We start from the raw sequence: 56656 nt of genomic DNA, 5'->3' as shown, positions 1-56656 counted from the left end.
GCTGTGGACGAACATTATTGCCCGGTCTGGTGTCACCGAAACTACGAAACACGCGTTGATTGCCGTCGATCACCACCAGCGCCATGCCTGTGGCGCCGCTACCATAAAAGATATGCTCGGCATAACGATCAACGATATCAGAGGCAAAAACCGGATCGGCAATCGGCTGAGCCGCCTGGACAGAAGTAAGTGATGCCGCAAACAGCATGGTAGTAAAAAGCAGACTACGTTTCAACGGTGATGTCCATAAGTGAAATAACGGTGGTTATGCGTATTTATACTACCCGGCGGCACATTGCAAAACGTTAAAGAGAAAAAAGTGGGTGAAAAAACGTAACGGCGGGTTTTCGTGATGGAGAATGTTTACTTTTGTGATAGAGCGCTTGTGATAACCTGATAGCGTCAGCGTGCCTGCTGTGTATGAAACTCGTCGAAACAATTCTGTTGAGCAGAAATGCGAACTAAGCGTCACAACGTAGGTCACAATGCCTGGTTTAGCCCTTTCATTTGCGTGGGCATGGCGTGCTATTGCCGCCGTCACAGCAGCCGTAATAAAGATAAGAAGTTAGCAGGAGAGCATGATGTTTAAATCTTTTTTCCCAAAGCCAGGGCCGTTTTTCATGTCGGCGTTTGTTTGGGCGCTGATCGCCGTCATTTTCTGGCAGGCGGGAGGAGGAGATTGGGTGGCGCGACTTGTAGGGGCATCCGATGAAGTGCCTATCAGCGCAGCGCGCTTTTGGTCGCTGGACTATCTGATTTTTTATGCTTATTACCTGATTTGCGTGGGATTATTTGCAACGTTCTGGTTCATCTATAGCCCGCACCGCTGGCAGTACTGGTCGATACTTGGCACCTCGCTCATTATTTTTGTCACCTGGTTTTTGGTGGAGGTTGGCGTCGCGGTTAACGCCTGGTACGCGCCGTTCTATGATTTGATTCAAACGGCGCTCAGCTCGCCGCACAAGGTCACTCTTGGTCAATTTTATCATGAAGTGGGGGTGTTTCTCGGTATTGCGCTTATCGCCGTGGTGATCGGCGTGCTGAACAACTTCTTTGTCAGCCACTATGTATTTCGCTGGCGTACCGCAATGAATGAGCACTATATGGCGCACTGGCAGTACCTGCGCCATATCGAAGGGGCCGCCCAGCGTGTGCAGGAAGACACCATGCGTTTTGCCTCTACACTGGAGAATATGGGCGTGAGTTTTATCAATGCCATCATGACGCTTATCGCCTTTCTGCCGGTGTTAGTCACCCTGTCAGCGCATGTGCCGAATTTACCCATCGTAGGACATATCCCTTACGGCCTGGTCATTGCCGCCATAGTCTGGTCATTAATGGGGACGGGCCTGCTGGCGGTCGTCGGGATCAAATTGCCGGGGCTGGAATTTAAAAATCAGCGAGTGGAAGCAGCTTATCGTAAGGAGCTGGTCTACGGTGAAGATGACGCCAGCCGCGCCACGCCGCCCACCGTCCGTGAACTGTTTAGCGCGGTGCGCCATAACTACTTCCGTCTCTACTTTCACTATATGTATTTCAACATCGCGCGCATTCTCTATTTGCAGGTCGATAACGTTTTCGGTTTGTTCCTGCTGTTTCCTTCCATTGTTGCCGGTACGATTACGCTGGGGCTGATGACGCAAATCACCAACGTGTTTGGCCAGGTGCGCGGTTCGTTCCAGTATTTGATTAACTCCTGGACGACGCTGGTGGAGCTGATGTCTATTTATAAACGTTTACGTAGCTTTGAACGTCAGTTGGATGGTCAGCCAGTTCAGGAAGTGACCCACTCTTTTAGCTAACAGAAGGAAACGTTATGTCGGCGGCGTCCCGTCTTTATCCTCTGCCTTTTCTGGCGGTCGCCATGTTGGCTGGCTGTAGTAGTCAATCCGGGCAGCCGGTGAGCAAGGGCGAGAAGCCTGTCGACGTGGCAAGCGTAGTACGTCAGAAAATGCCAGCCAGTGTCAAAGACAGAGAGGCCTGGGCGAAAGATATCGCGACAACGTTTAAGAGCCAGGGGCTGGCGCCGACGGTAGAAAATATCTGTTCGGTGCTGGCTGTCGCCCAGCAGGAGTCCGGTTATCAGGCGGATCCTGTCGTGCCGGGGCTAAGTAAAATCGCCTGGCAGGAGATTGATCGCCGCGCTGAACGACTACACATCCCGCTGTTTCTGGTGCACACCGCGCTGAAAATTAACTCCCCCAACGGCAAGAGCTATAGCGAACGCCTGGACACGGTAAAAACCGAAAAACAGCTTAGCGCTATTTTTGATGATTTTATCAATATGGTTCCTATGGGGCAGACGCTATTTGGCTCATATAACCCGGTGCATACGGGCGGCCCGATGCAGGTCAGCATTGCCTTTGCCGAACAGCACGCGAAAGGTTATCCGTGGAAGATGGCGGGTACGGTACGTCAGGAGGTCTTTACGCGCCGTGGCGGGTTGTGGTTTGGAACTTACCATTTGCTGAATTACCCGGCGAACTACAGCGCGCCTGTTTTCCGCTTCGCCGACTTCAACGCGGGATGGTACGCCAGCCGTAACGCTGCGTTCCAGAATGCCGTCAGTAAAGCCAGTGGGGTAAAACTGGCGCTGGATGGCGATCTGATTCGTTATAACAGCAAGGAACCGGGCAAAACAGAGTTAGCGGTACGCAAACTGGCAGGGCAGTTGGGAATGAGTGAGCGTGAAATTCGCAGCCAACTGGAGAAAGGCGATAGCCTGGCGTTTGAAAAAACGGCGCTCTACAAGAAAGTCTATAAACTGGCCGAGGCCAAAACGGGCAAGACGCTTGCGCGGGAAATGTTGCCCGGTATTCAACTGGAAAGTCCGAAGATCACGCGTAAGCTGACGACCGCCTGGTTTGCTAAACGAGTTGATGAGCGGCGGGCGCGGTGTATGGGGCGATAAATTTCGCGCTGGGATACTTTCTCCAGCGCGCTAAGGTTTATTGGTGACGGTGACGCCAGCGTAAAAACGCGGCGATAACGGCGAAAATGAGGCAGCCCGTGAGGAAGGGCACCAGGCCAAAAATCGTCCCGACGCCCAGCCCAATCTCTACCCGCGGTCGACCTGTATCCTGTACCTGCATCAGATGCTCATAGATGCCCGGCGCATGAACCAGCAGGTTTAAGAGTTGCGCTCCGGCCCAGAAGCAAAACAGTACAAATATGGCGTAAGCAATATTTCCGGGCGTAGAGGAGGTTTCTCGATGCTTCCCGCTGAACAGCGATTTTGAGAGAGTGAAATCAGCCATAAAGACCTCCAGGATGATCGGCTACGATCTGGCGTTATGCCATCGGCTTACTGTGAAGTCTGACAGGTCATTGTGTTTGTCAATATCAGAATCATGGTAATTTCACATACGGAATGTATCCATCGCGTAAATTTTTGTTAGTTGTCACAAAACGATCACTTTTATCAAAATCAATTAACATTTAAGAAATTCCGTATCCCCCACAGACTCGCTCGCCAGAAGTATGCAAAAATACGTTTTTGTTACTGTTAATACGTCGGAGTCGTTATGCGTTTGCCTGTAAAAATTCGTCGTGACTGGCACTACTATGCCTTCTCTATTGGCCTTATCTTTATTTTGAATGGCGTCGTAGGATTGCTGGGTTTTGAGGCGAAAGGATGGCAAACCTATGGTGTTGGGCTGGTAACGTGGATTATTAGCTTCTGGCTGGCGGGGTTCATTATTCGCCGGCGCGAAGATGATGAGGTAAAAGACGCCCGATAAACGTTGCGCTATCGGGCGTGCGGTATTACATCGTGGTTTTTAAGGCGTTATTCGCCGTATGGCGTTCCAGCGCCAGCTCAATCAGGCGGCTGATCAAATCGGTATAGCCCAATCCGCTCGCCTGCCAGAGTTTTGGATACATACTGATATTGGTAAAACCTGGCAGCGTATTAATCTCGTTAATCACGACCTCATTGTCTGCCGTTAAGAAGACATCGACACGCGCCATACCCGCGCATCCCAGTGTCTGATAAGCCTGGATCGCGATTGCGCGGATCTTGTCATTCACCCCGGAAGGGATCTGCGCAGGCACGACAACTTGTGCGCCATTATCATCAATATACTTAGTATCGTAGGCGTAAAATTCGCTGTTCAGTACGATTTCGCCGCAGGTACTGGCCTGTGGGTTATCGTTACCTAATACGGCGCATTCGATCTCGCGCCCTTTGATCCCTTGCTCCACCACCACTTTATGATCGAATTCGAAAGCCAGCGCGACCGCCTGCTGATATTGCGCTTCGTTAGCGACTTTACTGACGCCGACCGAAGAGCCCTGATTGGCGGGCTTAACGAACAGCGGCAGTCCCAGACGGGATTCAACCTCGGCAAAACTAAACGCGTGACGATTCGTTCGGGTGAGTGTAATAAACGGGGCGATATTCAGTCCTGCATCGCGTAGCAGTCGTTTGGCGACGTCTTTATCCATGCAGGCTGCGGAGCTCAGCACGTCTGAACCGACAAACGGTAAGTTTGCGACGCGCAGCATCCCCTGCAATGAGCCGTCTTCGCCCAGCGTACCGTGGACGATAGGAAAAATAACATCTACCGTCGGTAGCGGCTGCCCGTTCTGGGCGTTAATCAATTGGTGTTGATGTTTGCCAGGCACCTGGGCCAGACTGATTGCCGAAGGACGTAGCGCGATATGTGCCGGATCGTCTGCATTCTGCAAATAATTTTCCGCATCGTTAACATGCCATTGTCCCGCCTTATCTATCCCTAACAGCACCACGTCGAAGCGGGTTTTATCGATCGCATCAACGATATTTTTCGCTGATTGCAAAGACACTTCATGTTCCGCCGACTTACCGCCAAATACTATTCCTACCCGCAATTTCGCCATCTTAAAAACCCATTCCATCGAATGCAAAGCGTATACATTACCACGACAAAACGCGGGTTTCGCGGGGTTCTGCCATAATGTTTATGGGATGTGAGAACGGAGGCCGCGTGAGAGGTAAGGGTTTTCTGATTATTGTGCTGTTGGGCGGCATTGGCGGGCTGGGATATCGTTATCTTCCCTCTTATTATAATCCTTTTGCTCCGCTACAACTTGCCGATCCGCCAGGCTGGATCACGACCTTCAAACTACAGCGCCTTACGCCGTCGCAGTGCCGGGAGCTGTTGACGGCGGCCAATCAACAGGGATTAATTTCATCACAACCTGTTGCGGATAGCGCTGGTGAATGTCCCTTGTCCCATGTTGTGCGCGTCAGAGATTTTGGCCAGGTCAAACTGAGCAGCAGTTTTTTAGCCTCCTGCCCGTTGGCGCTGCGCTCCGCGCTGTTTGTCGAACAGCAGGCAAAACCTTTAACAGAAACGTGGATGAAGCGCCGCCTGACCCGCATCGAACATCTGGGCAGCTATGCCTGCCGTAATATTTATCACCGCCCGGATGCGCGTCGCAGTGAACATGCCAGCGCAGAAGCGCTGGATGTCAGCGGGTTTCAGCTATCAGATGGCCGAAAAATCACTGTTCTGCGCGGCTGGGGGCGTCAGGAGACGGGGCCCTGGTTACGCGCTATGTTAAACGCCAGTTGCCATTATTATGGCAATGGGCTCGGGCCTGACTATAACGCTGCTCATGCTAACCATTTTCATCTTGGAATGCGGGGCTACGGCGTGTGTCGTTAAAGCATAAACGTCTGCCTTGCGCGGCTATATAATGTGATATGTTTCACAAAAATGATGAACGGGGAGACAAAATAGCAAAGTGTGACGTATCGCACCTCTGGAACCACCAGGAAAAAGAGAACTTGCTAAGCTAACGCGTATTTTCAGCTACTTACCGTTACGAGTCTTATGGAATCCTGGAAAGTTAATCTAATTTCCGTTTGGTTTGGATGTTTTTTTACCGGGCTGGCAATCAGCCAAATCCTGCCATTTTTACCCCTGTATATTTCCCAGCTTGGCGTCTCTTCCCATGAAGCGTTATCAATGTGGTCCGGGTTAACGTTTAGCATCACGTTTCTTATTTCCGCCATTGTGTCGCCGATGTGGGGCAGTCTCGCCGATCGCAAAGGGCGTAAACTGATGCTATTGCGCGCGTCGCTCGGGATGGCGATAGCTATTCTACTGCAGGCATTCGCGACCCATGTCTGGCAACTTTTCCTGCTGCGCGGAATCATGGGGTTAACGTCAGGTTATATCCCCAATGCTATGGCGCTGGTAGCCTCTCAGGTACCGCGCGAACGTAGCGGCTGGGCGCTCAGTACGCTTTCTACCGCGCAGATCAGCGGCGTTATCGGCGGGCCGTTAATGGGCGGCTTTGTCGCGGATCATATCGGGCTGCGGGCGGTATTTCTGATTACTGCCATGCTGTTGGTGGTGAGCTTTCTGGTCACGCTATTTTTAATTAAAGAAGGCGTGCGTCCGGTCATCAAGAAAAGCGAACGCCTGAGCGGTAAAGCCGTTTTTGCGTCGTTACCTTATCCTGCGCTGGTGATCAGTTTGTTTTTTACCACGATGGTCATTCAACTCTGTAATGGTTCCATCAGTCCAATCCTGGCGCTGTTTATCAAATCAATGATGCCGGACAGTAATAACATCGCCTTTCTTAGCGGGTTAATTGCCTCGGTGCCCGGTATCTCTGCGCTTATCTCCGCGCCTCGCCTGGGAAAACTTGGCGACAGAATCGGCACGGAAAGAATTCTGATGGCCACGCTTATCTGCGCAGTGCTGCTTTTCTTCGCGATGTCCTGGGTCACCACGCCGTTCCAGTTGGGGCTGTTGCGTTTCTTGTTGGGCTTTGCCGATGGCGCGATGTTACCCGCCGTACAAACGTTATTGGTGAAATACTCCAGCGATCAAATTACCGGACGTATTTTTGGCTACAACCAGTCATTTATGTACCTGGGCAACGTGGTTGGGCCGTTGATGGGCGCGACGGTATCGGCGATGGCCGGTTTCCGCTGGGTTTTTATCGCTACGGCGGCGATCGTGTTGATCAATATCGGGCAACTGACCCTGGCGTTACGTCGTCGGCGTAACGCGCAAAAAGCGAAAGGCCAATAGCGGTGCATCGTAACGGCGCTTCTGCCGTTACGATATGGTTTAAATTAAAAGATATATTCTTTATCCGTGAAGTTTTTCTATAGATGGCATAACCTTAAATTATGATATAGCGTGATTATTGTTTTTTGATGGTTTATTATCGTCTCGTTTTCGGTCTGAGAAACGTTTCGCTGCGGCGACAGTGATAATTATTTGTGTAAAGTTCTTCCTGTATCATAAAAATAGTACTTTCAGCCTCTAGGCAGTGGTTCTTCATAGTGATAACGTCACCCTGGAACTAATAAGGAAATATGGTCATGAAAAATCTCATAGCAGAGTTGTTGCTTAAGCTAGCCCAAAAAGAAGAAGAGTCGAAAGAACTGGTTGCTCAGGTAGAAGCGTTAGAGATTATCGTCACAGCAATGTTACGTAACATGGCGCAAAACGAGCAGGAGATGTTGATACGTCAGGTAGAGGGGGCACTTGAAGGCGTAAAGCCGGATGCCAGCGTTCCTGATCACGATACGGAATTGCTGCGCCAATATGTAAAAAAGTTGCTGAGACACCCCCGGCACTAATCGTATTTAAAACAACACAGTTGTTATAACGTTACTTTTATGAAATAACATAGCCGCTTCGTTTTTATTTTCTTCTGGGTAATACAGAGCAAAATAAAAACGAAGCGGCTATGGTAATAACAGTGTAACGTTATGCGCTGTTCTTCTGCATCCTGCCAGTGTAACTGTGGATAATCGAATTGCACATTAGCCTACGGTTTGTCAATCAATAAAACATCTATTGCTAACGGTAAGTAATACTTTTACAGCCGGGTGGTATTTTTGCCAGTAACAGCCAGACTTATATAAAGTCCCTGGGATATTTCCCAAAGGGACAACGTGTAATGTGTACACTGACAAAAGGATGGTGCTATGAAAATAACATTACTGGTGACTTTACTTTTTGGCCTGGTCTTTTTAACCGCCGTCGGCGCAACCGAAAAACCGTTAACACCGCAACAGCAGCGCATGACGACCTGTAATCAGCAGGCGACAGCGCAAGCGTTGAAAGGCGATGCACGTAAAACTTACCTTAGCGACTGTCTAAAAAACAGCCAGTCAGGCCCTGGAGAGAAAAGCCTGACGCCGCAACAGCAGAAAATGCGTGAATGCAATGTTCAGGCGACGGAACAATCCCTGAAAGGCGATGACCGTAGTAAGTTTATGAGCGCCTGCCTGAAAAAAGCGGCGTAGTGCTATCGGGTGAGCCCTGAAAAACACTCACCCGAAATTTCATACTCCCTCCATGCGCTCTGTTTCTATAATTTGGGAAAATTGTTTCTAAATGTTCCCAAAAATAATGAATGATGAAAATTTTTACCGAAAAGCGGTTGAGCAGGCGGTAGCGCCGCCTGACCCTTCTGATGATCGTCAGCGCTCCGGGTTGCGCTTCGCCCGGCGCATCAGGCTACCGCGTGCGGTGGGGTTAGGGGGGATGTTTTTACCGGTGGCCGCCGTGTTAGTGACGCAACCTGTCTTTGGCGGCTGGTGGTTATTACTGGTCGGCTGGTCTTTTGTCTGGCCACATCTGGCGTGGCAGTGGGCGGCGAAAGCCCTTGATCCGCTACGCCAGGAAATTTACAACCTGAAAGTGGATGCGATCCTCTCCGGCATGTGGATCGCGCTGATGGGCGTCAATATGTTGCCTGCCGCCGCGCTGTTTATGATGATGAGCATGAATCTGATGGGGGCTGGCGGGCGGCGGCTATTCACTGTCGGAATGGGCCTTTTGCTGGCGTCATGTCTGGTGACGTTGCAGCTTACCGGGCTACCTGTCGCGATGCGAAGCTCGTCGCTGGAAGTCACGCTCTCTTTGCCCGTCATTATGTTGTATCCGCTTCTGTTCGCCTGGGTAAGTTATCAAACGGCCATTAAATTAGCGGAACATAAGCGACGCTTGCAGGCGATGAGTTCGCGGGATGGCATGACCGGCGTCTATAACCGACGCCACTGGGAAATTTTATTACGTAATGAATTCGATCACAGCCGACGCCACCATCGGGAGGCGACATTGTTGATTATCGATATCGATCATTTTAAGAGCATTAACGACACCTGGGGACATGATGTTGGGGATGAGGCTATTATCGCCCTGACGCGTCAATTACAGATAACGCTACGCGGGAGTGATATTATCGGGCGCTTTGGCGGCGACGAATTTGCGGTGATTATGTGCGGAACGCCGGCAGACAGCGCGATTACCGCCATGTCGCGAGTGCATGAACGGCTAAATACCTTACGCTTGCCGGGCGCGCCGCAGGTCATGTTACGTATCAGCGTGGGCGTGGCGCCGTTAACGCCACAAATCGGTCATTATCGGGAATGGTTAAAGTCTGCGGATATGGCGCTTTACAAAGCAAAGAATGCCGGACGTAACCGCACCGAAGTGGCGGCATGACGTCCAGCCGGGCTTCAGGATTTACTGAGCGCCTCTGATTTTTCCATACACTTCGTCATCGCTTCTATTACCGCAGCGCGGAAGCCACGTTCTTCCAGAACGCGTACGGCTTCAATCGTCGTTCCGCCAGGCGAGCACACCATATCTTTCAGTTCGCCGGGATGCTTTCCGGTTTCGAGTACCATTTTCGCCGATCCCATGACGGCCTGCGCGGCGAATTTATAAGCCTGAGCGCGAGGCATACCGCCAAGAACTGCTGCGTCCGCCATCGCCTCGATAAACATAAAGACATAGGCCGGCGAAGATCCGCTCACGCCAACCACCGGATGGATCATCGGCTCAGCAATCACTTCCGCCTCGCCAAAGCAGCGGAAAATATTCAGCACATCAGCCGTATCTTCCGGTGTGACCAGCGCGTTGGGCGTGACGGAGGTCATTCCTGCGTTGACCAGCGACGGCGTATTCGGCATAGCGCGAATGATTTTACGGTCGTGTCCCAGCGCGCGCGCAAGCTGATCAAGCGTTACGCCTGCGGCGATAGAGACCACCAGCGAGTCTTTGTTCAGGCTGGAGGAGATTTCACTGAGCACTTTCACCATAATGCCCGGTTTTACCGCGCCGAAAACGATATCCGCGACCTGAGCGACCTCCTGCGCGCTTTGCGCCGCATTAATGCCGTACTGATCATGCAGGGCGGCGACTTTATCGGGGGAGGGGGTATAGACCCAGATCTGGCCGGGAAGTACCTGACCGCTGGCAATCAGTCCGCCAAGAATAGCCTTGCCCATATTACCGCAGCCAATAAAACCGATTTTCTTCTCCATCTCGTCACTCCCTATGTTTGTGTGTTATGGGGAATGGTTAGCTTAACGCGGATTGAAAACGGGCAGAAGGAGAAACAGCACTTTGATGAAAGGCAAAAGCGCGAGACAATAAAAGATTGTATACCGTACGGGAGACATTATGACCATCTGGGTGGATGCGGATGCGTGTCCGAATGTCATTAAAGAAATTTTGTACCGCGCCGCCGAGCGGATGCAGTTGCCGCTTATTCTGGTTGCCAATCAGGCCTTGCGCGTGCCGCCTTCGCGTTTTATCCGCACGCTCCGCGTGGCCGCCGGGTTTGACGTGGCGGACAATGAAATTGTGCGTCAATGCGAAGCGGGCGATCTGGTGATTACCGCGGATATTCCGCTGGCGGCTGAAGTGCTGGAAAAAGGCGCTGCGGCTCTTAATCCCCGGGGAGAACGCTATAGCGACGCCACGATTCGCGAACGTCTGACGATGCGTGACTTTATGGACACGCTACGCGCCAGCGGCGTACAAACGGGGGGGCCAAACACTCTCTCGCCGCGCGATCGTCAGCATTTTGCCGCCGAGCTGGATAAGTGGTGGCTGGAAAGCCAGCGTAAAAAATAAATCCTGTAATGAAAAATTTACAGTTTATTCATTTCTGATTCTTGCTATAGTACTAATATTGTGACTTTAGTACCTTTGTGTAAATTATTATTTACATTTATGCGTTGTACTAGTTAGATGATATGATTATAACATTGCTGATATCAAATCCTGCGTATGCGCAGTTCCTGGGGGAACGCCTGCTATGATGCAACCTCTTTATCTTGTTGGCCCGCGGGGCTGTGGGAAAACCACCATCGGTATGGCGCTGGCGCAGGCAACCGGTTTCCGGTTTGCGGATACCGACCGCTGGCTGCAATCGCACGTGCAGATGAGCGTCGCTGATATCGTTGAAAAAGAAGGCTGGGGAGGGTTCCGCGCCCGGGAAACCGCGGCCCTGGAGGCGGTAAGCGCGCCTTCGACTGTCGTGGCGACGGGAGGCGGTATTATTCTCACGGAGTATAACCGACGTTATATGCACCGTGTTGGCGTAGTGATTTATCTGTGCGCGCCGGTATCCACGCTGGTTAACCGGCTTGAGGCTGAACCTGAAGCGGATCTGCGCCCGACCCTCACCGGCAAGCCGTTGAGCGAAGAGGTTCGGGAAGTGCTTGAGCAGCGTGACGCGTTGTATCGCGAAACGGCGCATTACATTATTGACGCGACGAAAGCGCCGGCCCAGGTCGTTTCTGAAATTATTGCGGCGCTGCCGCCGTCGACGCAACGGTTACAGGGAGATGTCTATACTTAACGCTCACCCAGAATAAAGGAAACGCTATGCCAACCAGACCACCTTATCCGCGGGAAGCTTATATCGTCACCATTGAAAAATGCACGCCGGGCCAGACGGTGACGTGGTATCAGCTACGGGCTGACCATCCGAAACCTGATTCGCTCATCAGCGAGCATCCGACCGCAGAAGAAGCGATGGATGCGAAAAAACGTTACGAAGATCCGGATAAATCATAGACGCATGAACCACTCGGAAGGGATTCTGAGTACCCCTAAATTGTATCTCCATCACATTCTTGAAACATTTATACTGGCAACTAAAACCGTAAATTAAGCGATAACAATACAATATTGGAGTTATTTGGAATCTTTACACAATACGTTGCTCATCTGCTGCTACGCTTTCTGAGATTTGTAGGGCAGGTAGCGCGGTGAGCGTGTGAATATTTGCCCGGGAATTACGACGAAGTAATAAGGTGGAATAAAAATGAGTGCGTCGTTGGCAATCCTCACAATCGGCGTTGTGCCAATGAGCGAAGTGTTACCGCTTCTGACGGAATACATCGACGAACAACACATCACCCATCATAGCCTGCTGGGAAAAATGAGCCGGGAAGACGTTATGGCGGATTACGCTGTAGAGCCTGGCGACGATCCGCTTTTGACGTTGCTGAATGATAACCAGATAGCCCATGTTTCCCGCCAGAAAGTGGAGCGAGATTTACAGAGCGTTGTCGAGGTGCTGGATAACCAGGGTTATGATGTCATTATACTGATGAGCACCGCGGCGATTAAAAGTATGGCAGCCCGTAATTCTATTTTGCTTGAACCGCTGCGTATTATTCCACCGCTTGTCGCCTCTATTGTGGATGGACATCAGGTTGGCGTGATTGTGCCTGTTGCAGAACTTCTGGCGGCCCAGGAGAAAAAATGGCAGGTATTGCAAATGCCGCCGGTGTATTCGCTGGCGAATCCGGTTCACGGTTCTGAGCAACAGTTAATTGATGCCGGACAGGCGCTACTGGATCAAGGCGCGGACGTCATTATGCTGGATTGTCTGGGTTTTCATCAGCGTCATCGGGATATTTTACAGCAGGCGCTGGATGTGCCGGTTTTACTCTCTAATGTTTTGATTGCGCGGTTAGCTTCAGAACTGCTTGTCTAATTTTACGTGACAGGTCGAACGTCAGGACTCTATATTGGGTGTTAATTTAATAATGAGACGGGGCCTGATTATGCTACAAAGCAATGAATACTTTTCCGGAAAAGTGAAGTCTATTGGATTTACCAGCAGTAGCACCGGCCGGGCCAGCGTTGGTGTGATGGCGGAAGGGGAGTATACATTTGGCACCGCCGAACCCGAAGAGATGACGGTTGTGAGCGGCGCGTTGAAGGTACTGTTGCCGGGAACTGTCGAATGGAAAGTGTATACAGCCGGTGAGGTGTTTAACGTGCCTGGCCACAGTGAGTTTCATCTACAGGTTGCTGAGCCCACCTCGTATCTGTGCCGCTATTTGTAACGGTGAGTCCCCTCTCCGGCGGAGAGGGACCCTCTGGTTAGCGCTGCGCTTCGCCGCCTAATCCTTCCACCAGGCTTTGAATCAGCGCCGCCAGCTCGCCGGTCATCAGGATAAAGTCCGCGTCAAAACGTTGGGCAAAATCTTCCCGGTCGATATCTTCGTTCTGATCGCGCAGCTCATCGCAGAATTTCAGACGCTTAATGGAGCCGTCATCGCACATGACGAATTGAATGCGCTGCTGCCAGTCGAGCGCCAGCTTCGTGACCACTTTACCCGCTTCAATATGAACGGCGATCTCGTCGCTGACCAGATCCTGTTTTTTCGCGCGGATCACGCCGCCATCTTCCAGCATCGCTTTCAATTCGGCTTCGTCCAGCAACTGGAAACCCTGAGCGACCGTACCGGAGCGCACCCACTCTGTGAGCGTCAGCTCAATCGGATTTTCCAGCGCCAGCGGGACGACCGGCAGCGAGCCAAGACTTTTACGCAGTAGCGCCAAAGTATCTTCCGCTTTTTTCGCGCTGGCGCAGTCAACCATAATCAGGCCGTTAACGGTATCAATCCACATCATTGTCTGACTGAAGCGGCTAAACGCGCGCGGCAGCAACGAATGCAACACTTCATCCTTCAGGGAATCTTTTTCCGTCTTCTTCAGCTTGCGTCCCTGATCGGCTTCCAGTTTCTGGATTTTCGCCTCCAGTGCCTGTTTGATCACTGGCGATGGCAGGATTTTCTCTTCTTTGCGCGCGCAAATAATAATTTGGCCATTGGCGGTGTGCGTTAACGCATCGCTGTGAGAGCCCATCGGCGGAACCCAGCCCATTTTGGCCATATCCTGGCTACCGCATGGGGTAAACGTCATTGAGGCGAGCTGTTTCTCCATCTCTTCGGCGCGTAATGTGATATCGCGGCTAAGACGGTAAACCATTAAATTTTTGAACCACAGCATGATAATTTCCACGGCCTTGTCGTTAAATCCAGGCGGTATAGTAACGAATTGTCGGCAGGCTTGCATTGCCAATCAGAACGGTGAATTCTACCCTGTTGATATTCCCAAAAAATGAGGAGCGGTATGTGCGTATTGGTATCGATTTAGGCGGCACAAAAACGGAAGTCATTGCGCTTGATGATGCAGGAGAGCAGCGGTTTCGCCATCGTCTGCCTACGCCGCGGGAGGATTATCAGCAAACGATAGAAACCATCGCTACGCTGGTCGACATGGCGGAACAGGCGACCGGCCAGACCGGTAGCGTTGGCATTGGCATTCCCGGTTCTCTCTCGCCTTACACCGGCGTGGTAAAAAACGCTAACTCTACGTGGCTTAACGGCCAGCCGTTCGATAGCGATGTGAGCCGTCGTCTGAAGCGTGAAGTGCGGTTAGCCAACGATGCCAATTGCCTGGCGGTATCAGAGGCGGTAGATGGCGCGGCGGCGGGGGCGCAAACGGTATTTGCGGTGATTATCGGTACCGGGTGCGGCGCGGGCGTAGCGCTAAATGGCCGGGCGCACATCGGCGGCAACGGTACGGCAGGCGAATGGGGCCACAATCCGTTGCCGTGGATGGATGACGATGAGTTGCGTTACCGCGAAGAAATTCCCTGTTATTGCGGTAAACAAGGCTGTATCGAAACCTTTATTTCCGGTACGGGATTCGCCACGGATTACCAGCGTTTGAGCGGTAAAACGCTAAAAGGCGATGAGATTATTCGTCTGGTCGACGCGCAGGACGCCGTGGCGGAACTGGCGATAAGCCGTTATGAGCTGCGGCTGGCGAAAGCATTATCTCATGTCGTGAATATTCTGGATCCGGATGTCATTGTGCTGGGTGGCGGTATGAGCAATGTTGAGCGCCTGTACAAGACGGTTCCGTCGCTGATGAAATCGTTTGTTTTTGGCGGCGAGTGCGAGACGCCGGTACGTAAGGCGCGGCATGGCGATTCAAGCGGCGTGCGCGGCGCGGCCTGGCTGTGGCCGCTGGCGTAACGTTTCTAGCCGGATGACGTCATCCGGCAACCGGCGTGACCGATGGCTGCTTGTGTTTTAGACGTCCGTATACCAGCAACGACGACATGGCGGAAAACGAGAGCAGGGCGGCGGGAAGCGCTACGTAGTGGTACGCAAAACCTAGCGTCAGCATCAGCCCGCCGCACCAGGCGCCAATCGCGCTACCGAGATTAAACGCGATTTGTCCTCCCGCCGCGCCCAGCAGTTCGCCGCCTTTGGCGTTTTGCAGCAGCAGGATTTGCAGCGGCGCAGAGAGCGCAAACAGACCAGCACAGCAGATAAACGCGAAAGTCAGCGATGCCGTTTTGTATCCGCTGAAGAAAAAGAGCGCCATGAGAGAGAGCACGATAACGAGGTCAGTCACTACCGCGATGCGCAGCGGAGTATATCTGCCGGAGAGTTTGCCGCTTAACAGATTGCCTAACACCATCCCCAGCCCGACCAGCATCATAATAAACGTCATGCTCGTCTCCGAAAAACCGGAGATGTACATCATAAATGGCTTGATATAGCTGAACCAGGCAAAAACGCCCGCATTGCCGAACATCGTGGCGGCGAAAATGAGCCACGGCGCGGGGCTACGCAAGAAGTGAAACTGTTCGCGCAGGCTGCCTTGGGCTTTGTCACGGATATCCGGCACCCAGAAGAAAATTGCGGTGAGCACGGCGATGTTGAAAACCGCGATCAATAAAAAGGTGTAGCGCCAGCTAAATTCCTGGCTCAGGTAAGTGCCGAACGGAATGCCCACCAGATTCGCCACCGTCATCCCTGAAACCATACCCGCGACGGCGGCGGTGACTTTCCCGGGGCGGATAATCTTTGACAGGACAATGGCGCCGACGCCAAAAAAGGCGCCGTGCGGAAAGCCGGAAACCAGTCTGCCGACGGCGAGCATCAGATATGACGAGGAAAAGGTAAATATGGCATTGCCCATCACGCACAGTATGACCAGAAACAGCAGTATATGTTTAAGCGAAAAGCGGCTGGAAAAGAGCGCCATTACAGGAGCGCCCAGCACGACGCCGAAGGCGTAAAACGAGATCATATGCCCGGCGGCGGGAATCGTTATCCCGACATCGAGTGCCAGCTCCGTCAGCACGCCCATAATGCCAAACTCGGCCATCCCCAGTCCGAACGTACCCAGCGCCAAAGAAAAAATAACTTTTTTCATACCACCTGCCGAAAATGAAGACGCATGTCGCGCGCTGCGGCTATGAATTGTCACAGCCAATCAACGTATAGCTTGCGGATAAGCGCGAGGTAATACCATTCCTTATTCGTCTTTGTGTATTCATTATTATGCTATGTCATGACGGTATGCTGTGTGCAGGATGACATTCGCGTTACTCCACGGCAAACGCTTTGTCCAGTTTGCTATAACCAAGCCCATTGATTTTTTTCACTTTTATCTGCACAGGGATACGTTCTTTCATGGCTTCCACGTGGCTAATCACACCGATGGTCTTCCCGCTGGCATTCAGCGCGTCGAGCGCATCCAGCGCGGCGTCCAGCGTTTCGCTATCAAGCGTGCCGAAGCCTTCGTCGAGGAACAAAGAATCAATGCGCGTTTTATGGCTGACCAAATCTGATAACGCCAGCGCCAGCGCCAGGCTGACCAGGAAACTTTCGCCGCCTGATAACGTTCGCGTATCGCGCACGGCGTCGGCCTGCCAGGTATCGACAACCTCCAGTTCCAGCGCGTCGCTGGCTTTGCGCTGCAATAAATAGCGGCCATGCAGGCGGGTGAGCTGATGATTCGCCAGCCAGACCAGATTATCCAGCGTCAGTCCCTGGGCGAATTTGCGGAACTTATCACCTTCTTTAGAGCCGATCAGCGCATTGAGATAGCCCCAGTCTTCCACTTGCTGAGAGGTTTGCTTCATTTCCGCCATCAGCGCGCGTTGGCGCTGCCGATTATCTGCATCCTGTTTAATTTGCTGGCGGATTTCCCCCTGGCGTGTCGTGTTTTCGCGCAGTTGTTGCGCCAATTGCGTCAGCCGCTGCGCGAGCTGCTCCGCCGTACACGTTGGGTCCAGACCGGCGGGCGGCTGTTGCTGATGGTCAGCCAGCGCCTGCGCGGACTGCGCGCTTAACGCCTTCGCTTGTTGTAGCTGACTTTCCAGCGTTTGTTGTTGTTTTTCCAGACGGGTCACGGTCTCTTCATCCAGCAACGCCGCCAGGAACGTTGCCTGGCTGTCAAACGGGCTATTTTTTAACGCCGCATCAAAGTGCGCTATCGCCTCGGCGGCGCGCTGCTGTTCCTGCGTCGTCTGTTCCTGCAGGGTTTGCAACTGGCTTTGTAATGACACGCACTCATCATGCGCCTGCCGCCAGTTATCCAGCGGCACGTCGTCGTCGGAATCCGCGGTATCCGTTTGCGGTAGCGTTTCCAGCAACGGGGCAAGCCTGTCGATCTGCGTTTGCAAATCCGCGAACTCAGTCTGACGCTGTTGCCATATTTTCGCTTCGTCGGCGCGCTCATTCAGCCACGAAGCCTCGTCTTCTGGCGCAGGAAGGGAAAGCGTATACTGCGCCAAATCAGCCGTCAGCGACGCCTGACGCTGCGCAATCTGCGCGGTAAAGCGCGCTACCTGTTCAGTATGCGCCGCGATTTGCGTTTGTAGAGCATGACGCTGGCTGAGCTGATCCAACTGTTGCTCATGCTCTTCCGCGGCGGTCAGCCAGCCCGCGAGGTCTTCTTGCGGCTGGAGCTGAACGCCCAGCGTAGCGCACAGCGTTTGCCATTCCTCAGTAAGCGCTTGCTCCTCCTGCAACAACGACTGCGCCTCGCTTTCATCCCGCTGTAATTGTTGCGTTAAGGCATCTAACTGTCCTCGCAGCGCCGCGCCTTCTTCCGCCAGCGTTTTGACCTCTTTTTCCAGCGCGTCGCGGCGGGTTTGATTCGCGCTCAGTTCCAGCGCCTGATAGGCGGCGATGGCGGGGTGCGTCGTCGAGCCGCAAAGCGGACACGGCTGGCCGGACTGTAAGTGCGCCCGCTGGCTTTCCAGATCTTTGATGCGCGCCTCCTGCTCGCAAATAGTGCGAACGTCCGCAAGCTCCTGCGCTTTAGTCTTATAACTCAAACGCTTATCCGCCAGACGTTGGGTGTATTGCGCCTGCTCCTGATGATGACGCGCGATAGCTGCCTGTAGCTGCGCCTGACGCTTTTGTTTCGGGAGAATTTGCCCCTGAAGCGCGGCGAGACGATGGCGTAGCGGACGCTGCCGGGTATGCAATGCTCTGGCTTCCGCCAGCGCCTGTGGCGTGAGGTCGAGCGTGAGCGGCGGTAACGCATCACGCTGACGCGTATCGCTCAGCAACTGCTGTTGCCATTGGCTCAGTTGCGCCCGATCGTGGGATTGTTGTGTTAATAATGCTCGCCACCCCGCCAGTTCGCTGCGCCAGACGCGGATGCCGTCGTGTTCCGCCAGCCATGTCTTCAACCGCTGCCCTGTGGCGTTCAGTTGCGTGAATTGTCGATGCGCGCAGGCGCGGATACGCTGGCGCAGGCGATACGCGCTTTGTAAGCGAGCATTCACTTCATCACTGTGCTGGCGAACACGCTCAACGGCGCGGGTTTGTTCCTGAATGCGCTCCCAGTGCGGGCGCAACTGGCGAGCAGGTTGCGCCAGTGTCAACGCCGCGAGCTGCGGCTGCGCTTTTTCTCGCGCCTCTTGCGCCGCGTACAGCGCCTGCTGCCGGGCGTGTAATTCAGTGTGGAGCTCGTTTTTTCGGGTCAGCCAGTGAAGGTGCTGCTGCTGTACCTGCTGGTCGGCCAGCAGGCGTTTCTCTTCGTCAGTAAGCGCCTGCAAACTGGCTTCCAGTTGCTGTAACTGTTCGTCTGCCAATAGGGCGACGCCGCTGGCCTGCGCTTGTAACTTTTCCAGTTCGAGACGGGCTGATTTATGTTTTTCAAATACCTGTGCGGAGATCTGCCCGTAAATCTCAGTGCCGGTGAGCTCCTCCAGAAGCTCTGCGCGCTCTTTCGCTTTGGCGTTAAGAAAGGCGGCGAACTGCCCCTGTGATAACAACATCGAACGGGTGAAGCGCCCGTAGTCCAGCCCGGTCAACGTGGCGATCATCTCCAGTTTATCCTTTACCTTATCGGCAAAGATCTTTCCGTCTGAACACCGCGCCAGCTCCACGCGTGGGGCCTGGAGATTGCCGTCAGGCTGATTTCGGGCTCGGTTCTGGCTCCAGAACGCGCGCCAGGCTTCGCCTTTTACCTCGAACTCCACTTCGGCCAGACATTCCGCCGTATCGCGCGTCATCAAATCGTTTTGCGATTGCGATACCGTATTCAGGCGCGGCGTTTCGTGGTACAGCGCCAGGCAGATGGCGTCAAGCAAGGTGGTTTTTCCCGCGCCGGTCGGGCCGGTAATGGCGAATAACCCGTTACTGGCAAACGGTTCGGCGGTAAAGTCGACCTTCCATTCTCCTTTCAGCGAGTTCAGGTTTTTCAGACGCAAACTGAGAATTTTCATGCCTCGTGCTCCTCATTCAACGCGTAGAGCGTGCTGGAAAAGAGCTGATTCAGGCGCTCGCGCTGCGGGGTATCTAACGCTTCCAGCGCCAGACGCCGCGCAAAAACCTCTTCCACGCTAAGCTCGCTTAATGTTTCCCGCCGCTCGTTCGCCAGCGAGCGCTCACGCTGTTCGCGGCTACGGCGCACCAGTAATACCTCTACGGGGAGTGACTCCGTTAATGTCTGTATTCTGCGTTGGATATCGTGCAGATAATCATCGGTGGTGATTTCAATATCCAGCCAGACGGGGGGCGATTGCTCAACGCCGCGCCACTGCTCAAGCTGTTCGGTAATTGATGCCAGGTCGCCTTTTAAAACCGCCAACGGTTGAGTCACGGGGACAGCCAGACTTTCGGTACTTTGCCATTTTCCCTGGTCGAAGGTCACCAGATGCACGCATTTGCTTTTGCCGCACTCATCAAAGCTGAGGGCGATGGGCGAGCCGCAATAGCGGATATGCTCCGTGCCGCCGACACATTGCGCGCGGTGAATGTGTCCTAATGCGATATAATCCGCGGGGGGGAAATGCTGCGCCGGAAAGGCATCCAGCGTACCGATATAAATGTCGCGAACCGCATCGCTTTTGCTGGCGCCGACGGTGGTTAAATGTCCCGTCGCGATAACCGGCAGCTTTCGTTCGCCGCGTAGCTGGCACGCTTCCTGATGCTGCTGTTGATAATAATCGGCAATCGCATGAAGAAGTTGCTGCTGTTTCTCGCTGCCGGATAACCCCGCCTGACTGGTAATAATGTCGCGCGGGCGCAAAAAGGGAATGGGGCACAGTACGGCGCCCGGAGAACCGTCGCGACGATGAAGTAGCCGCGGCGCATAGCCCGCGCTGGCGATCACGGTTGTATTGAGAAACGCCAGAATGTCGCGCGACTCGTTTAGCGTGGCGACGGAATCATGATTACCGGCCAGCACCACCAGATGACAGCCCGTTTGCTGTAAATTAACGACGAAACGGTTATAAAGTTCTCGGGCATAGCTTGGCGGCGAACCGGTATCAAAAATATCGCCAGCGACAATAATGGCATCCACCTGATGGGCCTGCGCGGTCTCCAGCAGCCAGTCCAGAAAAGCCTGATGCTCCGCGGCGCGGCTTTTACTGTAGAAGTTTTGTCCCAGATGCCAGTCAGAGGTGTGGAGGATGCGCATAATTGTTCCATGCAAAAAAAGCGTGAACGGGATTATACACGTCATCCCCTCCATTTTTGGGCGCAATTTACCGCCGGTACACGGTAATGCACGGTTTCACTGGTGTCATAAATCATCAACATGCTGTCAATGCCGCCTTTTTTTTTCATAAATCTGTCATAAATCTGACGCATAATGGCGCGGCATTGATAACTAACGACTAACAGGGCAAATTATGGCGAGACGTATTCTGGTCGTAGAAGATGAGGCGCCGATCCGTGAAATGGTGTGCTTCGTGCTCGAACAAAATGGCTTTCAGCCCGTAGAAGCCGAAGATTATGACAGTGCGGTGAATAAACTTAATGAACCCTGGCCGGATCTCATCCTTCTTGACTGGATGTTGCCCGGCGGGTCAGGGTTACAGTTTATTAAACATCTCAAACGTGAAGCCATGACCCGGGATATTCCTGTGGTTATGCTGACCGCGAGAGGTGAGGAAGAAGATCGTGTGCGCGGGCTGGAAACCGGCGCTGACGATTACATTACCAAGCCGTTTTCCCCCAAGGAGTTGGTGGCGCGCATTAAAGCCGTTATGCGGCGCATCTCGCCGATGGCGGTCGAAGAGGTGATCGAGATGCAGGGACTGAGCCTTGATCCTGGCTCTCACCGCGTGATGACCGGCGACAGCCCGCTGGATATGGGGCCGACCGAATTTAAATTACTCCATTTCTTTATGACGCACCCGGAACGGGTTTACAGCCGCGAACAGCTACTCAATCATGTCTGGGGCACCAATGTGTACGTTGAAGACCGGACGGTCGACGTGCATATTCGCCGTTTGCGTAAGGCGCTGGAGCACAGCGGCCACGACCGGATGGTGCAAACGGTACGCGGGACAGGGTATCGTTTTTCGACCCGCTTTTAATGCCTTTTCCGCCAGTTGATCACAGGTTTCTGGCGGAGAAGGCTTTCCATTCTTGAGGGAGTATGACGCGTGCTGGAACGGCTGTCATGGAAAAGGCTGGTGCTGGAGCTGGTGCTCTGTTGCATCCCCGCGCTTATCCTTAGCGCTTTTTTTGGTTATCTGCCGTGGTTTTTACTGGCGGCGGTGACGGGACTGCTTGTCTGGCATTTCTGGAATTTGTTACGCCTCTCCTGGTGGCTTTGGGTCGACAGAAGTATGACGCCGCCGCCGGGGCGGGGAAGTTGGGAACCGCTGTTATACGGTTTACACCAGATGCAGTTGCGAAATAAGAAGCGTCGCCGCGAGCTGGGGAACCTGATTAAACGTTTTCGCAGTGGCGCGGAGTCGCTGCCTGATGCCGTGGTACTGACCACAGAAGAGGGCGGCATTTTTTGGTGTAACGGTTTGGCGCAACAGATACTGGGGCTACGCTGGCCGGATGACAACGGGCAGAATATTCTCAATCTACTGCGTTATCCGGAGTTTACCCAGTATTTAAAAACGCGTGATTTCACCCGTCCGCTTCATTTGGTGCTCAATACCGGGCGGCACCTGGAGATCCGCGTCATGCCTTATACCGATAAACAACTCCTGATGGTGGCGCGCGATGTGACGCAAATGCATCAGCTTGAAGGCGCCAGACGTAACTTTTTCGCCAACGTTAGCCATGAGTTGCGTACGCCCTTGACGGTATTGCAAGGCTATCTGGAAATGATGCAGGAACAGGCGCTGGAAGGGGCGACGCGAGAGAAAGCGCTGCATACGATGCGCGAGCAAACGTATCGTATGGAAGGGCTGGTAAAACAACTGCTTACGCTGTCTAAAATTGAGGCGGCTCCGGCGCTGTTATTAAATGAAAAAGTGGATGTACCGATGATGCTGCGGGTCGTGGAGCGTGAAGCGCAGACGCTCAGCCAGCAGAAACATACCTTTACGTTTGAGGTCGACGATAGTCTTAGCGTTCTGGGTAATGAAGAGCAGCTACGTAGCGCGATCTCAAACCTGGTGTATAACGCGGTAAACCATACGCCGGCGGGAACGCATATTACGGTGAGCTGGCGACGTGCCGCGCATGGCGCTGAGTTTTGCATTCAAGATAACGGTCCGGGGATTGCTGCCGAGCATATTCCTCGTCTGACCGAACGCTTCTACCGCGTCGATAAAGCGCGTTCGCGGCAAACGGGCGGCAGCGGCCTGGGATTGGCGATTGTGAAACATGCGTTGAATCACCATGAAAGCCGCCTTGAAATCGACAGTTCGCCTGGCAAAGGAACGCGATTTAGCTTTGTGCTGCCGGAACGTTTAATTGCCAAAAATAGCGATTAATTGCCTTTCGTAAGTATAACTTTCCATAAGCCAGCGGATGCTGGCTTATTTTCTTTGCAGTTAAGACGGGCTCGTTGAAACATTCAACGTTTGGTGATTTTTTGTTCGCATGATTAGCCATAACTTTTTCATGAGAATGGTGTTTTATTCTGGTTGTAAATTTCATATCGCTATATTCATCTGGTTTTTAGATCCCACCTTGCTTTAAAACGTTATAAGCGTTTAAATTGCGCTTCAGGTGCTGTCATTACGACTGCATTTGCGCGGTAAATCGAAAAACAATTCTTCGCCGCATCGGTCCGGGAGCTTTTCCCGCTGAAATTGATAAAAAACGCCGCTTTATAATCCTCCGGGAAAGGCAAAAATTTTAATGTTTACAACATCACCATCCACAGGCAGTAAGACTTTATGACCCATCAGTTAAAATCGCGCGATATCATCGCCCTGGGCTTTATGACATTTGCGCTGTTCGTTGGCGCAGGCAATATTATCTTTCCTCCTATGGTCGGTTTGCAGGCGGGTGAACACGTCTGGACAGCCGCTATTGGCTTTCTGATTACCGCCGTAGGGCTACCGGTTCTTACTGTTGTGGCGCTGGCGAAAGTCGGCGGCGGCGTAGACAGCCTCAGTACGCCGATTGGTAAAGTGGCGGGACTCCTGCTGGCGACCGTTTGCTATCTGGCCGTCGGGCCGTTATTTGCGACGCCGCGTACCGCGACGGTGTCGTTTGAGGTCGGTATCGCTCCGTTGACCGGCGATTCTGCAATGCCGTTGCTGATTTACAGCGTGGTCTATTTCGCTATTGTTATTCTGGTTTCCCTCTATCCGGGTAAGCTGCTGGATACGGTAGGGAATTTCCTGGCGCCGTTGAAAATTATTGCGCTGGTCATCCTTTCCGTCGCGGCTATCGTTTGGCCTGCCGGTCCAATCAGCAACGCCCTGGACGCTTATCAGAATGCGGCCTTTTCTAACGGATTTGTGAACGGCTATCTGACGATGGATACGCTGGGCGCGATGGTGTTTGGTATCGTTATTGTGAACGCGGCGCGTTCTCGCGGCGTGACCGAAGCGCGCCTGTTGACGCGTTACACGGTCTGGGCCGGCCTGATGGCGGGCGTGGGGCTGACGCTGCTTTACCTTGCCTTGTTCCGCTTAGGTTCTGATAGCGCGACGCTGGTCGATCAGTCAGCGAACGGCGCGGCGATTCTTCATGCCTACGTTCAGCATACCTTTGGCGGCGCGGGAAGCTTCCTGCTGGCGGCGCTGATCTTTATCGCGTGTCTGGTGACGGCGGTGGGGCTGACCTGCGCCTGCGCTGAGTTTTTCGCGCAGTATATTCCGCTGTCTTACCGCACGCTGGTCTTTATTCTCGGCGGCTTCTCTATGGTGGTGTCAAACCTCGGACTGAGCCATCTGATTCAAATTTCCATTCCGGTGCTGACGGCTATCTATCCGCCGTGTATCGCACTGGTTGTATTAAGTTTTACCCGCTCATGGTGGCATAATTCCACCCGCATCATCGCGCCGGCCATGTTTATCAGTCTGCTTTTTGGTATCCTTGACGGCATCAAAGCATCTGCCTTTGGCGATATGCTGCCAGCCTGGAGTCAGCGTTTGCCGCTGGCGGAACAGGGACTGGCGTGGTTGATGCCAACGGTGGTGATGGTGATCCTGGCGATTATCTGGGATCGCGCGGCGGGTCGGCAGGTGACCTCCAGCGCTCACTAAAATCGCTGACATATGTGTACACCACGGGGCTTAACGCCCCGTGGTTTTTTATTGTGTTGATAGGTCAGAAATTGATGGAAAGCAATAATAAGCTAAAGCGTGGGCTGAGCACCCGGCACATTCGCTTTATGGCATTAGGTTCGGCAATCGGCACCGGCCTGTTTTACGGCTCGGCGGACGCCATCAAAATGGCGGGGCCGAGCGTGCTGTTGGCCTATATTATTGGCGGGGTCGCGGCATATATCATTATGCGCGCATTGGGGGAAATGTCCGTTCACAACCCTGCCGCCAGCTCATTTTCGCGCTATGCGCAGGAAAACCTCGGCCCGCTTGCGGGCTACATTACCGGCTGGACCTACTGTTTTGAGATCCTGATCGTCGCCATTGCTGACGTGACCGCGTTCGGCATTTATATGGGGGTCTGGTTCCCCGCCGTGCCGCACTGGATTTGGGTGCTTAGCGTGGTGCTGATCATTTGCGCCATCAACCTGATGAGCGTCAAGGTGTTCGGCGAGCTGGAGTTTTGGTTCTCCTTCTTCAAAGTCGCCACCATTATTATCATGATTGTCGCGGGTATCGGCATCATTGTGTGGGGAATTGGCAACGGCGGGCAGCCGACCGGCATTCATAACCTGTGGAGCAACGGCGGTTTCTTCAGCAATGGCTGGCTGGGAATGATCATGTCGCTGCAAATGGTGATGTTCGCTTACGGCGGGATTGAGATTATCGGTATCACCGCCGGAGAAGCGAAAGACCCGGAGAAATCCATTCCGCGCGCCATTAACTCAGTACCGATGCGTATCCTGGTATTTTATGTCGGCACGCTGTTCGTCATTATGTCTATCTATCCGTGGAATCAGGTCGGCACAAACGGCAGCCCATTTGTGCTGACGTTCCAGCATATGGGGATTACCTTTGCCGCCAGCATTCTGAACTTTGTGGTATTGACCGCCTCGCTTTCCGCTATCAACTCCGATGTGTTTGGCGTAGGCCGTATGCTGCATGGTATGGCGGAGCAGGGGAGCGCGCCGAAAGTCTTTGCCAAAACGTCACGCCGTGGTATTCCGTGGGTCACTGTGCTGGTGATGACGATTGCGCTGCTGTTTGCGGTTTACCTGAACTACATCATGCCGGAAAACGTCTTCCTGGTGATTGCTTCGCTGGCGACGTTTGCGACGGTATGGGTATGGATTATGATCCTGCTGTCGCAAATCGCCTTCCGTCGTCGTTTACCGCCGGAAGAGGTAAAAGCGCTGAAATTTAAGGTGCCGGGCGGTGTCGTAACGACGATAACGGGTCTGATTTTCCTGGTCTTCATTATTGCGCTTATCGGCTACCATCCGGATACCCGCATCTCACTGTATGTGGGCTTCGCCTGGATAGTTCTGCTGTTGATTGGCTGGATATTTAAACGCCGTCGCGACCGTCAATTGGCGCAGGCGTAGTCGTTTTTCTCTGCCTTATCCGGTCTGTAGGCAACAGTAGGCCGGATAAGCGGAGCCGTTTCTCCTCCTGGAGTCTCCTCCCCTAATAAACCCCTGGATGATGAGTTATCCTTTAAATCTCTGTGGCAAGGTGGCCCCATTTTCAGTAGAGGGGATACGAGATGTTGAATGCCTGGCACTTACCGGTTGCCCCATTTGTGAAGCAACATAAAGATAAATTAACCATTACGCTGTGGCTGAGCGGAGAAAATCCGCCGTCTCGCGTGACGTTGCGCTCAGAATTCGATAATGAAGAAATCTCACTGGCGATGCGCAAACAGCGCCGCCAGCCGCAGCCGGGCGTGACGGCGTGGCGAGCGACGCTCAATATCGCGTTAGGGCAACCCCGTCGCCGTTACAGCTTTAAATTGCTTTGGCACGACCGCCAGCTTTGGTTTACGCCGCAGGGACTTAACCGCTTCCCACCGGCGCGTCTGGAACAATTTGCCGTTGATGTTCCGGATAGCGGCCCGCAGTGGGTCGCCGATCAAATTTTTTATCAGATCTTCCCGGATCGTTTTGCCCGCAGCCAGTCTCGTGAAGCCGGGCAGGATAAGGTGTATTACCACCATGCTGCCGGTCACGACATCGTGCGTAAAGAGTGGGATGAACCGCTCACTCCCCAGGCGGGCGGTTCCACCTTTTACGGCGGCTGTCTGAATGGCATTTGTGAGAAGCTGCCGTATCTGAAAAAACTGGGTGTCACAGCGCTATATCTGAATCCGGTATTTACCGCGCCGAGCGTCCATAAGTACGACACGGAAGATTATCGCCATGTCGATCCGCAATTTGGCGGCGATCGGGCGCTGCTACGCCTGCGGCGTGAAACGCAAGCACAGGGCATGAGGCTGGTGCTGGATGGCGTGTTTAACCATAGCGGCGACTCGCATGCGTGGTTTGACAGGCATAACCGCAGCACTGGCGGCGCGTGCCATCACCCGGACTCGCCGTGGCGTGACTGGTACTCCTTTTCACCACAAGGCGTGGCGCTGGACTGGCTGGGTTATCCGAGCCTGCCGAAACTCGATTATCAATCAGAAACGCTGGTGGATGAGATCTATCGCGGTGAGGACAGTATCGTTCGTCACTGGCTAAAGGCTCCGTGGAATATGGACGGCTGGCGGCTGGATGTCGTACATATGCTGGGCGAGGCGGGCGGGGCGCGTCATAATTTGCAGCACGTCGCCGGTATTACCCGGGCGGCAAAAGAGGCGCAGCCCGAAGCCTATATTGTGGGGGAACATTTCGGCGATGCGCGGCAGTGGCTACAGGCCGATGCGGAAGATGCCGCCATGAATTATCGCGGCTTCACCTTCCCGCTATGGGGATTTCTCGCCAATACTGATATCGCTTACGAACCACAGCATATTGATGCCCGGACCTGTATCGCGTGGATGGATAACTACCGCGCCGGGCTGTCACATCAGCAACAACTGCGCATGTTTAATCAACTCGACAGCCATGATACTGCGCGCTTTAAAACTCTGCTGGGTAAAGACGCGGCGCGCCTGCCGCTGGCGGTGGTCTGGCTGTTTACCTGGCCCGGCGTGCCATGTATTTATTACGGCGATGAAGTCGGCGTGGACGGCGCAAATGACCCCATGTGCCGCAAACCGTTCCCATGGGATGAACGCAAGCAGGACGGCAACTTGCTGGCGCTGTACCAGCGTATGGCGAAACTGCGCCAGAGCAGTCTGGCGCTGCGTCGTGGCGGATGCCAGGCGCTGTATGCCGAAGGTGACGTAGTGGTATTCGTGCGAGTTTATCAGCAGCAGCGGGCGCTGGTGGCTATTAACCGGGGCGAGGCCTGTGAAGTGGCGCTGGAAGCGTTGCCGTTGCTGAACGTGGCCGGATGGCAATGTAAAACGGGAAGCGGTGACATCCGTGAGGGAAGACTTAGTTTACCCGCGATTTCCGCGACGGTATGGATGAATCGTTGAGGCGAGGTGGTTCGTAACACCTTACGCATAAAAAAGGCTCGCATTCGCGAGCCTTTTATCAATGCACTGACTTACAGGCTGGAAATGTTCTCAGCCAGGTATTTAGCCACGCCGTCCGGAGAGGCGTTCATGCCTTCTTTGCCTTTTTCCCACTGCGCCGGGCAGACATCGCCGTGCTCTTCGTGGAACTGCAGAGCGTCGACCATACGCAGCATTTCGTCGATATTACGACCCAGCGGCAGATCGTTTACGACCTGGTGGCGAACAATACCGTTAGCGTCAATCAGGAAAGAGCCGCGCAGCGCAACGCCTTCGTCCGGGTGTTCGATACCGTAAGCTTTCTGAATTTCACGCTTCACGTCGGCGACCATTGCGTATTTCACCGGGCCAATGCCGCCTTTATCGACAGGGGTGTTACGCCATGCGTTGTGAACGAACTCAGAGTCGAAAGAAACGCCGACCACTTCAACGCCGCGCTTCTGGAATTCTTCATAACGTTTATCAAAGGCGATCAGCTCAGACGGGCAAACAAAAGTGAAGTCCATCGGCCAGAAGAACAGAACGGTCGTTTTACCATTGGTGTGCTGTTTGAAGTTGAATTTATCAACAATCTCACCGCTACCCAGTACCGCCGCAGCGGTGAAATCCGGGGCCTGACGAGTAACCAGTACCATAATAATTCTCCTGCAATATTAAGGGTTTTAGAACGCAACGCGGGCAGTATAGGGAGGGCGAAGCGACAAAACAATGCGGTCTTGACAATCAATGAGACAGCTTTTGCCTATCGATCGGGTCATTATAAATCGTAATGATGACCCCTTTATGACAGCGAACGATCTTTCTGCCAATGGCGGTTCTGACGCACGCCCTCGCTATCAGGCCGTCACAGCGCTTTGCGGGCGGCCTGTGCCATCATACGCGGATAAAAATGCCAGAAGCGCTCTTCTAACGCGTCGTAGTGCGCGTCCAGATCGTACCAGGAATCACGCAAGGCATCCAGCCGGGGACGGCGATTCGCCATGCCATTCAGCACGTTTTGAATGAAATCCATATCGCGATACCGCTCTAACCATTTTTCTGACCAAAGATAATCATTCAGGTTGACAAAGCGCGGCGGGGAGTTGGGCAGAATCGTCGCGACCTGCGCATGGGCGTAGCCGACAAACGCCTGAAGTGGAAAATCAGGGGAGATTTGCGTCCAGTGGCGCGATAAAAAATGATCCCACATGACGTCCAGCGTAATGGGCGCCACGCGCCGCGTTTCATGGCGGAACCACTCTCGCGCCTCACGAACTTCCGGCAGGTTGTCGGTCATGACGTCAATACGCCGATGCATATAAATACCCTCTACCACGTCAGGAGGATAATGCGTTGCCGGGTTACCGCGGACAAAATCGGCCAGAAGATTACCGGAAAGCGAGCTGTCGGCAAGGTGCGCCAGATGCAGGTGAGCAAGAAAATTCATTATTGATTCTCTGTCCAAAAAGCGGGTAACGGTTGCAGCGGGAACGCCCCGGCACTAGACTACCCGCCTCTTATTTTAGTCTGAGTCAGAGTCATGCGCGTTACCGATTTTTCCTTTGAACTACCCGAATCCCTGATTGCCCACTACCCACAGCCGGAACGCAGTCGCTGCCGTTTGCTGTCATTAGAGGGGCCGACGGGCGCGCTGACGCACGGTACTTTCACCGATCTGCTCGATAAGCTCAACCCTGGCGATTTGCTGGTCTTCAATAATACCCGCGTGATCCCGGCGCGGCTCTTTGGCCGTAAAGCCAGCGGCGGCAAGATAGAAGTGCTGGTCGAACGTATGCTCGATGATAAACGCATCCTGGCGCATATTCGCGCTTCTAAAGCGCCAAAACCGGGCACGGAACTGCTACTGGGCGACGACGAAAGTATCCACGCGACCATGACCGCGCGTCACGGCGCTCTGTTTGAAGTTGAGTTTAATGACCCGCGTCCGGTGCTGGATATTCTCAACGCCATCGGCCATATGCCGTTGCCGCCGTACATCGACCGTCCGGACGAGGACGCCGATCGCGAACTGTACCAGACGGTCTACAGTGAAAAACCGGGCGCCGTCGCCGCGCCGACCGCCGGGCTGCACTTTGACGAGCCGCTGCTGGCGGCGCTTCGTGAGAAAGGTGTCGAAATGGCGTTTGTTACGCTACACGTCGGCGCGGGCACTTTCCAGCCGGTGCGTGTCGATACCATTGAAGATCACATCATGCACTCCGAATATGCTGAGGTGCCGCAAGAGGTGGTCGACGCGGTGCTGGCGGCGAAAGCGCGCGGCAACCGGGTGATTGCGGTCGGCACCACCTCGGTACGCTCACTGGAAAGCGCGGCGCAGGCGGCAAAAAGCGATTTGATAGAGCCGTTCTTCGGCGATACGCAAATATTTATTTATCCAGGTTATCAATACAAAGTGATTGATGCGCTGATCACCAACTTTCATCTGCCGGAATCGACGTTGATTATGCTGGTTTCCGCATTTGCCGGTTATCAACACACCATGAATGCCTATAAGACTGCGGTAGAACAAAAATATCGCTTTTTTAGCTACGGGGACGCGATGTTTATCACGTACAATCCGCAGGCTATTTCTGAGCGTCCGTAAGAAGGCTATCTCACTTGCCATTTTGACGCCGGGCAGTGCTCGCCATCCTCACGTACTGCGTGTACGCTCCGGTGGCTGTGCGCTGGCCGACCCCAAACTGGCTGCGCCGATGACGCCTTCGGGAATTTATTAGCTATGGAATCATTCCGTAGCGAGTCGTTAAACGTCGGACTGTTTTTCTGACGCAGGAGTGATAATGAAATTTGAGTTAGATACCACCGATGGTCGTGCGCGTCGCGGTCGTCTGGTGTTTGATCGTGGCGTAGTGGAAACGCCAGCCTTTATGCCTGTGGGTACTTACGGTACCGTGAAAGGCATGACGCCGGAAGAAGTGGAAGCGACCGGCGCGCAGATTATTCTCGGCAACACTTTCCACCTGTGGCTGCGCCCGGGTCAGGAAATCATGAAGCTGCATGGCGATCTGCACGATTTTATGCAGTGGAAAGGGCCGATTCTCACCGATTCCGGCGGCTTCCAGGTCTTCAGCCTCGGCGATATTCGTAAGATTACCGAGCAAGGCGTGCACTTCCGTAACCCGATCAACGGCGATCCGATTTTCCTCGATCCGGAAAAGTCGATGGAGATCCAGTACGATCTCGGTTCCGATATCGTGATGATCTTTGATGAATGTACGCCGTACCCGGCAGACTGGGACTATGCTAAACGCTCAATGGAGATGTCGTTGCGTTGGGCGAAGCGTAGCCGCGACCGTTTTGATAGCCTTGGCAATAAGAATGCGCTTTTTGGCATCATTCAGGGCAGCGTTTACGAAGATTTACGCGATATCTCGGTGAAAGGTCTGGTAGAGATTGGCTTTGATGGCTACGCTGTCGGCGGTTTGGCTGTCGGTGAGCCGAAAGCAGATATGCACCGTATTCTGGAGCACGTTTGCCCGCAGATCCCGGCTGACAAACCGCGTTACCTGATGGGCGTGGGTAAACCGGAAGATCTGGTGGAAGGGGTGCGTCGCGGTATTGATATGTTTGACTGTGTCATGCCAACGCGAAATGCCCGTAATGGTCATCTGTTTGTGACCGACGGCGTGGTGAAGATTCGTAATGCAAAGCATAAAAGCGACACCAGCCCGCTTGACGCCGAGTGCGATTGCTACACCTGTCGCAATTATTCACGCGCTTACTTGCATCATCTCGACCGTTGCAACGAAATATTAGGTGCGCGTCTCAATACCATTCATAACTTGCGTTACTACCAGCGTTTGATGGCGGGTTTACGCAAGGCTATTGAAGAGGGTAAATTAGAGAGCTTCGTAACCGAGTTTTACCAACGTCAGGGGCGACCCGTTCCACCTTTGAACGTTGATTAATTTTAATAATGAGGGAATTTGAATGAGCTTTTTTATTTCTGATGCGGTAGCGGCAACAGGTGCTCCAGCGCAGGGCAGCCCGATGTCTCTGATTTTAATGCTGGTGGTGTTTGGTCTGATTTTCTATTTCATGATCCTGCGCCCGCAGCAGAAGCGCACCAAAGAGCACAAAAAGCTGATGGACTCCATTGCGAAAGGTGATGAAGTTCTGACGAATGGCGGTCTGGTCGGTCGAGTGACCAAAGTAGCGGAAGCCGGCTACATTGCCATCGCGCTGAATGACACCACGGAAGTGGTTATCAAACGTGACTTCGTAGCTGCCGTTCTGCCGAAAGGCACCATGAAGGCGCTGTAATATTTCGTTTTCCCAAAGGGAACTGCCGTGTTAAACCGTTATCCTTTGTGGAAGTACATCATGCTGGTCGTCGTAATTATCGTCGGCCTGCTTTACGCACTTCCCAACCTGTATGGTGAGGATCCGGCTGTTCAAATCACTGGCGTGCGCGGCGTCGCCGCCAGTGAGCAAACGCTGATCCAGGTCCAGAAAACGTTACAAGAAGAAAAAATTCCCGCTAAGTCTGTGGCACTGGAAGAGGGCGCTATTCTTGCGCGCTTCGACACCACCGATACCCAGCTACGCGCCCGTGAAGCGCTGATGAGCGTGCTGGGGGATAAATATGTCGTGGCGCTTAACCTTGCGCCGGCTACGCCGCGCTGGTTGGCGGCTATTCACGCCGATCCGATGAAGCTCGGTCTTGATCTGCGTGGCGGCGTTCACTTCCTGATGGAAGTGGATATGGATACCGCGTTAGGTAAACTCCAGGAACAAAATATCGATAGCCTGCGCAGCGATCTGCGTGAAAAAGGCATTCCTTATACCACCGTTCGTAAAGAAAATAATTATGGGTTGAGCATCACGTTCCGTGACAGCAAAGCGCGTGATGAGGCGATCGCCTATCTGACGCCGCGTCATCGTGACCTGGTGATTTCCAGCCAGGGCGGTAATCAACTTCGCGCGGTAATGACCGATGCGCGCCTGAGCGAAGCGCGCGAATACGCCGTTCAGCAGAACATTAATATTCTGCGTAACCGTGTTAACCAACTGGGCGTCGCGGAGCCTGTCGTACAACGCCAGGGCGCAGACCGTATTGTGGTTGAGCTGCCGGGTATCCAGGATACCGCTCGCGCGAAAGAAATTCTCGGCGCGACCGCGACGCTGGAATTCCGTCTGGTGAATACCAACGTTGACCAGGCCGCCGCTGCTGCCGGGCGCGTACCGGGCGATTCCGAAGTGAAACAGACCCGCGAAGGTCAGCCGGTGGTATTGTACAAACGCGTGATTCTCACCGGCGACCATATCACCGACTCGACGTCCAGCCAGGATGAATATAACCAACCGCAGGTTAACATCTCGCTGGATAGCGCAGGCGGCAATATCATGTCTAACTTCACTAAGGACAATATCGGCAAACCGATGGCGACCCTGTTTGTGGAGTATAAAGACAGCGGTAAGAAAGACGCTAACGGTCGCGCCGTACTGGTGAAACAGGAAGAGGTGATTAACATTGCCAACATCCAGTCCCGGCTGGGTAACAGCTTCCGTATTACCGGTATCAGCAACCCGAACGAAGCGCGTCAGCTCTCGTTGCTGCTGCGTGCGGGCGCCCTGATTGCGCCGATTCAGATCGTTGAAGAGCGCACCATTGGCCCGACTTTGGGTATGCAAAATATTAAGCAGGGCCTGGAAGCCTGTCTGGCCGGTCTGGTGGTCTCCATCCTGTTCATGATCTTCTTCTATAAGAAGTTTGGTCTGATTGCGACCAGCGCGTTAGTGGCTAACCTGGTGTTGATTGTCGGTATCATGTCGCTGTTGCCGGGGGCAACGCTCAGTATGCCGGGGATTGCGGGTATCGTGTTAACCCTTGCGGTGGCGGTCGACGCCAACGTTCTGATTAACGAACGTATCAAAGAAGAGTTGAGTAATGGCCGCACGGTACAGCAGGCGATAAACGAAGGCTATGCCGGCGCGTTCAGTTCCATCTTCGATGCGAACATCACGACGCTGATTAAAGTCATCATTCTGTATGCCGTTGGTACCGGGGCAATTAAAGGGTTCGCGATTACGACCGGTATCGGTGTGGCGACGTCGATGTTTACCGCGATTATCGGTACGCGTGCTATCGTAAACCTGCTATATGGCGGCAAGCGCGTCACTAAGCTGTCAATCTGAGGAGTGCGATGTGGCACAGGAATACACTGTTGAACAACTAAACCACGGCCGTAAAGTCTATGACTTTATGCGCTGGGACTTCTGGGCATTCGGCATCTCCGGGCTGTTGCTGATCGCGGCCATTGTCATTATGGGCGTACGCGGGTTTAACTGGGGGCTGGATTTCACCGGTGGTACGGTAATTGAAATCACGCTGGAAAAACCGGCTGAAATGGACGTGATGCGCGAAGCGCTGCAAAAAGCGGGCTATGAAGAGCCGCAGTTGCAGAACTTTGGCAGCAGTCACGACATTATGGTGCGTATGCCGCCAACCGAAGGTGAAACCGGCGGTCAGGTACTGGGTAGCAAAGTGGTGACGATCATTAATGAAGCCACCAACCAGAACGCGGCCGTGAAGCGTATTGAATTCGTGGGGCCAAGCGTGGGCGCCGATCTGGCGCAAACCGGCGCTATGGCGCTGCTGGTGGCGTTGATCTCTATCCTCGTTTATGTCGGTTTCCGCTTTGAGTGGCGACTGGCGGCAGGGGTGGTCATCGCGCTGGCGCACGACGTGATCATTACGCTGGGGATACTGTCGCTTTTCCATATCGAGATTGACCTGACCATTGTGGCATCGTTGATGTCGGTGATCGGTTACTCGCTGAACGACAGTATCGTGGTCTCCGACCGTATTCGTGAAAACTTCCGCAAAATCCGTCGCGGGACGCCTTACGAAATCTTTAACGTGTCGCTGACCCAGACGCTACACCGTACGTTGATTACCTCCGGTACGACGTTAGTGGTAATTTTGATGCTGTACCTCTTCGGCGGTCCGGTACTGGAAGGCTTCTCGCTGACGATGCTGATCGGTGTCTCTATTGGTACGGCATCTTCTATCTATGTCGCATCGGCGCTGGCGCTGAAACTCGGTATGAAGCGCGAGCATATGCTGCAGCAGAAAGTCGAAAAAGAAGGGGCGGATCAGCCGTCCATTCTGCCGTAAACACGTATTTAAGTGTTATCTGAATCCCGGTCATGCGATCGGGATTTTTTTTATTTATGTACCATGACGATAAACATTACTGACAGTATGCTGTCAGGAGCCCTGTCATACACTCCTCATGAATTAACCCACACACGCAGGAGGATGTATGAAAAACTTGATTAACTGGTTTGAAATTCCAGTTACTGATATGGCGCGTGCAATCGCCTTTTATGAGCAAGTGATGCAGATATCGTTACGTCGGGAAACCATGGATGGGGCGGACCTGGCCGTATTTCCGTATGCTGAACCCGGACCCGGCGGAGCGCTGATAAAGCAGGATGATGTCGCTCCAGTTGCGCAGGGAGTCGTTATTTATCTGCATACCGCCGATTTGTTAGCCTCGATTGAACGTGTCGTCCTTGCCGGTGGCAAGTGTGTTCTGGAACCCATGGTTCCCGGAGATGACATTGGAACCATCGCGTTGTTTATTGACAGCGAAGGTAACCGAATAGGTTTACATCAACCTGCGTGATATTTGCTAAATGTAGAGAGTCAATATGACCAGACGCGCTGACCGTTTGTTTCAGATCGTGCAAATTTTGCGGGGTAGACGACTGACGACGGCAGCGCTGTTGGCACAGCGGCTTGCGGTTTCTGAACGGACGATTTATCGCGATATTCGCGATCTGTCGTTATCCGGTGTGCCTGTCGAAGGTGAAGCAGGGAGCGGATACCGTTTAATGGCGGGTTTTGATCTGCCGCCCTTGATGCTTACCCATCGTGAATCGGAAGCACTGATGGTGGCTATACGGTTATTGAAAACCTGGGGCGGCGATTCGCTATCGCGCGAGCTTGAATCCGCCCAGGAAAAAGTGTTGGCTATTTTACCGGAAGAGAGCCGTCGTAAAGCGGAGCAGACACGGATTTACGCTCCGGATTTGGGTACATCTCCACATTCGCGCAGCGCGTTTGATCTTATCCATCAGGCCGTTTCGGCGCAGCAGGTGTTGGCGCTACATTATCGTGATGAAGCGGGGCATCTCTCTTCGCGGGATATACAACCGCTGGGATTGTTTTTCTGGGGAGAGCACTGGCTACTGGTTGCCTGGTGTGAGAGACGGGAAGACTATCGGTGTTTTCGCCTCGATCGCTGTTTACAAATTACTCCGCTTAAGCGGCGATTTCGTGAAACAATCGACCGTTCTTTGCGTGATTTTTTGCGTAAAGTCGAGCACGAAAAAATGCCGTAAGATGTGATAGCGATAACTCCAACGCTTGTAAAACGGGTTGATTGGTCATCAGTTTGCCTGAAATAGCCTTCCTTACCTGGATATATAAGTTGCACAGAATCATTGCTAAAAGCCCGGCTTCGCGGGAAACTGCGCATAACCCTTTGTATTATTCAGGTACCTGTTAATTATGGCTATCATCCCCAAAAACTACGCGCGCCTGGAAAGCGGCTATCGTGAAAAAGCGCTGAAGCTGTTTCCGTGGGTGTGCGGACGTTGTTCCCGTGAGTTTGTGTATTCAAATCTGCGTGAGCTGACGGTGCATCATATCGATCATGACCACACCAATAACCCGGAAGACGGCAGCAACTGGGAGCTATTGTGCCTCTACTGCCACGATCACGAGCATTCCAAATATACCGAAGCCGATCAGTACGGTTCGACGGTCATTGCCGGGGAAGATGCGCAAAAAGATGTCGGCGAGGCGACTTATAACCCGTTTGCCGATCTGAAAGCGATGATGAACAAAAAGAAATAAGCAGACTGCTGACAAAGCTGTTGGTGCTGTTGAATGTTAGGTTACGCTTCGCTCCACACAACGGAATCCGCAATATAAATGAATTATTGGTTTTCGTAGGTCGGATGCAATCTGACATTTTTTCAGCCCCGGAGTTTGTCGCCAGCCCCAAACGTCCTGTAACGCATACATTGTCACTGGAATCCCGATCGCAAGGTTGGGATTTTTTTGTTTTTAAGTCCTGCCGATACTGGCGAGCAGAGTAGAATCAGCGGTAAGCCGGGGCAACCCGGTGAGGCGCAATGTTGCGGGGGCTTGATCCCCGGTGGCCTTGTCGCTGGAAAGAGAAAACCCCCGCACATTGTTCGGTATTCACCGGCAACATTACGGGGGCTAACTTGACCCTAGACAAGTTGAGGATAGCCGCGAACCGTTGCCATTGCAACAAAGGCGGCAATATGACGCTCACAGAGTTGAGCATTACTATCTGGCACGATCTGGCGGCACCAACGCTGGTCGGGATTGCGACAGGTCTGTTTTTAGGCTGGTGGCATCGCCGGAAGTAATGTGAAGTGGGCGCGACTCGCCGCCGCATGGCAGCATGCGCCCGAAACGGGCCAGAGGGCGACCTCTGGCCTTTTTTGCAGGTTTAGAAGTTGTAACCCACGACCAGGTAGCCGCCCCAGCCGGTAGATTTCGCGCTGAAATCGCCGTCGCCCCAGTTCAGTTTTGCGCCATTCTGCCACTGTCCGCCGTTATGGAAGTAACGCGCAACGACCGAGTAGTGCCAGTGATCGTAGTTCAGCGCCAGGATATGGCTGGAAGCGATGGAATTGCTGGTACGGTTCGGATCGTCGCCTAAATCAGATCCCCAGTCAAAGTTGGTAAAGCCGATATAGCTCAGTTTACCGCCCCACAGATCGGTGATGGGGACGAAGTATTTCACTTTGAAACGGTAGCCGTCCCATTCGTTTTCATTGGAAGCACCGTAGTTTTGCCACTGATATTTCGCATACACGTTCAGCGACAGGCCCATCGGCAGGCCGGTGTCGATATCGGTCCCCAGACCCATATACCACGTGCTCTGGCGGCTGGCTTTGTTATCGCCCATATCGTAGATGTAGTTGTTGGCGAAATACCACTCTTTAAACGGGCCGAAGCTCAGGTCTGCGCCGGTCAGCTTATCAATCGAGAAACGCGGTTCGATTTCCATGAACAGCGGAGAACCGTCGGACCAGATACCTTTATCGTTGCCGTTACCCCAATCAAAGGTTTTGGGAATATCGATATAGCCGTAGAAATCAAACCAGTCTTTTTTGGCAAATGCTTCATATTCCAGATAGACGTCGTTGTTCAATTTCGGCGAGAAACGGGTATGGTAGCTGCCTACCACGTTTACGCTCTGGTGCCACCAGTCGGACAAATACTGCGGCTGATCATTTTCTGCTGCGTTAGCAGTAAAAGATGAGGTGAGCGCCAGCGCTGCGCTGACTGCGAGTAAAGTTTTTTTCATATGTATGCCACTGTTTGAAATCCCTTGCGGGAGTGAAAAGAACGCAATTTGCGTTTCTAAATATTTCGTGTTTCTGCGGAGCCTATTATAAAAATCATTGCTCACAAAAATATGTCTTGTTTCACATATCTATCATTTACGTAATCGATTGCGTTCACGTTTGCGCACTTTAGGCGCGGCGACAGTACTATCCTTCATGAATATTACCAATCCATGTCATAAATGACGGAAATGTCAGTAGGGCAACAAAAGTCGCGCGGGGGATGTTGCGGAACGCACAAAACGCTCCGCCAGAACGTTTATTGATTAACAGGCTGAATATCATGGATGCGAATGAAGCCTAACTGCGCCGGTGTGATCCCCTTCAACGGTAACGAAATATTGACATCACTGGGCGCCAGCAAGCTGGCAGGGGCATTTACCAGAAGGCTCTGTGCATTCACCTCCTGATAGTTCTCCGTAGTGCCCTGAAGTTGCCCGTACTCTACGGTAGCGCTGAATGCCGGCAGCGGATCGCGGGACTCGCCCTGAATGCGTAACGTTGCGTGAGCGCCGTCTGCGACAGGCGTAATCTCCAGCAATGTCATACGTAGCGTACCGATCTGACTCTCCAGCCGGGCAGGCGTATTGGCGCCAGGCAACAAATAGACGCCGCGGGTTGAATCCGCATTCAGCTTATTTTGTTGGGTAATTTTTACCGTTTCCTGATTCAGTTGGGTCATCTCTTTATTCAGGGTGCTAATGCTTTGATGCATCTGGCGAACTTCGCTCTGCGGCGCGCAGGCGGTCAGGCTCAAGAGACTTCCCACCAGGAGAATTCTTAGGTAACGTCTTGTCATGTCGATCATTTCCTTCATGGTTCGATAGCGTAATGGTAGTGCGCTATACGCACAAAGGCACCGATCCTTTATCTCAAAAGCGCTCCGCCTTTGTTGTCGCGCCAGTTCAGGGTAAAATAACATTTCCTAAATCATCTGGTCAGGACGCCGTATGCATTGCCCATTTTGTTTCGCCGTAGATACCAAAGTCATTGACTCTCGTCTTGTAGGCGAGGGCTCGTCCGTGCGCCGCCGTCGGCAGTGCCTGGTGTGTAATGAACGCTTTACGACCTTTGAAGTGGCTGAACTGGTCATGCCGCGCGTGATAAAAAGCAACGATGTGCGCGAACCCTTTAATGAGGATAAGCTGCGTAGCGGCATGTTGAGAGCGCTGGAAAAAAGACCCGTCAGCGCAGATGATGTTGAAATGGCATTGAACCATATTAAGTCACAATTACGTGCCACTGGGGAGCGTGAAGTTCCCAGCAAGATGATTGGCAACCTGGTCATGGAGCAGCTGAAAAAACTCGATAAAGTCGCGTATATTCGCTTTGCCTCCGTCTATCGCAGTTTCGAAGATATCAAAGACTTTGGCGAAGAAATCGCTCGCCTACAGGACTAAGCCATGCAGGATGAGTTTTACATGGCGCGAGCGCTAAAACTGGCGCAGCGTGGACGTTTCACCACTCACCCGAACCCTAATGTCGGCTGTGTCATTGTTAACAATGGCGACATCGTCGGCGAAGGTTATCACCATCGTGCCGGAGAGCCGCACGCCGAGGTCCATGCGCTGCGGATGGCGGGCGCAAAAGCCAAAGGCGCAACCGCCTATGTCACGCTTGAACCCTGTAGCCATCATGGGCGAACGCCGCCATGTTGCGATGCGCTGATTGCGGCTGGCGTCGCGCGCGTGGTCGCCGCGATGCAGGACCCGAACCCACAGGTCGCCGGGCGCGGACTGTATCGCCTGCAACAGGCGGGTATTGCGGTCAGCCACGGGTTAATGATGAGTGAAGCGGAGGCGCTCAATAAAGGCTTCCTCAAGCGGATGCGTACCGGATTCCCTTATCTTCAGCTTAAACTGGGTGCCTCCGTGGATGGACGGACGGCGATGGCCAGCGGCGAAAGCCAGTGGATCACCTCGCCGCAGGCCCGGCGTGACGTTCAGCGCTTGCGTGCGCAAAGTCACGCTATCTTAACCAGTAGCGCGACGGTATTGGCTGACGATCCGGCCTTGACGGTGCGTTGGACGGAGTTAGACGCCTCTACGCAGGCGTCTTACCCGCAGGAAAATCTGCGCCAGCCGGTGCGAATTGTTATCGACAGCCAAAACCGGGTAACGCCTGCGCATCGTATTGTGCAGCAGCCTGGCGAAACGTGGATCGCGCGTACCCAGGGAGATAGCCGCGCGTGGCCCGATGCGGTTCGTACTATCAGCGTACCGGCGCACAACGGACATTTGGATCTGGTTGTACTGATGATGCAGTTAGGCAGGCAGCAGATTAATAGCATATGGGTTGAAGCCGGACCGGGACTGGCGGGCGCGTTGCTGCAAGCCGGGCTGGTGGATGAACTGATTGTCTATGTCGCGCCTAAATTGTTGGGAACCCAGGCGCGGGGATTATGCGAATTGCCGGGGCTTGAGAAGCTCGCCGACGCGCCGCAATTTACCTTCAGCGAAATACGTCATGTCGGCCCGGATGTTTGCCTGCATATGGTGAGCGCATGAGTTCTCCCGTCGAAAGGGGAGCAGCGCTCAAATTATTATGATAAAATCCGCCCCCCTGCGGGGCCAAATGAACCCTGGAAGAGAGAATATGAACATTATTAAAGCTAACGTTGCAGCCCCTGACGCTCGTGTCGCCATCACTATTGCGCGTTTCAATCAGTTTATCAACGACAGCCTGCTGGATGGCGCGGTTGATGCCCTGACGCGTATTGGTCAGGTAAAAGATGATAATATTACCGTAGTGTGGGTGCCTGGCGCTTATGAACTGCCGCTGGCGACCGAAGCGCTGGCGAAAAGCGGTAAATATGACGCCGTGGTTGCGCTGGGAACCGTGATTCGCGGGGGGACTGCGCACTTTGAATATGTGGCAGGCGGCGCCAGCAATGGCCTGGCAAGCGTTGCCCAGGACAGCGGCGTGCCGGTAGCCTTTGGTGTTCTGACCACCGAGAGTATTGAACAAGCCATCGAACGTGCTGGTACAAAAGCCGGTAATAAAGGCGCAGAAGCTGCGCTGACCGCGCTTGAAATGATTAATGTATTGAAAGCCATTAAGGCCTGATTTTTTGTAAGGGGAATTCCGTGAAACCTGCTGCTCGTCGCCGCGCCCGTGAGTGTGCCGTCCAGGCGCTTTACTCCTGGCAGTTGTCCCAGAACGACATCGCTGATGTTGAATACCAGTTCCTGGCGGAACAGGACGTAAAAGACGTCGACGTTCTCTATTTCCGTGAACTGCTATCCGGGGTGGCGACTAACAGCGCGTACCTGGATGGTTTAATGAAACCGTATCTGTCCCGCCTGCTTGAAGAGCTGGGACAGGTTGAAAAAGCCGTGCTGCGTATTGCGTTGTTTGAGCTGTCAAAACGCAGCGATGTGCCTTATAAAGTGGCCATCAACGAAGCGATTGAACTGGCGAAAACCTTTGGCGCTGAAGACAGCCACAAATTCGTCAACGGCGTACTGGATAAAGCAGCTCCGGTGATTCGTCCCAACAAAAAGTGATTCACAGGCCGGAAAGATAGCGGGCGATCGATACCCGCCGTCTCCGGCCTTTTCTTTTTTTCTGCTGAGGCATAACGTATGGCATGTGGCGAGTTTTCCCTGATTGCCCGTTATTTTGACCGTGTAAGAAGCTCTCGTCTTGATGTTGAAACCGGTATTGGCGACGATTGCGCGCTCCTGAATATTCCTGAAAAACAGACCCTGGCGATCAGTACCGATACGCTGGTGGCGGGCATCCATTTCTTACCCGATATCGATCCTGCCGATCTGGCGTATAAAGCGCTGGCGGTGAATTTAAGCGATCTGGCGGCGATGGGCGCCGATCCGGCATGGTTAACGCTGGCGCTCACGCTTCCTGACGTCGATGAGGCGTGGCTTGCCGCGTTCAGCGACAGCCTGTTTGAACAACTGGATTACTACGACATGCAGCTCATTGGCGGCGATACCACGCGCGGCCCGCTGTCGATGACGCTCGGTATTCATGGCCTTGTGCCAGCCGGCCGGGCGCTGAAACGTTCTGGCGCAAAACCGGGCGACTGGATTTATGTTACTGGCACGTTGGGCGATAGCGCTGCCGGGCTGGCGATTCTACGGGGTGATTTTCGCGTGGGAAGCTGGGGGGATGCCGACTATCTGGTCAAACGCCATCTGCGCCCGACGCCGCGTATTTTACAAGGGCAGGCGCTACGCGATCTCGCCAGTTCAGCGATCGATCTTTCCGACGGTTTGATCTCCGATCTTGGTCACATTCTGCAAGCCAGCAACTGCGGCGCGCGAATCGATTTGGAGGCGCTGCCTGACTCCGAAGAACTGTGGGGACATGCCAATGATCCCGAACAAAAGCTTCGCTGGATGTTATCCGGCGGCGAAGATTATGAACTGTGCTTTACCGTCCCGGAGCTGAACCGTGGCGCGCTGGATGTCGCGCTTGGTCATCTGGGCGTGCCGTTTACCTGTATCGGGCAAATGACGGCGGATATCGAAGGGATCGCCTTTGTGCGTGACGGAGAACCTGTCACTTTTGACTGGAAAGGATATGACCATTTTGCCACGCCATAAAGATGTTGCGAAAAGTCGCCTGAATTTGCGCAATCCGTGGCACCTGCTCGCTATCGGCTTTGGCAGCGGGCTGAGCCCCGTGGTGCCGGGCACGATGGGCTCGCTGGCGGCGATCCCCTTCTGGTATTTGATGACGTTTCTGCCGTGGCAGCTTTATTCGCTGGTCGTGATGTTTGGGATCTGCATTGGCGTTTATCTTTGCCATCAGACGGCGAAAGATATGGGCGTACACGACCACGGCAGTATTGTCTGGGATGAATTTATCGGTATGTGGATAACGCTAATGGCGTTGCCGACGACGGACTGGCAGTGGGTGGCTGCCGGGTTCGTTATTTTCCGCATTCTGGATATGTGGAAACCCTGGCCGATCCGTTGGTTTGATCGCAACGTGCACGGCGGCATGGGAATTATGATCGATGATATCGTCGCCGGCGTGATATCCGCTGGCATACTGTATTTTATCGGTCATCACTGGCCGCTCGGTATTATTTAAAGGGTTTGCCGGATGGCGGCGTAAACGCCTTATCCGGCCTATTCCCGAACAATATGTCGATTTCGCAGGCCCGATAAGCGCCGCGCCATCGGGCAATGGCAGATTATTTAAATCCCACCACCGGATGCTGTTTGTACGGCGTTTCGAGTTCAGCAATCTGCTCCGGTTTGAGCGTTAAATCAACGGCATTCAGCAACTCATCTAACTGCTCTTCACGCGAAGCGCCGATAATCGGCGCGGCGACGCCTCGTTTACTGAGTAGCCAGGCCAGCGCGACCTGCGCTCGCGTTGCGCCAAGCGCCTCGCTGACGCCAGCCAGCCGTTCCGCTATTTGCGCATCATTTTTATCGCTTTCAGCGTATAAATTTTTACCCACGTCATCCGAGACCAGGCGGGCCGTGGTTTCTCCCCAGGGGCGAGTTAAGCGCCCGCGCGCCAGCGGACTCCACGGAATCACGGCGACGCCTTCCTGCCAGCACAGCGGTAGCATCTCACGCTCTTCCTCGCGGTAGATCAGGTTATAGTGATCCTGCATGGTGACAAACGGCGCCCAGCCGTGTTGTTTTTGTAGCGCCAGCGCCTGGGCAAATTGTGAGGCGTGCATTGAGGAAGCGCCGATATAGCGGGCTTTACCCGCCTTTACCACGTCGTTTAGCGCTTCCAGAGTCTCTTCTATCGGCGTGGTGTAATCCCAGCGGTGGATTTGCAGGATATCGACATACTCCATTCCCAGACGGGTGAGGCTATCGTCAATAGAGCGCAGGATTTGCGCGCGGGACAATCCTTCCGGCAGATCGCCGACGCGATGGAAGACTTTCGTCGCTACCACCACCTCGTCGCGCCGGGTGAAATCACGCAGCGCGCGACCGACAATCTCTTCGCTGCTGCCGTCGGAGTAGCTGTTGGCGGTATCAAAAAAGTTAATGCCGCCCTCAAGGGCGCGCTTGATGATGGGACGGCTGCTCTCTTCGGGAAGCGTCCAGGCGTGATTGCCGCGACTCGGCTCGCCGAATGTCATACAGCCCAGACAAAGGCGGGACACCCGAAGATCTGTATTTCCTAACGTGTTGTATTGCATGACTCCGCTCCTGTTATACCCGTCACTCTTCAAGCATAGCAGGAGCAAAGAGGGGATTATGCCAGCCAGGCCTTGATTTTGGCTTCAATGCCTGCGGCGTCAAGCCCCAGTTCCGCGCGGGCTTCTTCCTGCGTTCCTTGCGGGATAAAGAAATCCGGAAGACCGATATTCAGCACAGGTACAGGTTTACGATGGGCCATTAGCACTTCGTTTACGCCGCTGCCAGCGCCGCCCATAATGGCGTTTTCTTCCAGCGTCACCAGCGCGTCATGCTGCGCGGCCATCTCCAGAATTAACGTGTCGTCCAGCGGTTTAACAAAGCGCATGTCGACCAGCGTGGCGTTCAGCGCTTCGGCGACTTTCGCCGCTTCAGGCATTAAGGTGCCAAAGTTCAGAATCGCCAGTTTTTCGCCATGACGCTTCACAAGGCCTTTACCAATAGGTAGTTTTTCCAGCGGGGTTAGCGCCACGCCCTGCGCATTACCGCGTGGATAACGTACTGCCGTCGGGCCGTCGTTATAGTGATACCCGGTAAATAACATCTGGCGACATTCGTTTTCGTCGCTTGGCGTCATGATCACCATATCCGGGATGCAGCGCAGATAGGAGAGATCGAACGCGCCCTGGTGCGTTTGTCCATCCGCGCCAACGATACCGGCGCGATCGATGGCGAACATGACCGGCAGTTTCTGGATAGCGACGTCATGGATAACCTGATCGTAGGCGCGTTGCAGGAAAGTAGAGTAGATCGCCACGACGGGCTTATAGCCGCCAATCGCCAGGCCTGCGGCGAAGGTGACGGCATGCTGCTCGGCGATGGCGACGTCAAAATAGCGATCCGGGAATTTACGTGAAAATTCCACCATGCCGGAACCTTCGCGCATTGCCGGGGTGATCGCCATCAGCTTGCTGTCTTTGGCGGCGGTTTCACACAGCCAGTCACCGAAGATTTTTGAATAACCTGGCAGACCGCCGCTGCTTTTCGGCAAACATCCGCTGGAAGGATCAAATTTAGGCACCGCATGGAAAGTGATCGGATCTTTTTCCGCGGGCTCATAGCCGCGGCCTTTCTTGGTCATGATATGCAGGAACTGCGGGCCTTTCAGGTCGCGCATGTTCTTCAATGTACTGATAAGCCCCATGACATCGTGACCATCGACCGGCCCGATGTAGTTAAAGCCCAGCTCTTCGAACAGTGTTCCCGGCACAACCATGCCTTTAATATGTTCTTCGGTACGCTTGAGCAGTTCTTTAATTGGCGGTACGCCGGAGAAGACCTTTTTTCCGCCTTCGCGCAGAGAAGAGTAAAGCTTACCGGAAAGAAGCTGCGCCAGATGGTTGTTGAGCGCGCCGACGTTTTCCGAAATCGACATTTCATTGTCGTTCAGAATGACCAGCATGTCGGGCCGGATATCGCCTGCGTGATTCATTGCTTCAAACGCCATACCGGCGGTGATGGCGCCGTCGCCAATCACACAGACGGTGCGGCGATCTTTGCCTTCTTTCTCCGCCGCTACGGCAATACCGATACCGGCGCTGATGGAGGTGGAGGAATGCCCAACGCTCAGCACATCGTATTCGCTTTCTCCGCGCCACGGGAACGGGTGCAGACCGCCTTTCTGGCGAATGGTGCCGATTTTGTCGCGACGACCGGTAAGGATTTTATGTGGATAAGCCTGGTGTCCAACATCCCAGATTAGCTGGTCAAACGGGGTGTTGTAGACATAATGCAGCGCCACGGTAAGTTCTACCGTGCCCAGCCCGGAAGCGAAGTGCCCGCTGGAACGGCTTACGCTGTCGAGTAAGTAGCGGCGTAGCTCGTCGCAGAGTTTCGGCAGACTCTCTTTCGGTAACAGTCGTAACTCCTGGGTGGAGTCGACCAATGCCAGGGTAGGGTATTTGGCTATATCAAAACTCATCGCAAGCTCATTGGATATGGGGTTTATTTATCACGCTGGATTATGTAGTTCGCTAGCGCTTCCAGTGCCGAGGTGTCCAGTGATTGCGCGGCCAGCTGATGTAACGACTGACGGGCGTCCTCTATCAGGTCCCGGGCTTTATTCCGGGCTTGCTCAAGACCCAGAAGTGCAGGGTAGGTACTTTTGCCAAGCTGCTGGTCTGCGCCCTGACGTTTACCTAACGTTGCAGTATCGCCCACCACATCCAGAATGTCATCCTGAACCTGGAAGGCAAGGCCGATACTCTCTGCATAGCGGTCAAGTATCGGCAGAGTATTCCGTCCTTTATCGCCCGCGCTCAACGCGCCAAGTCTAACGGCGGCGCGAATGAGCGCGCCGGTCTTATGGCGATGAATACGTTCCAGCGCGTCCAGAGTGATCCGCTGGCCTTCTGCCGCCAGATCCAATGCCTGACCGCCGCACATGCCGGCGATACCGCTGGCGTTCGCCAGTTCGGCGATCATCGCGATACGATCGCGATCGGCGACTTCCGGCATCGGCGCGTCGCTGATAATGGCAAACGCCAGTGTCTGCAACGCGTCTCCCGCCAGGATTGCGTTGGCTTCGCCAAATTTAATATGGCAAGTCGGCAGGCCGCGACGCAAATCGTCATCGTCCATCGCTGGCAGGTCGTCATGGATCAGCGAATAGGCATGAATGCATTCGACCGCCGCAGCTGGCGCATCCAGCGTTGCCGTACTGACGCCAAACATTTGACCGGTGGCGTAAACCAGAAATGGCCGCAGGCGTTTACCGCCTAATAATGCGCCATACTGCATGGCTTCGACCACGGGAGTGTTCTGAAAGGGCAGTGGCGCGATAAAACGGCTCAGCGCCTGATTCGCTTGCGTTACGCAAGCCTGTAGCTGCTGCGTAAAGTCCATTTACTCATTATCCGCGATAAAAGGCTCAGGTGAAGCCTCTTCATTATCAGACAGCAAAATTTGCACGCGCTGTTCCGCCTGCTGCAGTTTTGCCTGCCCCTGACGCGCCAGTTGTACGCCGCGCTCGAATTCATTCAGCGCGTCTTCCAGCGGCAAATCGCCGCTTTCCAGGCGGGTAACAATATGTTCCAGCTCGCTCAGCGCAGTTTCAAAGCTGGCGGGCGCCTCATTTTTCTTCGGCATGATGACTGTTTGACTCTCTGTAATGGCAGCACAAGTCTATGGTAACGGACTCACACTGATAAGCAAATAACGCGCAATGGTAAGGGGAAATGCGCAAGATGTCCGTGATGGTGATATACTTCCGCGCCTGGATGCAGCCGTAGGTATGGGCTGCTGTACTATTTCTCCACGACAAGCCTTAGATAGCTTGCTAAAGAACCATTGCCGCCATGAAGTTTATCATTAAATTGTTCCCGGAAATCACTATCAAAAGCCAATCTGTGCGTTTGCGCTTTATAAAAATTTTAACCGGGAATATCCGTAACGTTTTAAAGCACTACGATGAGACCCTCGCGGTTGTCCGTCACTGGGATAACATTGAAGTTCGCGCCAAAGATGAAAACCAGCGTCTGGCGATTCGCGACGCGCTGACCCGCATTCCGGGGATTCACCATATTCTTGAAGTCGAAGATGTGCCGTTCACCGATATGCACGACATTTTCGAGAAAGCGTTGGCGCAGTATCGCGAGCAGCTTGAAGGCAAAACCTTCTGCGTGCGCGTAAAACGTCGCGGTAAGCATGAGTTTAGCTCCATTGAGGTGGAGCGCTATGTCGGCGGCGGATTAAATCAGCATATTGAATCGGCGCGCGTGAAGCTCACTAACCCGGATGTGACGGTGCATCTGGAAGTGGAAGATGATCGCCTGCTGCTGATCAAAGGGCGTTATGAAGGTATTGGCGGTTTCCCGATTGGCACCCAGGAAGATGTGCTATCGCTGATCTCCGGCGGTTTTGACTCCGGCGTCTCCAGCTATATGCTGATGCGTCGCGGCTGTCGCGTACACTATTGCTTCTTTAACCTTGGCGGCGCGGCGCATGAAATCGGCGTTCGCCAGGTGGCGCATTACCTGTGGAACCGCTTTGGCAGCTCCCATCGCGTGCGTTTTGTGGCGATTAACTTTGAACCAGTGGTCGGCGAGATTCTGGAGAAAGTCGACGACGGCCAGATGGGCGTGGTGCTCAAACGTATGATGGTACGCGCGGCGTCGAAAGTGGCGGAACGTTACGGCGTACAGGCGCTGGTGACCGGCGAAGCGCTGGGCCAGGTGTCCAGCCAGACGCTAACCAACTTGCGCTTGATCGATAACGTGTCTGACACGCTGATCCTGCGCCCGCTGATCTCTTACGATAAAGAGCACATTATCAACCTGGCGCGCCAGATTGGTACGGAAGATTTTGCCCGTACGATGCCGGAATACTGTGGCGTGATTTCAAAAAGTCCGACGGTGAAAGCCATTAAAGCGAAAATTGAAGCCGAAGAAGAAAATTTCGACTTCAGTATTCTCGATAAGGTGGTAGAAGAAGCGAACAACGTCGATATTCGTGAAATCGCCCAGCAGACCCAGCAGGAGGTGGTGGAAGTAGAAACCGTGAGCGGTTTCGGCCCGAACGACGTGATTCTGGATATCCGTTCTGTGGATGAGCAGGATGACAAGCCGCTGAAAGTGGAAGGTGTGGACGTCGTTTCGCTGCCGTTCTACAAGCTGAGCACTAAATTTGGCGACCTCGATCAGAGCAAAACCTGGCTGCTGTGGTGCGAACGCGGGGTAATGAGCCGCCTGCAGGCGCTCTATCTGCGCGAGCAGGGCTTTGAAAACGTGAAAGTGTATCGTCCGTAATTCCTTTGCCGGGTGGCGGCTATGTCCTACCCGGCCTACCGTTTTATTTCTGCCCCAACCGTTTTGCAATGCGCTCCAGCTTCATCATCAGCAGCAGCGTAATGGCCACCAGCACAATAGTCAGCGCCGCGCCGTCGGCGATATTTCCACGGTCGGTCAGGCTAAAGATAGCCACTGGCAGCGTCGTCCAGCCCGGCGGATAAATCATCATCGTCGCGCCCAACTCCCCCATGGAGAGCGATAAACTCAGCGCCAGCGCTGACATCATCCACGGCATCAATAACGGCAACGTCACGTGACGCAGACGATACCAGGGCGATGCCCCCAGACTCGACGCGACGTTTTCAATATCGGCGGAAATTCGCGCCAGTCCGGTCGACACGTTACTGAAGGTAAAGGCGGAAATCAGCACAAAGTGCGCTGTCAGCACAATCCATAGGGTGCCGTTCATTTGCAATGGCCCCTGGCTGAAAGCAACCAGAATGCCCAGGCCTACGGACACTGACGGAATCGCACTCGGCAGATAGAACACCATACTTAACCATTTCTGCGTTTTCACCCCATATTGACGCAGCGCCAGCGCCGCCCAAACGCCGCAAAGCAGCGCAAACAGGCTGGCGCAAAAGCCAATCGTGAGGCTGGCAAGTAGGGCATCCCATGCCGCACCGTGCAGAGCGTTAACAAAGTGGTTCAGCGTGAAGCCACTCGGCAGAATACCGTTCCACTGCTGGCTAAGGCTGGACATTAGAATCACCGCCAGCGGCAGGAAAAAGAACACGATAAACAGTACGCTAGCCACAACGCCCGCCGCTGCGCGTCCTTTAGGTGACCAAATTAGCATGGCTAGCTCCTTACGCCGGTACGCGATGCCGCCAGGCGATAGAGGGAGAACAGCCCCAGCGACAAGACAATGTTAATCAACGCAATCATGCAGGCGACCGTATAGTCGGACTCCAGAATCGCTTTGCTGTAAACCATCATCGGCAGGGTGTTAACCCCTTTCGCGCCAATAAACAGTACGATGCCGAACTCGTTAGTGGTCAACAGCAGGCACAGGCTGCCACCAGCCATCAGCGCCGGTAGCGCAGCCGGGAAAATCACCTGCCCAATCACCCGTAACGGGTGCGCCCCCAGAATACTGGCTGCCTCTAGCTGGCTTTTATCAATTTGCCGCAGCGCGGCCATCAGTGGCCGCATCACCAGCGGAGTGAACACCGTGATCTCCGCCAGAATGACGCCCTGCATCGAGTAGAGAAAATCCACCGGCGGTAGCTCAAAGGCAAACAGGCTCATCAGCGCACCGTTGAGCAGACCCGCTGACCCATAAATAAAGGTGAACGCCAGCGTAATCAGGAAGGTCGGCAGCGCAATAAAAGTATCGACGACCCGACCAATCAACTCGCTGCCGGGGAAAGGAATAAACACCAGAATCAGCGACATCACGCTGCCCAGCAGCAGGCAACCGGCGGTGGCGAAAAAGGCGATTTGCAACGTGTTCAGCAACGCGCCGACAAAGCGTTTCGAGTCGACCACCTGGCGGAAGGTCTCGAGCCCGATCTCGCCATTGGCACCGCGTAGCGCCTGTTCAACGATGAGCGACAGAGGCCAGAAAAACAGCGTCGCCAGCACCAGTAACGGGAGCAGCAGCCACAGCAGTGGGCGTAGGTTAAGCGCCTGTTTTTCCAGTGGTAAAATGAGTGACATGGTTATACCTCAATCAGGACCGCATCATCCGGTTCGAACCACAGCGCCAGCTTGTCGCCCACGCGCGGCAGCGGATTGACATGCGTCAACACCATCCGCACCGTTTCGCCAGCAACGTCACACAGCAGATGGGTTAAATCGCCCTGCCAGTGCACCGATTGCAGTGTGGCGTTGAAGCGGTTGCTGTAGGCCGAACGCGGCGTCAGGCTGAGGTGCTGAGGACGAATGCACAGCAGTTTGTTGTAACCGTGGTGGCTGCCCCGGCTGAACGCGCGAATCACCGCACCGCCGCAGCTGACGTCCACCAGCCCCGGAGCCTCCGTTATCCCCAGCGCGATGGCGGAGAGAATATTGGCGCGACCTAAGAATTCGGCGGCAAAACGATTGGGCGGATGCTGATATAGCGCGCGGGTTTCGCCGTGAGCAATCAGCGAGCCATCCTTCATAATGCCGATTTTATCGGCCAGGGTGAGCGCTTCCGTTTGATCGTGGGTGACGTAGAGAATAGTGAGTTCCGGCAGCTCACGGTGAAGACAGGCGATTTCTTCCACCATATTATGACGAATCTGTGCGTCCAGCGCTGACAGTGGTTCATCCAGCAACAGCACGCGCGGGCGCACGGCAATCGCGCGGGCGATGGCCACGCGTTGCTGCTGGCCGCCGGAAAGTTGATGCGGATAACGGGCGGCGTAATCACTCATGCCAACCGTTTTCAGCGCCTGCGTTACACGCTCATTAATTAGCGCCTTTGGCTGCTTCTGCGCACGCAGGCCAAAAGCGACGTTGTCTTCCACTTTCAGATGCGGGAACAAGGCGTAGTTCTGCACCACCATCGCCAACCCGCGTTTATAGGGTGGCAGATGGGTGACGTCCGTATCGCCAATCAGAATACGACCGCCTGCAGGTTGCACAAAGCCCGCAACCGCACGCAGCACCGTCGTTTTTCCAGATCCTGATGGGCCAATCAGCGCCAGCACTTCGCCAGGTTCAATCGTCAAAGAGAGCGGTTTAAGCACCACGTTGCCGTGATACGCAACGCGCAGCGAGTCGAGGACTATCCCCGATGTCCCCTGCGATGCAGGGGCGTGAACGGCAGTCGTTTTCATCAGCATCAGGCTTACTCGCTTTCGGTCACTTTGTGCCAACGGCTAATATCTGCCGACAGCGAAACGGCTACGTCATCCCAATTTGGCTGCCAGCTCTGCACGCCTTCTAACGCGGCAGTGGCGGCCTTGTAATGTTCGTCGCTCGGCGTCACGTCGCTGCGTACCGGCATTCCCCAGGAGAGTTCGCTGACGCGAGTCTGCGCTTCTTTACTCAGCAGGAAGTTAATCAGCTTTTTACCATTTTCACTCTGCGGCGCCCCCTGGACCAGGCCAATGACATAAGGGATGGCCAGCGCGCTGCGCTCGCCTTTGTCGTTGGCCGGCCAGAAGATTTTCACGTTCGGGTTACGTTCCATCTGCGCGAGGTTCATTTGCAGGTCGCCGTTAGCGACGTAGATTTCACCTTTATTAACCAGCGCGGTTAGCTTGCCGGTAGAGGCAGATGGCCCGACGTTATTGGCCTGCAGCTTGCCGAGATACGCAAAACCGGCATCTTTACTGCCGAAGCTGTGGAAAGCCTGCAGCATCACCGCCGTGCCGTCAGCGGCCTGACCTGGCGTGGAATACTGGAGTTTATTTTTGAATTTACCGTCAAGCAGATCCTGCCAGCTCGCCGGGGCAGTTTTCAGCAGCTTGCTGTTGTAGATAAAGCTCAGATAGTTCTTTACCAGCGGCGAATAAAGGTTGTTGGCATCGGGGATAGCCGAGGCGGCGTCGGTGTTAAAGTTCGCCAGCAGCTTTTCGGCGGCGGCGCGCTGAATGAATGGCGGTGCGGTTACCAGCACGTCGGCCTGCGGATTCGTACGCTCTTTTGCCAGACGTTCCACTACCACGCCACCACCGCCTTCAACATAGCGTACGGTAATGCCGGTCGCTTTGGTGAATGCGTCAAACTGCACCTGGTACCAGCTGTTATCGCCATCGTGCAGCCCGTCGATGGAGTACACCGTGACCACTGATTCCGCCCATGACGGGGCGCTGGCGAGAGCGAAGACAGACAGCAGAGCAAGTCGGGAAAGTTTCATCGTAATAGCCTCATAGCGTACGTTGCATTTTCTGGCCTATACCAGGTTTGCTTTTTACGCTAAACGGCTTATATGACAAAACGATGAAAGAGAAATAAATCAGTCCACGCCGGATGATGCTGCGCTTATCCGGATAGCCGTGAGACGATACGATTGACAGGCCGGATAAGTCCCGCAGCCAACATCCGGCGCACCCGCTAGTGGGTATCTACCTCAATGCGCAGGCTGTCGTGACGCCAGTATTCGATATCCAGATCCAGCACTCGCCCGTGTTGATCGTAGTTCAGACGGCGCAGTAACAGCGCCGGGCGCCCTTCCATAACGCCCAGCGCCTGTGCGGCCTGCGCAGGCATGGCGGTGGGGTAGAACGACAGATGCATGCTGGTATAGACGAGGTTGTAGTGCGACTCGTATACCTCGGTCAGGCTGCCGTTGAGATCGTACTGCAGCAGCTCAGGCACGCGGGCGGGCAAACAATGGTTTTCGCAGTAGCACACGGCGCGGCCATCGGCGTAACGCAGACGGGTCAGCAGATAGATTTGATCAAACGGCTGGAGCTGGAGGGGCTCCATGACCTCGACAGGCACGGTGGTTAACACGCCGCTCAGTAGCGCGGTTTTTGGCTCCCGCCCCTGCTCGCGGCAAAGCTTATGGAAGTTGGTGTTCTGGGTCGGATCCAGCCACAGGCGTTCCGGCGTAACGAACCAACCGCGACGATCGGCGCGCCAGATAAGCCCACTGGACTCCAGCAGCGCCAGGCTTTCGCGAATAGTAATGCGCGTGGTGTTGAAGATCGCGCACAGTTCGCGTTCAGAGGGCAGTTTATCACCGCTTTTCAACGCACCGCTCTGAATACGCGCCTGAAGCTGTGCCTTGATCAACAGATACTGCGGGATATCGCCCGGGATAGATTTCATGCTTACTCGCTTCCGTTTTGCCTGCCGCCATTATACAAGCAGAGATGAATTTTTTGTTGCAGCGCGATTTTCTCTTTGACCCGTCGCGGCAAAGATCGTCATGATAAATGCAATCTGGTATAGACCAAAGGTAAATAACATGACTTCGCGTAACTATCTGTTGCTGACTCCTGGCCCGCTCACCACCTCTCGTACCGTGAAAGAAGCGATGTTGTTCGATAGCTGTACCTGGGATGATGATTACAATATCGGCGTGGTGGAACAGATCCGCCAGCAGCTGACCGAACTGGCAACGGCCTCCGAAGGCTACACCTCCGTACTACTGCAAGGCAGCGGTAGCTATGCTGTGGAAGCCGTACTGGGCAGCGCATTGGGGCCGCAGGATAAGGTGCTGATCGTCAGCAACGGTGCATACGGCGCACGAATGGTCGAGATGGCCGGCCTTATGGGAATCGCCCATCACGCTTACGACTGCGGCGAAGTTGCGCGCCCGGATGTGCAGGCGATCGACGCGATCCTCAACGCCGACCCGACGATCAGCCATATCGCCATGGTGCATAGCGAAACAACCACCGGGATGCTCAACCCCATTGATGAGGTGGGCGCTCTGGCGCATCGCTATGGCAAAACCTACATCGTTGACGCCATGAGCAGCTTCGGCGGCATCCCCATGGATATTGCAGCATTACATATCGACTATCTGATCAGCTCCGCCAATAAATGCATTCAGGGCGTGCCGGGTTTTGCCTTTGTGATTGCCCGCGAGCAAAAACTGGCCGCGTGCAAAGGGCGTTCCCGCTCGCTGTCGTTAGATCTCTACGCCCAGTGGCGCTGCATGGAGGATAACCACGGCAAATGGCGTTTTACTTCGCCCACACATACCGTCCTGGCGTTTGCACAGGCGCTGAAAGAGCTGGCGAAAGAAGGTGGCGTGGCGGCACGTCATCAACGCTATCAGCAAAATCAGCGCAGCCTGGTGGCCGGAATGCGGGCGCTGGGCTTTAACACGCTGCTGGATGACGAACTTCATTCGCCCATTATCACCGCCTTTTATTCACCGGAAGACCCGCAGTATCGCTTTAGCGAATTTTATCGCCGCCTCAAAGAGCAGGGCTTTGTTATCTATCCAGGCAAAGTGTCGCAAAGCGACTGCTTTCGCATCGGCAACATTGGCGAAGTATATGCCGCCGATATCACTGCCCTGCTGACCGCCATTCGTACCGCCATGTACTGGACGAAATAAGGAACCATGATGAACCATATTCACGCTGTTATTCTCGACTGGGCGGGCACCACCGTCGATTTTGGCTCCTTCGCGCCGACGCAAATTTTCGTCGAGGCGTTCCGTCAGGCATTTGATGTGGAGATCACCCTCGCCGAAGCACGCGTGCCAATGGGGCTGGGTAAATGGCAACACATTGAAGCGCTGGGAAAATTACCTGCTGTTGACGCGCGCTGGCAGGCAAAGTTTGGTCGCTCCATGAGCGCAGCAGATATTGATGCCATCTACGCCGCTTTCATGCCGTTACAGATTGTTAAAGTTGTCGATTTTTCTTCTCCTATTGCCGGAGTTATCGACACGATCGCGGCGCTACGAGCCGAGGGTATCAAGATAGGCTCCTGCTCCGGTTACCCACGAGCGGTGATGGAGCGCCTGGTTCCCGCCGCCGCCGAGCATGGTTATCGTCCGGATCATTGGGTGGCAACGGACGACCTGGCCGCGGGTGGTCGCCCGGGGCCGTGGATGGCGCTGCAAAACGTGATTGCGCTGGGCATTGATGCGGTCGCGCACTGCGTGAAGGTAGATGATGCCGCGCCGGGCATTAGCGAGGGGCTTAACGCGGGAATGTGGACGGTGGGGCTGGCGGTATCGGGTAACGAATTCGGCGCAACATGGGACGCCTATCAGACAATGTCGAAAGAGGACGTTGCGGTCCGCCGCGAGCACGCGGCCAGCAAGCTGTACGCCGCCGGGGCGCATTACGTGGTGGATTCACTGGCGGATTTACCTGGGGTGATTGCGCATATTAATGCGCGTCTGGCGCAGGGCGAACGCCCGTAAAATAACTGCCGGATGGCGCTGTCGCTTATCCGGCCTACAGATTGTACCGTTTTGTAGCTACCGTCTTGAACGTCAAGCGGTAGCTACATAATTTTCATCCCACGGAAGCCGCGTTTTCAACACGCCGAAGCATAAATGTACCAGTTTGCGCATCACAGCTCCCAGCGCGGCTTTCTTCGCCTTGCCCTTTGCGACCAGCCTTTCATAGATAGCCTTCGCCTGTTTGTTCCAGCGGCTCGCGGTCAGCGCTGCAACGTACAGCTTAGCCCGCACTCCTGACGGTCCTGTTTTTGACATATGT

58 protein-coding genes and 1 pseudogene (1 of these 59 cut by a window edge) are annotated in these 56656 nt (G+C 54.0%); 37 read left to right on the top strand and 22 right to left on the bottom strand.

Going from position 1 to position 56656, the window contains the following annotated elements:
• Positions 1-235 carry the 5' portion of a D-alanyl-D-alanine-carboxypeptidase/endopeptidase AmpH gene (gene ampH, locus J4613_RS19310; protein WP_111742433.1) on the bottom strand. Its footprint begins 923 nt before the window's first position, so 235 of the gene's 1158 nt are visible here — the first part of the coding sequence; its start codon is at positions 233-235; the stop codon falls past the left edge of the window.
• Between the two features lie 346 nt (positions 236-581).
• On the opposite strand from ampH, the gene sbmA reads away from it, so the two are divergent.
• Both sbmA and yaiW read left to right on the top strand, forming a co-directional pair.
• Positions 582-1802 (top strand): peptide antibiotic transporter SbmA, encoded by a 1221-nt coding sequence (sbmA, locus tag J4613_RS19305; protein WP_000477024.1) that lies wholly within the window; start codon positions 582-584, stop codon positions 1800-1802.
• A gap of 14 nt (positions 1803-1816) precedes the next feature.
• Positions 1817-2911: a surface-exposed outer membrane lipoprotein YaiW gene (gene yaiW, locus J4613_RS19300; protein ID WP_023222115.1), complete on the top strand. Its 1095-nt coding sequence runs from the start codon at positions 1817-1819 to the stop codon at positions 2909-2911.
• Between the two features lie 37 nt (positions 2912-2948).
• On the opposite strand, the gene J4613_RS19295 is transcribed toward yaiW, so the two are convergent.
• Positions 2949-3257: a YaiY family protein gene (locus J4613_RS19295; RefSeq protein ID WP_000763139.1), complete on the bottom strand. Its 309-nt coding sequence runs from the start codon at positions 3255-3257 to the stop codon at positions 2949-2951.
• A gap of 267 nt (positions 3258-3524) precedes the next feature.
• Between J4613_RS19295 and J4613_RS19290 the strand changes: the two genes are divergently transcribed.
• Positions 3525-3740, top strand: a complete 216-nt coding sequence (locus tag J4613_RS19290) for a DUF2754 family protein (RefSeq protein WP_001239240.1) — start codon at positions 3525-3527, stop codon at positions 3738-3740.
• Positions 3741-3765: 25 nt separating this feature from the next.
• Here the strand turns inward: J4613_RS19290 and ddlA are convergent, their stop codons facing one another.
• Positions 3766-4860 (bottom strand): D-alanine--D-alanine ligase, encoded by a 1095-nt coding sequence (gene ddlA / locus J4613_RS19285; protein WP_020999994.1) that lies wholly within the window; start codon positions 4858-4860, stop codon positions 3766-3768.
• Positions 4861-4937: 77 nt separating this feature from the next.
• Between ddlA and J4613_RS19280 the strand changes: the two genes are divergently transcribed.
• The 5 genes from J4613_RS19280 (at position 4938) to adrA (ending at position 9464) form a co-directional block, all read left to right on the top strand.
• Positions 4938-5651, top strand: coding sequence for an extensin family protein (locus J4613_RS19280; protein WP_000480794.1), 714 nt, complete (start codon positions 4938-4940; stop codon positions 5649-5651).
• 168 nt (positions 5652-5819) lie between these two features.
• Positions 5820-7031: a multidrug efflux MFS transporter gene (locus J4613_RS19275; protein ID WP_000446768.1), complete on the top strand. Its 1212-nt coding sequence runs from the start codon at positions 5820-5822 to the stop codon at positions 7029-7031.
• A 296-nt stretch (positions 7032-7327) separates the two neighbouring features.
• Positions 7328-7588 carry an anti-adapter protein IraP gene (gene iraP, locus J4613_RS19270; protein WP_001518423.1) on the top strand — a complete coding sequence of 87 codons (261 nt, stop codon included), beginning with the start codon at positions 7328-7330 and terminating at the stop codon, positions 7586-7588.
• A 351-nt stretch (positions 7589-7939) separates the two neighbouring features.
• On the top strand, positions 7940-8260 hold the full coding sequence (psiF, locus tag J4613_RS19265; protein ID WP_000705166.1) for a phosphate starvation-inducible protein PsiF: 321 nt from the start codon (positions 7940-7942) through the stop codon (positions 8258-8260).
• 91 nt (positions 8261-8351) lie between these two features.
• Positions 8352-9464: a diguanylate cyclase AdrA gene (gene adrA / locus J4613_RS19260; protein WP_063808892.1), complete on the top strand. Its 1113-nt coding sequence runs from the start codon at positions 8352-8354 to the stop codon at positions 9462-9464.
• A 14-nt stretch (positions 9465-9478) separates the two neighbouring features.
• Here the strand turns inward: adrA and proC are convergent, their stop codons facing one another.
• Positions 9479-10288: a pyrroline-5-carboxylate reductase gene (proC, locus tag J4613_RS19255; RefSeq protein ID WP_000412193.1), complete on the bottom strand. Its 810-nt coding sequence runs from the start codon at positions 10286-10288 to the stop codon at positions 9479-9481.
• A 139-nt stretch (positions 10289-10427) separates the two neighbouring features.
• Between proC and J4613_RS19250 the strand changes: the two genes are divergently transcribed.
• From J4613_RS19250 to ppnP, 5 genes are all read left to right on the top strand, one after another.
• A complete protein-coding gene (locus J4613_RS19250) occupies positions 10428-10883 on the top strand; it encodes a YaiI/YqxD family protein (protein ID WP_000158137.1) in 456 nt (151 codons plus the stop codon).
• Between the two features lie 184 nt (positions 10884-11067).
• Entirely contained in the window at positions 11068-11613 is a 546-nt protein-coding gene (gene aroL / locus J4613_RS19245; RefSeq protein ID WP_000983569.1) for a shikimate kinase AroL, read from the top strand.
• Between the two features lie 26 nt (positions 11614-11639).
• Positions 11640-11831: a protein YaiA gene (yaiA, locus tag J4613_RS19240; protein ID WP_111742432.1), complete on the top strand. Its 192-nt coding sequence runs from the start codon at positions 11640-11642 to the stop codon at positions 11829-11831.
• A 250-nt stretch (positions 11832-12081) separates the two neighbouring features.
• The gene (locus J4613_RS19235) at positions 12082-12759 is read left to right on the top strand and encodes an AroM family protein (protein WP_001276437.1); all 678 of its coding nucleotides are present in this window, start codon (positions 12082-12084) and stop codon (positions 12757-12759) included.
• A gap of 70 nt (positions 12760-12829) precedes the next feature.
• The gene (gene ppnP / locus J4613_RS19230) at positions 12830-13114 is read left to right on the top strand and encodes a pyrimidine/purine nucleoside phosphorylase (protein ID WP_000941953.1); all 285 of its coding nucleotides are present in this window, start codon (positions 12830-12832) and stop codon (positions 13112-13114) included.
• Positions 13115-13151: 37 nt separating this feature from the next.
• Here ppnP and rdgC read toward each other — a convergent pair whose 3' ends face one another.
• Positions 13152-14063, bottom strand: coding sequence for a recombination-associated protein RdgC (rdgC, locus tag J4613_RS19225; protein WP_000964305.1), 912 nt, complete (start codon positions 14061-14063; stop codon positions 13152-13154).
• Positions 14064-14188: 125 nt separating this feature from the next.
• Between rdgC and mak the strand changes: the two genes are divergently transcribed.
• Complete coding sequence (gene mak, locus J4613_RS19220; protein ID WP_001219273.1) at positions 14189-15097, top strand: fructokinase; 909 nt, start codon at positions 14189-14191, stop codon at positions 15095-15097.
• Positions 15098-15116: 19 nt separating this feature from the next.
• Here the strand turns inward: mak and araJ are convergent, their stop codons facing one another.
• The 3 genes from araJ to sbcD form a co-directional block, all read right to left on the bottom strand.
• A complete protein-coding gene (araJ, locus tag J4613_RS19215; RefSeq protein ID WP_023237152.1) occupies positions 15117-16289 on the bottom strand; it encodes an MFS transporter AraJ in 1173 nt (390 codons plus the stop codon).
• A 172-nt stretch (positions 16290-16461) separates the two neighbouring features.
• Positions 16462-19602: an exonuclease subunit SbcC gene (gene sbcC, locus J4613_RS19210; protein WP_063916554.1), complete on the bottom strand. Its 3141-nt coding sequence runs from the start codon at positions 19600-19602 to the stop codon at positions 16462-16464.
• The gene (sbcD, locus tag J4613_RS19205) at positions 19599-20801 is read right to left on the bottom strand and encodes an exonuclease subunit SbcD (RefSeq protein ID WP_001221254.1); all 1203 of its coding nucleotides are present in this window, start codon (positions 20799-20801) and stop codon (positions 19599-19601) included. Before sbcD ends, sbcC begins: the two co-directional genes overlap by 4 nt.
• A 214-nt stretch (positions 20802-21015) precedes the next feature.
• On the opposite strand from sbcD, the gene phoB reads away from it, so the two are divergent.
• From phoB to malZ, 5 genes are all read left to right on the top strand, one after another.
• On the top strand, positions 21016-21705 hold the full coding sequence (gene phoB / locus J4613_RS19200) for a phosphate response regulator transcription factor PhoB (RefSeq protein ID WP_000113921.1): 690 nt from the start codon (positions 21016-21018) through the stop codon (positions 21703-21705).
• Between the two features lie 69 nt (positions 21706-21774).
• The gene (phoR, locus tag J4613_RS19195) at positions 21775-23070 is read left to right on the top strand and encodes a phosphate regulon sensor histidine kinase PhoR (RefSeq protein ID WP_000893642.1); all 1296 of its coding nucleotides are present in this window, start codon (positions 21775-21777) and stop codon (positions 23068-23070) included.
• Between the two features lie 408 nt (positions 23071-23478).
• Positions 23479-24798: a branched-chain amino acid transporter carrier protein BrnQ gene (gene brnQ, locus J4613_RS19190; RefSeq protein ID WP_000149625.1), complete on the top strand. Its 1320-nt coding sequence runs from the start codon at positions 23479-23481 to the stop codon at positions 24796-24798.
• 74 nt (positions 24799-24872) lie between these two features.
• Positions 24873-26243: a proline-specific permease ProY gene (gene proY / locus J4613_RS19185; protein ID WP_052932490.1), complete on the top strand. Its 1371-nt coding sequence runs from the start codon at positions 24873-24875 to the stop codon at positions 26241-26243.
• Positions 26244-26404: 161 nt separating this feature from the next.
• Positions 26405-28222, top strand: coding sequence for a maltodextrin glucosidase (gene malZ, locus J4613_RS19180; protein ID WP_000930697.1), 1818 nt, complete (start codon positions 26405-26407; stop codon positions 28220-28222).
• A gap of 71 nt (positions 28223-28293) precedes the next feature.
• On the opposite strand, the gene J4613_RS19175 is transcribed toward malZ, so the two are convergent.
• Both J4613_RS19175 and acpH read right to left on the bottom strand, forming a co-directional pair.
• A complete protein-coding gene (locus J4613_RS19175; RefSeq protein ID WP_000244731.1) occupies positions 28294-28896 on the bottom strand; it encodes a peroxiredoxin in 603 nt (200 codons plus the stop codon).
• A gap of 209 nt (positions 28897-29105) precedes the next feature.
• Positions 29106-29687 (bottom strand): ACP phosphodiesterase, encoded by a 582-nt coding sequence (gene acpH / locus J4613_RS19170; protein WP_001009859.1) that lies wholly within the window; start codon positions 29685-29687, stop codon positions 29106-29108.
• A 93-nt stretch (positions 29688-29780) separates the two neighbouring features.
• On the opposite strand from acpH, the gene queA reads away from it, so the two are divergent.
• From queA to J4613_RS22885, 9 genes are all read left to right on the top strand, one after another.
• The gene (queA, locus tag J4613_RS19165) at positions 29781-30845 is read left to right on the top strand and encodes a tRNA preQ1(34) S-adenosylmethionine ribosyltransferase-isomerase QueA (protein ID WP_001266530.1); all 1065 of its coding nucleotides are present in this window, start codon (positions 29781-29783) and stop codon (positions 30843-30845) included.
• Between the two features lie 196 nt (positions 30846-31041).
• Positions 31042-32169: a tRNA guanosine(34) transglycosylase Tgt gene (gene tgt, locus J4613_RS19160; RefSeq protein WP_000667305.1), complete on the top strand. Its 1128-nt coding sequence runs from the start codon at positions 31042-31044 to the stop codon at positions 32167-32169.
• Positions 32170-32191: 22 nt separating this feature from the next.
• Positions 32192-32524 (top strand): preprotein translocase subunit YajC, encoded by a 333-nt coding sequence (yajC, locus tag J4613_RS19155; protein ID WP_000007628.1) that lies wholly within the window; start codon positions 32192-32194, stop codon positions 32522-32524.
• Between the two features lie 27 nt (positions 32525-32551).
• On the top strand, positions 32552-34399 hold the full coding sequence (secD, locus tag J4613_RS19150; RefSeq protein WP_000934808.1) for a protein translocase subunit SecD: 1848 nt from the start codon (positions 32552-32554) through the stop codon (positions 34397-34399).
• Positions 34400-34409: 10 nt separating this feature from the next.
• Positions 34410-35381 carry a protein translocase subunit SecF gene (secF, locus tag J4613_RS19145; RefSeq protein WP_000046629.1) on the top strand — a complete coding sequence of 324 codons (972 nt, stop codon included), beginning with the start codon at positions 34410-34412 and terminating at the stop codon, positions 35379-35381.
• Positions 35382-35529: 148 nt separating this feature from the next.
• Entirely contained in the window at positions 35530-35895 is a 366-nt protein-coding gene (locus tag J4613_RS19140; RefSeq protein WP_000793035.1) for a VOC family protein, read from the top strand.
• A gap of 25 nt (positions 35896-35920) precedes the next feature.
• Positions 35921-36613, top strand: coding sequence for a YafY family protein (locus J4613_RS19135; RefSeq protein ID WP_000198317.1), 693 nt, complete (start codon positions 35921-35923; stop codon positions 36611-36613).
• A 169-nt stretch (positions 36614-36782) separates the two neighbouring features.
• Positions 36783-37130, top strand: a complete 348-nt coding sequence (gene yajD / locus J4613_RS19130; protein WP_000974818.1) for an HNH nuclease YajD — start codon at positions 36783-36785, stop codon at positions 37128-37130.
• A 437-nt stretch (positions 37131-37567) separates the two neighbouring features.
• A complete protein-coding gene (locus J4613_RS22885) occupies positions 37568-37675 on the top strand; it encodes a type I toxin-antitoxin system toxin Ldr family protein (protein ID WP_000176312.1) in 108 nt (35 codons plus the stop codon).
• 83 nt (positions 37676-37758) lie between these two features.
• Here J4613_RS22885 and J4613_RS19120 read toward each other — a convergent pair whose 3' ends face one another.
• Together J4613_RS19120 and J4613_RS19115 are read right to left on the bottom strand one after the other, a co-directional pair.
• Entirely contained in the window at positions 37759-38622 is an 864-nt protein-coding gene (locus J4613_RS19120; RefSeq protein ID WP_000752021.1) for a nucleoside-specific channel-forming protein Tsx, read from the bottom strand.
• Between the two features lie 299 nt (positions 38623-38921).
• Positions 38922-39461 (bottom strand): DUF3251 domain-containing protein, encoded by a 540-nt coding sequence (locus J4613_RS19115; RefSeq protein ID WP_061383680.1) that lies wholly within the window; start codon positions 39459-39461, stop codon positions 38922-38924.
• Positions 39462-39612: 151 nt separating this feature from the next.
• Here J4613_RS19115 and nrdR point away from each other — a divergent pair, with 151 nt between their 5' ends.
• The 6 genes from nrdR to pgpA all read left to right on the top strand — a co-directional run bounded on the left by nrdR (position 39613) and on the right by pgpA (position 43720).
• A complete protein-coding gene (nrdR, locus tag J4613_RS19110) occupies positions 39613-40062 on the top strand; it encodes a transcriptional regulator NrdR (protein WP_000543533.1) in 450 nt (149 codons plus the stop codon).
• 3 nt (positions 40063-40065) lie between these two features.
• Positions 40066-41169 (top strand): bifunctional diaminohydroxyphosphoribosylaminopyrimidine deaminase/5-amino-6-(5-phosphoribosylamino)uracil reductase RibD, encoded by a 1104-nt coding sequence (gene ribD / locus J4613_RS19105; protein ID WP_023221506.1) that lies wholly within the window; start codon positions 40066-40068, stop codon positions 41167-41169.
• 88 nt (positions 41170-41257) lie between these two features.
• Positions 41258-41728, top strand: coding sequence for a 6,7-dimethyl-8-ribityllumazine synthase (gene ribE, locus J4613_RS19100; RefSeq protein WP_001021372.1), 471 nt, complete (start codon positions 41258-41260; stop codon positions 41726-41728).
• 20 nt (positions 41729-41748) lie between these two features.
• Positions 41749-42168, top strand: coding sequence for a transcription antitermination factor NusB (gene nusB / locus J4613_RS19095; RefSeq protein ID WP_000801129.1), 420 nt, complete (start codon positions 41749-41751; stop codon positions 42166-42168).
• A gap of 78 nt (positions 42169-42246) precedes the next feature.
• A complete protein-coding gene (gene thiL / locus J4613_RS19090; protein ID WP_000752133.1) occupies positions 42247-43227 on the top strand; it encodes a thiamine-phosphate kinase in 981 nt (326 codons plus the stop codon).
• Entirely contained in the window at positions 43205-43720 is a 516-nt protein-coding gene (gene pgpA, locus J4613_RS19085) for a phosphatidylglycerophosphatase A (RefSeq protein ID WP_000154056.1), read from the top strand. Before thiL ends, pgpA begins: the two co-directional genes overlap by 23 nt.
• A gap of 103 nt (positions 43721-43823) precedes the next feature.
• Here pgpA and J4613_RS19080 read toward each other — a convergent pair whose 3' ends face one another.
• The 4 genes from J4613_RS19080 to xseB are packed head-to-tail and all read right to left on the bottom strand — an operon-like array spanning position 43824 to position 47883.
• On the bottom strand, positions 43824-44798 hold the full coding sequence (locus tag J4613_RS19080; protein WP_021000004.1) for an aldo/keto reductase: 975 nt from the start codon (positions 44796-44798) through the stop codon (positions 43824-43826).
• A 56-nt stretch (positions 44799-44854) separates the two neighbouring features.
• Positions 44855-46717, bottom strand: coding sequence for a 1-deoxy-D-xylulose-5-phosphate synthase (gene dxs / locus J4613_RS19075; protein WP_000006777.1), 1863 nt, complete (start codon positions 46715-46717; stop codon positions 44855-44857).
• Positions 46718-46740: 23 nt separating this feature from the next.
• On the bottom strand, positions 46741-47640 hold the full coding sequence (gene ispA, locus J4613_RS19070; protein WP_000348074.1) for a (2E,6E)-farnesyl diphosphate synthase: 900 nt from the start codon (positions 47638-47640) through the stop codon (positions 46741-46743).
• Positions 47641-47883, bottom strand: a complete 243-nt coding sequence (gene xseB / locus J4613_RS19065; RefSeq protein WP_001124944.1) for an exodeoxyribonuclease VII small subunit — start codon at positions 47881-47883, stop codon at positions 47641-47643.
• A 209-nt stretch (positions 47884-48092) separates the two neighbouring features.
• On the opposite strand from xseB, the gene thiI reads away from it, so the two are divergent.
• Complete coding sequence (gene thiI / locus J4613_RS19060) at positions 48093-49541, top strand: tRNA uracil 4-sulfurtransferase ThiI (RefSeq protein ID WP_000668652.1); 1449 nt, start codon at positions 48093-48095, stop codon at positions 49539-49541.
• A 43-nt stretch (positions 49542-49584) separates the two neighbouring features.
• On the opposite strand, the gene phnV is transcribed toward thiI, so the two are convergent.
• The 5 genes from phnV to phnR all read right to left on the bottom strand — a co-directional run bounded on the left by phnV (position 49585) and on the right by phnR (position 54293).
• Positions 49585-50382, bottom strand: a complete 798-nt coding sequence (phnV, locus tag J4613_RS19055) for a 2-aminoethylphosphonate ABC transport system, membrane component PhnV (RefSeq protein WP_000909791.1) — start codon at positions 50380-50382, stop codon at positions 49585-49587.
• Between the two features lie 2 nt (positions 50383-50384).
• Positions 50385-51245, bottom strand: coding sequence for a 2-aminoethylphosphonate ABC transporter permease subunit (gene phnU, locus J4613_RS19050; protein WP_000052723.1), 861 nt, complete (start codon positions 51243-51245; stop codon positions 50385-50387).
• A 2-nt stretch (positions 51246-51247) separates the two neighbouring features.
• Positions 51248-52357: a 2-aminoethylphosphonate ABC transport system ATP-binding subunit PhnT gene (gene phnT, locus J4613_RS19045; protein WP_023994375.1), complete on the bottom strand. Its 1110-nt coding sequence runs from the start codon at positions 52355-52357 to the stop codon at positions 51248-51250.
• 5 nt (positions 52358-52362) lie between these two features.
• The gene (gene phnS, locus J4613_RS19040) at positions 52363-53376 is read right to left on the bottom strand and encodes a 2-aminoethylphosphonate ABC transporter substrate-binding protein (protein ID WP_000778008.1); all 1014 of its coding nucleotides are present in this window, start codon (positions 53374-53376) and stop codon (positions 52363-52365) included.
• Between the two features lie 197 nt (positions 53377-53573).
• Positions 53574-54293 carry a phosphonate utilization transcriptional regulator PhnR gene (phnR, locus tag J4613_RS19035; RefSeq protein WP_111742430.1) on the bottom strand — a complete coding sequence of 240 codons (720 nt, stop codon included), beginning with the start codon at positions 54291-54293 and terminating at the stop codon, positions 53574-53576.
• 139 nt (positions 54294-54432) lie between these two features.
• Between phnR and phnW the strand changes: the two genes are divergently transcribed.
• On the top strand, positions 54433-55536 hold the full coding sequence (gene phnW / locus J4613_RS19030) for a 2-aminoethylphosphonate--pyruvate transaminase (protein ID WP_000203969.1): 1104 nt from the start codon (positions 54433-54435) through the stop codon (positions 55534-55536).
• Positions 55537-55545: 9 nt separating this feature from the next.
• A complete protein-coding gene (phnX, locus tag J4613_RS19025; RefSeq protein WP_208293670.1) occupies positions 55546-56355 on the top strand; it encodes a phosphonoacetaldehyde hydrolase in 810 nt (269 codons plus the stop codon).
• Positions 56356-56427: 72 nt separating this feature from the next.
• Here the strand turns inward: phnX and J4613_RS19020 are convergent.
• Positions 56428-56656 (bottom strand): annotated as a pseudogene (locus J4613_RS19020) (IS110 family transposase); the annotation flags it as partial.

It is taken from the genome of Salmonella sp. 32020114201800008SM (assembly GCF_017572025.1).
GTDB lineage: Bacteria > Pseudomonadota > Gammaproteobacteria > Enterobacterales > Enterobacteriaceae > Salmonella > Salmonella enterica.
The sequence above is the reverse complement of the archived record's forward strand: the minus strand, read 5'-3'. Positions and strand labels throughout refer to the sequence as shown.

Coding starts and splice junctions, on each gene's coding strand:
- sbmA (WP_000477024.1), top strand. CDS start 582: ATGTTTAAATCTTTTTTCCCAAAGCCAGGGCCGTTTTTCATGTCGGCG.
- yaiW (WP_023222115.1), top strand. CDS start 1,817: ATGTCGGCGGCGTCCCGTCTTTATCCTCTGCCTTTTCTGGCGGTCGCC.
- J4613_RS19295 (WP_000763139.1), bottom strand. CDS start 3,257: ATGGCTGATTTCACTCTCTCAAAATCGCTGTTCAGCGGGAAGCATCGA.
- J4613_RS19290 (WP_001239240.1), top strand. CDS start 3,525: ATGCGTTTGCCTGTAAAAATTCGTCGTGACTGGCACTACTATGCCTTC.
- ddlA (WP_020999994.1), bottom strand. CDS start 4,860: ATGGCGAAATTGCGGGTAGGAATAGTATTTGGCGGTAAGTCGGCGGAA.
- J4613_RS19280 (WP_000480794.1), top strand. CDS start 4,938: ATGTTTATGGGATGTGAGAACGGAGGCCGCGTGAGAGGTAAGGGTTTT.
- J4613_RS19275 (WP_000446768.1), top strand. CDS start 5,820: ATGGAATCCTGGAAAGTTAATCTAATTTCCGTTTGGTTTGGATGTTTT.
- iraP (WP_001518423.1), top strand. CDS start 7,328: ATGAAAAATCTCATAGCAGAGTTGTTGCTTAAGCTAGCCCAAAAAGAA.
- psiF (WP_000705166.1), top strand. CDS start 7,940: ATGAAAATAACATTACTGGTGACTTTACTTTTTGGCCTGGTCTTTTTA.
- adrA (WP_063808892.1), top strand. CDS start 8,352: ATGTTCCCAAAAATAATGAATGATGAAAATTTTTACCGAAAAGCGGTT.
- proC (WP_000412193.1), bottom strand. CDS start 10,288: ATGGAGAAGAAAATCGGTTTTATTGGCTGCGGTAATATGGGCAAGGCT.
- J4613_RS19250 (WP_000158137.1), top strand. CDS start 10,428: ATGACCATCTGGGTGGATGCGGATGCGTGTCCGAATGTCATTAAAGAA.
- aroL (WP_000983569.1), top strand. CDS start 11,068: ATGATGCAACCTCTTTATCTTGTTGGCCCGCGGGGCTGTGGGAAAACC.
- yaiA (WP_111742432.1), top strand. CDS start 11,640: ATGCCAACCAGACCACCTTATCCGCGGGAAGCTTATATCGTCACCATT.
- J4613_RS19235 (WP_001276437.1), top strand. CDS start 12,082: ATGAGTGCGTCGTTGGCAATCCTCACAATCGGCGTTGTGCCAATGAGC.
- ppnP (WP_000941953.1), top strand. CDS start 12,830: ATGCTACAAAGCAATGAATACTTTTCCGGAAAAGTGAAGTCTATTGGA.
- rdgC (WP_000964305.1), bottom strand. CDS start 14,063: ATGCTGTGGTTCAAAAATTTAATGGTTTACCGTCTTAGCCGCGATATC.
- araJ (WP_023237152.1), bottom strand. CDS start 16,289: ATGAAAAAAGTTATTTTTTCTTTGGCGCTGGGTACGTTCGGACTGGGG.
- sbcC (WP_063916554.1), bottom strand. CDS start 19,602: ATGAAAATTCTCAGTTTGCGTCTGAAAAACCTGAACTCGCTGAAAGGA.
- sbcD (WP_001221254.1), bottom strand. CDS start 20,801: ATGCGCATCCTCCACACCTCTGACTGGCATCTGGGACAAAACTTCTAC.
- phoB (WP_000113921.1), top strand. CDS start 21,016: ATGGCGAGACGTATTCTGGTCGTAGAAGATGAGGCGCCGATCCGTGAA.
- brnQ (WP_000149625.1), top strand. CDS start 23,479: ATGACCCATCAGTTAAAATCGCGCGATATCATCGCCCTGGGCTTTATG.
- proY (WP_052932490.1), top strand. CDS start 24,873: ATGGAAAGCAATAATAAGCTAAAGCGTGGGCTGAGCACCCGGCACATT.
- malZ (WP_000930697.1), top strand. CDS start 26,405: ATGTTGAATGCCTGGCACTTACCGGTTGCCCCATTTGTGAAGCAACAT.
- J4613_RS19175 (WP_000244731.1), bottom strand. CDS start 28,896: ATGGTACTGGTTACTCGTCAGGCCCCGGATTTCACCGCTGCGGCGGTA.
- acpH (WP_001009859.1), bottom strand. CDS start 29,687: ATGAATTTTCTTGCTCACCTGCATCTGGCGCACCTTGCCGACAGCTCG.
- queA (WP_001266530.1), top strand. CDS start 29,781: ATGCGCGTTACCGATTTTTCCTTTGAACTACCCGAATCCCTGATTGCC.
- tgt (WP_000667305.1), top strand. CDS start 31,042: ATGAAATTTGAGTTAGATACCACCGATGGTCGTGCGCGTCGCGGTCGT.
- yajC (WP_000007628.1), top strand. CDS start 32,192: ATGAGCTTTTTTATTTCTGATGCGGTAGCGGCAACAGGTGCTCCAGCG.
- J4613_RS19140 (WP_000793035.1), top strand. CDS start 35,530: ATGAAAAACTTGATTAACTGGTTTGAAATTCCAGTTACTGATATGGCG.
- J4613_RS19135 (WP_000198317.1), top strand. CDS start 35,921: ATGACCAGACGCGCTGACCGTTTGTTTCAGATCGTGCAAATTTTGCGG.
- yajD (WP_000974818.1), top strand. CDS start 36,783: ATGGCTATCATCCCCAAAAACTACGCGCGCCTGGAAAGCGGCTATCGT.
- J4613_RS22885 (WP_000176312.1), top strand. CDS start 37,568: ATGACGCTCACAGAGTTGAGCATTACTATCTGGCACGATCTGGCGGCA.
- J4613_RS19120 (WP_000752021.1), bottom strand. CDS start 38,622: ATGAAAAAAACTTTACTCGCAGTCAGCGCAGCGCTGGCGCTCACCTCA.
- J4613_RS19115 (WP_061383680.1), bottom strand. CDS start 39,461: ATGACAAGACGTTACCTAAGAATTCTCCTGGTGGGAAGTCTCTTGAGC.
- nrdR (WP_000543533.1), top strand. CDS start 39,613: ATGCATTGCCCATTTTGTTTCGCCGTAGATACCAAAGTCATTGACTCT.
- ribD (WP_023221506.1), top strand. CDS start 40,066: ATGCAGGATGAGTTTTACATGGCGCGAGCGCTAAAACTGGCGCAGCGT.
- ribE (WP_001021372.1), top strand. CDS start 41,258: ATGAACATTATTAAAGCTAACGTTGCAGCCCCTGACGCTCGTGTCGCC.
- thiL (WP_000752133.1), top strand. CDS start 42,247: ATGGCATGTGGCGAGTTTTCCCTGATTGCCCGTTATTTTGACCGTGTA.
- pgpA (WP_000154056.1), top strand. CDS start 43,205: ATGACCATTTTGCCACGCCATAAAGATGTTGCGAAAAGTCGCCTGAAT.
- J4613_RS19080 (WP_021000004.1), bottom strand. CDS start 44,798: ATGCAATACAACACGTTAGGAAATACAGATCTTCGGGTGTCCCGCCTT.
- dxs (WP_000006777.1), bottom strand. CDS start 46,717: ATGAGTTTTGATATAGCCAAATACCCTACCCTGGCATTGGTCGACTCC.
- ispA (WP_000348074.1), bottom strand. CDS start 47,640: ATGGACTTTACGCAGCAGCTACAGGCTTGCGTAACGCAAGCGAATCAG.
- xseB (WP_001124944.1), bottom strand. CDS start 47,883: ATGCCGAAGAAAAATGAGGCGCCCGCCAGCTTTGAAACTGCGCTGAGC.
- thiI (WP_000668652.1), top strand. CDS start 48,093: ATGAAGTTTATCATTAAATTGTTCCCGGAAATCACTATCAAAAGCCAA.
- phnV (WP_000909791.1), bottom strand. CDS start 50,382: ATGCTAATTTGGTCACCTAAAGGACGCGCAGCGGCGGGCGTTGTGGCT.
- phnU (WP_000052723.1), bottom strand. CDS start 51,245: ATGTCACTCATTTTACCACTGGAAAAACAGGCGCTTAACCTACGCCCA.
- phnT (WP_023994375.1), bottom strand. CDS start 52,357: ATGCTGATGAAAACGACTGCCGTTCACGCCCCTGCATCGCAGGGGACA.
- phnS (WP_000778008.1), bottom strand. CDS start 53,376: ATGAAACTTTCCCGACTTGCTCTGCTGTCTGTCTTCGCTCTCGCCAGC.
- phnR (WP_111742430.1), bottom strand. CDS start 54,293: ATGAAATCTATCCCGGGCGATATCCCGCAGTATCTGTTGATCAAGGCA.
- phnW (WP_000203969.1), top strand. CDS start 54,433: ATGACTTCGCGTAACTATCTGTTGCTGACTCCTGGCCCGCTCACCACC.
- phnX (WP_208293670.1), top strand. CDS start 55,546: ATGAACCATATTCACGCTGTTATTCTCGACTGGGCGGGCACCACCGTC.